At 64.6% G+C, this 54,087-nt stretch carries 58 protein-coding genes, 1 tRNA gene and 1 pseudogene (2 of these 60 running past the window's edge); 28 read left to right on the top strand and 32 right to left on the bottom strand.

Annotation, left to right across the window (positions count from 1 at the left end; translation table 11 throughout):
* Positions 1-503: the 5' end (the start) of a zinc-dependent alcohol dehydrogenase gene (locus tag ACPFMJ_RS21300; protein ID WP_424361870.1), read on the bottom strand. Its footprint begins 667 nt before the window's first position; the window shows 503 of its 1,170 coding nt (coding positions 1-503); the start codon lies at positions 501-503; its stop codon lies off the left edge, out of view.
* Positions 504-644: 141 nt separating this feature from the next.
* On the opposite strand from ACPFMJ_RS21300, the gene recQ reads away from it, so the two are divergent.
* The 9 genes and pseudogenes from recQ to ACPFMJ_RS21255 all read left to right on the top strand — a co-directional run bounded on the left by recQ (position 645) and on the right by ACPFMJ_RS21255 (position 8,598).
* The gene (recQ, locus tag ACPFMJ_RS21295; protein ID WP_424361869.1) at positions 645-2,441 is read left to right on the top strand and encodes a DNA helicase RecQ; all 1,797 of its coding nucleotides are present in this window, start codon (positions 645-647) and stop codon (positions 2,439-2,441) included.
* Positions 2,442-2,692: 251 nt separating this feature from the next.
* The gene (locus tag ACPFMJ_RS21290; RefSeq protein ID WP_424361868.1) at positions 2,693-3,160 is read left to right on the top strand and encodes a hypothetical protein; all 468 of its coding nucleotides are present in this window, start codon (positions 2,693-2,695) and stop codon (positions 3,158-3,160) included.
* A 76-nt stretch (positions 3,161-3,236) separates the two neighbouring features.
* A complete protein-coding gene (locus ACPFMJ_RS21285) occupies positions 3,237-3,842 on the top strand; it encodes a glutathione S-transferase family protein (protein WP_424361867.1) in 606 nt (201 codons plus the stop codon).
* A gap of 1,057 nt (positions 3,843-4,899) precedes the next feature.
* Positions 4,900-5,442 carry a hypothetical protein gene (locus tag ACPFMJ_RS21280; protein ID WP_424363928.1) on the top strand — a complete coding sequence of 181 codons (543 nt, stop codon included), beginning with the start codon at positions 4,900-4,902 and terminating at the stop codon, positions 5,440-5,442.
* Positions 5,415-5,624, top strand: a pseudogene (locus ACPFMJ_RS21275) (toprim domain-containing protein); the annotation flags it as partial. The gene ACPFMJ_RS21280 and the pseudogene ACPFMJ_RS21275, both read left to right, overlap by 28 nt.
* Positions 5,625-5,784: 160 nt before the next feature.
* Positions 5,785-6,480 carry a hypothetical protein gene (locus ACPFMJ_RS21270; protein ID WP_424361866.1) on the top strand — a complete coding sequence of 232 codons (696 nt, stop codon included), beginning with the start codon at positions 5,785-5,787 and terminating at the stop codon, positions 6,478-6,480.
* A gap of 3 nt (positions 6,481-6,483) precedes the next feature.
* The gene (locus tag ACPFMJ_RS21265; RefSeq protein ID WP_424361865.1) at positions 6,484-6,993 is read left to right on the top strand and encodes a Pvc16 family protein; all 510 of its coding nucleotides are present in this window, start codon (positions 6,484-6,486) and stop codon (positions 6,991-6,993) included.
* An 86-nt stretch (positions 6,994-7,079) separates the two neighbouring features.
* On the top strand, positions 7,080-7,277 hold the full coding sequence (locus ACPFMJ_RS21260) for a (2Fe-2S) ferredoxin domain-containing protein (protein ID WP_424361864.1): 198 nt from the start codon (positions 7,080-7,082) through the stop codon (positions 7,275-7,277).
* A gap of 88 nt (positions 7,278-7,365) precedes the next feature.
* Positions 7,366-8,598 (top strand): L,D-transpeptidase family protein, encoded by a 1,233-nt coding sequence (locus ACPFMJ_RS21255; protein WP_424361863.1) that lies wholly within the window; start codon positions 7,366-7,368, stop codon positions 8,596-8,598.
* Here ACPFMJ_RS21255 and ACPFMJ_RS21250 read toward each other — a convergent pair.
* Together ACPFMJ_RS21250 and ACPFMJ_RS21245 are read right to left on the bottom strand one after the other, a co-directional pair.
* On the bottom strand, positions 8,595-9,062 hold the full coding sequence (locus ACPFMJ_RS21250) for a DUF2269 family protein (protein WP_424361862.1): 468 nt from the start codon (positions 9,060-9,062) through the stop codon (positions 8,595-8,597). The two genes, ACPFMJ_RS21255 and ACPFMJ_RS21250, sit on opposite strands and share 4 nt — an antisense overlap.
* Positions 9,062-10,315, bottom strand: coding sequence for an SDR family oxidoreductase (locus ACPFMJ_RS21245; protein WP_424361861.1), 1,254 nt, complete (start codon positions 10,313-10,315; stop codon positions 9,062-9,064). Before ACPFMJ_RS21245 ends, ACPFMJ_RS21250 begins: the two co-directional genes overlap by 1 nt.
* 99 nt (positions 10,316-10,414) lie before the next feature.
* On the opposite strand from ACPFMJ_RS21245, the gene hemW reads away from it, so the two are divergent.
* Positions 10,415-11,581, top strand: coding sequence for a radical SAM family heme chaperone HemW (gene hemW / locus ACPFMJ_RS21240; protein ID WP_424361860.1), 1,167 nt, complete (start codon positions 10,415-10,417; stop codon positions 11,579-11,581).
* Between the two features lie 70 nt (positions 11,582-11,651).
* Positions 11,652-11,942, top strand: a complete 291-nt coding sequence (locus ACPFMJ_RS21235; RefSeq protein ID WP_424361859.1) for a hypothetical protein — start codon at positions 11,652-11,654, stop codon at positions 11,940-11,942.
* A 2-nt stretch (positions 11,943-11,944) separates the two neighbouring features.
* On the opposite strand, the gene ligD is transcribed toward ACPFMJ_RS21235, so the two are convergent.
* The 10 genes from ligD to ACPFMJ_RS21185 all read right to left on the bottom strand — a co-directional run bounded on the left by ligD (position 11,945) and on the right by ACPFMJ_RS21185 (position 21,815).
* Positions 11,945-14,398 carry a DNA ligase D gene (gene ligD / locus ACPFMJ_RS21230; RefSeq protein ID WP_424361858.1) on the bottom strand — a complete coding sequence of 818 codons (2,454 nt, stop codon included), beginning with the start codon at positions 14,396-14,398 and terminating at the stop codon, positions 11,945-11,947.
* Between the two features lie 3 nt (positions 14,399-14,401).
* Positions 14,402-15,304, bottom strand: coding sequence for a Ku protein (locus ACPFMJ_RS21225; protein WP_424361857.1), 903 nt, complete (start codon positions 15,302-15,304; stop codon positions 14,402-14,404).
* A gap of 171 nt (positions 15,305-15,475) precedes the next feature.
* Positions 15,476-16,066 (bottom strand): bactofilin family protein, encoded by a 591-nt coding sequence (locus ACPFMJ_RS21220; RefSeq protein WP_424361856.1) that lies wholly within the window; start codon positions 16,064-16,066, stop codon positions 15,476-15,478.
* A gap of 320 nt (positions 16,067-16,386) precedes the next feature.
* On the bottom strand, positions 16,387-17,328 hold the full coding sequence (locus ACPFMJ_RS21215; RefSeq protein WP_424361855.1) for a tyrosine recombinase: 942 nt from the start codon (positions 17,326-17,328) through the stop codon (positions 16,387-16,389).
* Between the two features lie 10 nt (positions 17,329-17,338).
* A complete protein-coding gene (locus tag ACPFMJ_RS21210; protein ID WP_424361854.1) occupies positions 17,339-17,482 on the bottom strand; it encodes an oxidoreductase in 144 nt (47 codons plus the stop codon).
* A gap of 89 nt (positions 17,483-17,571) precedes the next feature.
* Positions 17,572-18,285 (bottom strand): L,D-transpeptidase, encoded by a 714-nt coding sequence (locus ACPFMJ_RS21205; protein WP_424361853.1) that lies wholly within the window; start codon positions 18,283-18,285, stop codon positions 17,572-17,574.
* A 282-nt stretch (positions 18,286-18,567) separates the two neighbouring features.
* Entirely contained in the window at positions 18,568-18,786 is a 219-nt protein-coding gene (locus ACPFMJ_RS21200; RefSeq protein ID WP_424361852.1) for a hypothetical protein, read from the bottom strand.
* A 94-nt stretch (positions 18,787-18,880) separates the two neighbouring features.
* On the bottom strand, positions 18,881-19,510 hold the full coding sequence (locus ACPFMJ_RS21195; protein WP_424361851.1) for a septation protein A: 630 nt from the start codon (positions 19,508-19,510) through the stop codon (positions 18,881-18,883).
* A gap of 5 nt (positions 19,511-19,515) precedes the next feature.
* A complete protein-coding gene (gene ftsY, locus ACPFMJ_RS21190) occupies positions 19,516-20,586 on the bottom strand; it encodes a signal recognition particle-docking protein FtsY (RefSeq protein WP_424361850.1) in 1,071 nt (356 codons plus the stop codon).
* A 245-nt stretch (positions 20,587-20,831) separates the two neighbouring features.
* A complete protein-coding gene (locus ACPFMJ_RS21185; RefSeq protein ID WP_424361849.1) occupies positions 20,832-21,815 on the bottom strand; it encodes a beta-ketoacyl-ACP synthase III in 984 nt (327 codons plus the stop codon).
* A 481-nt stretch (positions 21,816-22,296) separates the two neighbouring features.
* Between ACPFMJ_RS21185 and rimO the strand changes: the two genes are divergently transcribed.
* The gene (gene rimO / locus ACPFMJ_RS21180) at positions 22,297-23,643 is read left to right on the top strand and encodes a 30S ribosomal protein S12 methylthiotransferase RimO (protein ID WP_424361848.1); all 1,347 of its coding nucleotides are present in this window, start codon (positions 22,297-22,299) and stop codon (positions 23,641-23,643) included.
* 4 nt (positions 23,644-23,647) lie between these two features.
* On the opposite strand, the gene ACPFMJ_RS21175 is transcribed toward rimO, so the two are convergent.
* Positions 23,648-25,072, bottom strand: a complete 1,425-nt coding sequence (locus ACPFMJ_RS21175) for a hypothetical protein (RefSeq protein WP_424361847.1) — start codon at positions 25,070-25,072, stop codon at positions 23,648-23,650.
* 250 nt (positions 25,073-25,322) lie between these two features.
* Here ACPFMJ_RS21175 and ACPFMJ_RS21170 point away from each other — a divergent pair, with 250 nt between their 5' ends.
* Positions 25,323-25,619: a hypothetical protein gene (locus ACPFMJ_RS21170; protein WP_424361846.1), complete on the top strand. Its 297-nt coding sequence runs from the start codon at positions 25,323-25,325 to the stop codon at positions 25,617-25,619.
* Here the strand turns inward: ACPFMJ_RS21170 and ACPFMJ_RS21165 are convergent.
* The 3 genes from ACPFMJ_RS21165 to ACPFMJ_RS21155 all read right to left on the bottom strand — a co-directional run bounded on the left by ACPFMJ_RS21165 (position 25,594) and on the right by ACPFMJ_RS21155 (position 29,559).
* Positions 25,594-26,241, bottom strand: a complete 648-nt coding sequence (locus tag ACPFMJ_RS21165; protein WP_424361845.1) for a nicotinate-nucleotide adenylyltransferase — start codon at positions 26,239-26,241, stop codon at positions 25,594-25,596. The two genes, ACPFMJ_RS21170 and ACPFMJ_RS21165, sit on opposite strands and share 26 nt — an antisense overlap.
* 57 nt (positions 26,242-26,298) lie before the next feature.
* Positions 26,299-28,185 (bottom strand): cation:proton antiporter, encoded by a 1,887-nt coding sequence (locus ACPFMJ_RS21160; protein WP_424361844.1) that lies wholly within the window; start codon positions 28,183-28,185, stop codon positions 26,299-26,301.
* Between the two features lie 78 nt (positions 28,186-28,263).
* A complete protein-coding gene (locus ACPFMJ_RS21155) occupies positions 28,264-29,559 on the bottom strand; it encodes a glutamate-5-semialdehyde dehydrogenase (protein ID WP_424361843.1) in 1,296 nt (431 codons plus the stop codon).
* 162 nt (positions 29,560-29,721) lie between these two features.
* On the opposite strand from ACPFMJ_RS21155, the gene ACPFMJ_RS21150 reads away from it, so the two are divergent.
* Together ACPFMJ_RS21150 and ACPFMJ_RS21145 are read left to right on the top strand one after the other, a co-directional pair.
* Positions 29,722-29,797 (top strand) — tRNA-Glu (locus ACPFMJ_RS21150).
* A 744-nt stretch (positions 29,798-30,541) separates the two neighbouring features.
* Entirely contained in the window at positions 30,542-31,045 is a 504-nt protein-coding gene (locus tag ACPFMJ_RS21145; protein WP_424361842.1) for a hypothetical protein, read from the top strand.
* Between the two features lie 16 nt (positions 31,046-31,061).
* Here ACPFMJ_RS21145 and ACPFMJ_RS21140 read toward each other — a convergent pair whose 3' ends face one another.
* Positions 31,062-31,295 carry a hypothetical protein gene (locus ACPFMJ_RS21140; RefSeq protein ID WP_424361841.1) on the bottom strand — a complete coding sequence of 78 codons (234 nt, stop codon included), beginning with the start codon at positions 31,293-31,295 and terminating at the stop codon, positions 31,062-31,064.
* 23 nt (positions 31,296-31,318) lie between these two features.
* Positions 31,319-31,672: a hypothetical protein gene (locus ACPFMJ_RS21135; protein WP_424361840.1), complete on the bottom strand. Its 354-nt coding sequence runs from the start codon at positions 31,670-31,672 to the stop codon at positions 31,319-31,321.
* A 179-nt stretch (positions 31,673-31,851) separates the two neighbouring features.
* On the opposite strand from ACPFMJ_RS21135, the gene ACPFMJ_RS21130 reads away from it, so the two are divergent.
* Positions 31,852-32,916 (top strand): sodium:proton exchanger, encoded by a 1,065-nt coding sequence (locus ACPFMJ_RS21130; protein ID WP_424361839.1) that lies wholly within the window; start codon positions 31,852-31,854, stop codon positions 32,914-32,916.
* On the opposite strand, the gene ACPFMJ_RS21125 is transcribed toward ACPFMJ_RS21130, so the two are convergent.
* Together ACPFMJ_RS21125 and ACPFMJ_RS21120 are read right to left on the bottom strand one after the other, a co-directional pair.
* Positions 32,917-33,882 (bottom strand): YihY/virulence factor BrkB family protein, encoded by a 966-nt coding sequence (locus ACPFMJ_RS21125; protein WP_424361838.1) that lies wholly within the window; start codon positions 33,880-33,882, stop codon positions 32,917-32,919. It lies immediately after the preceding gene.
* An 86-nt stretch (positions 33,883-33,968) separates the two neighbouring features.
* Positions 33,969-34,622 carry a glutathione S-transferase family protein gene (locus tag ACPFMJ_RS21120; protein WP_424361837.1) on the bottom strand — a complete coding sequence of 218 codons (654 nt, stop codon included), beginning with the start codon at positions 34,620-34,622 and terminating at the stop codon, positions 33,969-33,971.
* Between the two features lie 115 nt (positions 34,623-34,737).
* Here ACPFMJ_RS21120 and ACPFMJ_RS21115 point away from each other — a divergent pair, with 115 nt between their 5' ends.
* Complete coding sequence (locus ACPFMJ_RS21115; protein ID WP_424361836.1) at positions 34,738-35,952, top strand: polyhydroxyalkanoate depolymerase; 1,215 nt, start codon at positions 34,738-34,740, stop codon at positions 35,950-35,952.
* 1 nt (position 35,953) lies between these two features.
* On the opposite strand, the gene ACPFMJ_RS21110 is transcribed toward ACPFMJ_RS21115, so the two are convergent.
* Complete coding sequence (locus ACPFMJ_RS21110; protein ID WP_424361835.1) at positions 35,954-36,214, bottom strand: hypothetical protein; 261 nt, start codon at positions 36,212-36,214, stop codon at positions 35,954-35,956.
* Between the two features lie 148 nt (positions 36,215-36,362).
* Here ACPFMJ_RS21110 and ACPFMJ_RS21105 point away from each other — a divergent pair, with 148 nt between their 5' ends.
* Positions 36,363-36,848 carry a Crp/Fnr family transcriptional regulator gene (locus ACPFMJ_RS21105; protein ID WP_424361834.1) on the top strand — a complete coding sequence of 162 codons (486 nt, stop codon included), beginning with the start codon at positions 36,363-36,365 and terminating at the stop codon, positions 36,846-36,848.
* A gap of 17 nt (positions 36,849-36,865) precedes the next feature.
* On the opposite strand, the gene ACPFMJ_RS21100 is transcribed toward ACPFMJ_RS21105, so the two are convergent.
* Genes ACPFMJ_RS21100 through ACPFMJ_RS21090 form a run of 3 tightly spaced genes read right to left on the bottom strand, consistent with a single transcriptional unit; the run spans position 36,866 to position 38,162 of the window.
* Positions 36,866-37,660 (bottom strand): metallophosphoesterase family protein, encoded by a 795-nt coding sequence (locus tag ACPFMJ_RS21100; protein ID WP_424361833.1) that lies wholly within the window; start codon positions 37,658-37,660, stop codon positions 36,866-36,868.
* A 12-nt stretch (positions 37,661-37,672) separates the two neighbouring features.
* A complete protein-coding gene (locus ACPFMJ_RS21095) occupies positions 37,673-38,005 on the bottom strand; it encodes a hypothetical protein (RefSeq protein ID WP_424361832.1) in 333 nt (110 codons plus the stop codon).
* Positions 37,998-38,162 (bottom strand): hypothetical protein, encoded by a 165-nt coding sequence (locus ACPFMJ_RS21090; RefSeq protein ID WP_424361831.1) that lies wholly within the window; start codon positions 38,160-38,162, stop codon positions 37,998-38,000. The genes ACPFMJ_RS21095 and ACPFMJ_RS21090 overlap by 8 nt, the downstream gene beginning before the upstream one ends.
* Between ACPFMJ_RS21090 and ACPFMJ_RS21085 the strand changes: the two genes are divergently transcribed.
* The 4 genes from ACPFMJ_RS21085 (at position 38,161) to ACPFMJ_RS21070 (ending at position 41,186) form a co-directional block, all read left to right on the top strand.
* Positions 38,161-38,631 carry a peroxiredoxin family protein gene (locus ACPFMJ_RS21085; RefSeq protein WP_424361830.1) on the top strand — a complete coding sequence of 157 codons (471 nt, stop codon included), beginning with the start codon at positions 38,161-38,163 and terminating at the stop codon, positions 38,629-38,631. The two genes, ACPFMJ_RS21090 and ACPFMJ_RS21085, sit on opposite strands and share 2 nt — an antisense overlap.
* The gene (locus tag ACPFMJ_RS21080; protein WP_424361829.1) at positions 38,628-39,329 is read left to right on the top strand and encodes an MOSC domain-containing protein; all 702 of its coding nucleotides are present in this window, start codon (positions 38,628-38,630) and stop codon (positions 39,327-39,329) included. Before ACPFMJ_RS21085 ends, ACPFMJ_RS21080 begins: the two co-directional genes overlap by 4 nt.
* A 55-nt stretch (positions 39,330-39,384) precedes the next feature.
* Positions 39,385-40,119, top strand: coding sequence for a class I SAM-dependent methyltransferase (locus tag ACPFMJ_RS21075; RefSeq protein ID WP_424361828.1), 735 nt, complete (start codon positions 39,385-39,387; stop codon positions 40,117-40,119).
* 164 nt (positions 40,120-40,283) lie between these two features.
* Positions 40,284-41,186 (top strand): EamA family transporter, encoded by a 903-nt coding sequence (locus ACPFMJ_RS21070; protein ID WP_424361827.1) that lies wholly within the window; start codon positions 40,284-40,286, stop codon positions 41,184-41,186.
* 170 nt (positions 41,187-41,356) lie between these two features.
* Here ACPFMJ_RS21070 and ACPFMJ_RS21065 read toward each other — a convergent pair whose 3' ends face one another.
* The 4 genes from ACPFMJ_RS21065 to ACPFMJ_RS21050 form a co-directional block, all read right to left on the bottom strand.
* Positions 41,357-41,719 (bottom strand): endonuclease domain-containing protein, encoded by a 363-nt coding sequence (locus ACPFMJ_RS21065; protein ID WP_424361826.1) that lies wholly within the window; start codon positions 41,717-41,719, stop codon positions 41,357-41,359.
* Positions 41,720-41,860: 141 nt separating this feature from the next.
* On the bottom strand, positions 41,861-43,669 hold the full coding sequence (gene lepA, locus ACPFMJ_RS21060) for a translation elongation factor 4 (RefSeq protein WP_424361825.1): 1,809 nt from the start codon (positions 43,667-43,669) through the stop codon (positions 41,861-41,863).
* 103 nt (positions 43,670-43,772) lie between these two features.
* Complete coding sequence (locus tag ACPFMJ_RS21055) at positions 43,773-44,432, bottom strand: hypothetical protein (RefSeq protein ID WP_424361824.1); 660 nt, start codon at positions 44,430-44,432, stop codon at positions 43,773-43,775.
* Positions 44,433-44,615: 183 nt separating this feature from the next.
* On the bottom strand, positions 44,616-44,894 hold the full coding sequence (locus ACPFMJ_RS21050; RefSeq protein WP_424361823.1) for a hypothetical protein: 279 nt from the start codon (positions 44,892-44,894) through the stop codon (positions 44,616-44,618).
* Between the two features lie 200 nt (positions 44,895-45,094).
* Here ACPFMJ_RS21050 and ACPFMJ_RS21045 point away from each other — a divergent pair, with 200 nt between their 5' ends.
* The 3 genes from ACPFMJ_RS21045 to ACPFMJ_RS21035 all read left to right on the top strand — a co-directional run bounded on the left by ACPFMJ_RS21045 (position 45,095) and on the right by ACPFMJ_RS21035 (position 48,233).
* Positions 45,095-46,981: a sensor histidine kinase gene (locus ACPFMJ_RS21045; protein WP_424361822.1), complete on the top strand. Its 1,887-nt coding sequence runs from the start codon at positions 45,095-45,097 to the stop codon at positions 46,979-46,981.
* Between the two features lie 136 nt (positions 46,982-47,117).
* The gene (locus ACPFMJ_RS21040) at positions 47,118-47,849 is read left to right on the top strand and encodes a peptidoglycan-binding domain-containing protein (protein ID WP_424361821.1); all 732 of its coding nucleotides are present in this window, start codon (positions 47,118-47,120) and stop codon (positions 47,847-47,849) included.
* A gap of 42 nt (positions 47,850-47,891) precedes the next feature.
* A complete protein-coding gene (locus ACPFMJ_RS21035) occupies positions 47,892-48,233 on the top strand; it encodes a DUF1491 family protein (RefSeq protein ID WP_424361820.1) in 342 nt (113 codons plus the stop codon).
* Between the two features lies 1 nt (position 48,234).
* Here the strand turns inward: ACPFMJ_RS21035 and ACPFMJ_RS21030 are convergent, their stop codons facing one another.
* Positions 48,235-49,281 (bottom strand): DUF2336 domain-containing protein, encoded by a 1,047-nt coding sequence (locus tag ACPFMJ_RS21030; protein ID WP_424361819.1) that lies wholly within the window; start codon positions 49,279-49,281, stop codon positions 48,235-48,237.
* A gap of 174 nt (positions 49,282-49,455) precedes the next feature.
* Between ACPFMJ_RS21030 and ACPFMJ_RS21025 the strand changes: the two genes are divergently transcribed.
* Both ACPFMJ_RS21025 and ACPFMJ_RS21020 read left to right on the top strand, forming a co-directional pair.
* Entirely contained in the window at positions 49,456-49,680 is a 225-nt protein-coding gene (locus ACPFMJ_RS21025) for a hypothetical protein (protein WP_424361818.1), read from the top strand.
* 96 nt (positions 49,681-49,776) lie between these two features.
* Positions 49,777-52,038 (top strand): ComEC/Rec2 family competence protein, encoded by a 2,262-nt coding sequence (locus ACPFMJ_RS21020; RefSeq protein WP_424361817.1) that lies wholly within the window; start codon positions 49,777-49,779, stop codon positions 52,036-52,038.
* Positions 52,039-52,170: 132 nt separating this feature from the next.
* On the opposite strand, the gene lexA is transcribed toward ACPFMJ_RS21020, so the two are convergent.
* Positions 52,171-52,884: a transcriptional repressor LexA gene (gene lexA, locus ACPFMJ_RS21015; RefSeq protein WP_424361816.1), complete on the bottom strand. Its 714-nt coding sequence runs from the start codon at positions 52,882-52,884 to the stop codon at positions 52,171-52,173.
* Between the two features lie 348 nt (positions 52,885-53,232).
* Positions 53,233-53,673, bottom strand: coding sequence for a hypothetical protein (locus ACPFMJ_RS21010; protein WP_424361815.1), 441 nt, complete (start codon positions 53,671-53,673; stop codon positions 53,233-53,235).
* A gap of 267 nt (positions 53,674-53,940) precedes the next feature.
* Here ACPFMJ_RS21010 and ACPFMJ_RS21005 point away from each other — a divergent pair, with 267 nt between their 5' ends.
* Positions 53,941-54,087: the 5' end (the start) of a hypothetical protein gene (locus ACPFMJ_RS21005; RefSeq protein WP_424361814.1), read on the top strand. Its footprint extends 1,884 nt past the window's final position; 147 of the gene's 2,031 nt are visible here — the first part of the coding sequence; the start codon lies at positions 53,941-53,943; the stop codon falls past the right edge of the window.

Below are 54,087 nucleotides of genomic sequence, written 5' to 3'. Positions count from 1 at the left end.
GAAAGGAAAAGCGCCTGATCGTCGGTCATCGACTCCGGAACCTTGATCGGACCGACATCCGCATAGGGCACGCGCAGATATTCCGCCTGGCCGCCACGATAGCCGCCGAGCAGATGTGAATAGCCGAAAAGCCCCGCCGGCGAATGGCCCCATAGCGTCTCGGCCTTGGCGCGATCAGGATTGGTGCGCTCGCAGGCGGAATAAAATCCGCGCTTGCAGAAATAGCACTCGCCGCATGAAATGGTGAAAGGCACGACGACGCGGTCGCCGACCTTCAGCTTCTTCACGTCGGAACCAACCTCCACGACCTCGCCCATGGTCTCGTGGCCGAGCACGTCGCCGTGACGCATCTGCGGAATGACGCCGTCGTAAATGTGTAGGTCCGAGCCGCAAATGGCGCAGGCCGTCACCTTGATCACCACGTCGCGCGGGTCTTCGATCGACGGATCGGGGACGCTTTCGCAGCGAATGTCGCCTTTGCCGTGAAAGGTAAGCGCCTTCATTGCAATGCTCCCGAAGCCGGCGGCGGCCCGTCCCGCGCGCCCCCCGTGAACTTGCATCCGGTCGGTTGGTTCCGCCGACCTCTCCGCGCTCCTCCTGAGGGGCAGGTCGCGCCTCGGCCCTGTTCATGCTAACTGCGGGTCATGCCCCTCCCCCCGCAAGCCCGCGCGCTGCTCAAATCCGTCTTCGGCTATGACGATTTCCGCTCCGGTCAGGCGGAGATCATCGCCGCCGTTCTGGAGGGCCGGCCGGTCCTCGCCGTCATGCCGACGGGCAGCGGCAAATCCATGTGCTACCAGCTTCCGGCCATCATGGAGGAGGCGCTCACCGTCGTGGTCTCGCCGCTCATCGCGCTGATGCGCGATCAGGTGCGGCAGATGAAGGCGCTCGGCGTTTCCGCCGCGACGCTCAACTCCATGAACGGCATGGAGGAGAACGACGAAGCCCGCCGCGCCATGCGCGAGGGCGATCTGCGGCTTCTCTATGTCTCGCCCGAGCGGCTCATGATGGACGGCCTCATCGCCGATCTTCGCCGGGCGAAGCCGCGCCGCCTCGCCATAGATGAGGCGCATTGCGTCTCGGAATGGGGACACGACTTCCGACCCGAATATCGCGAAATCGGCCGCGCCGCCGAAGCGCTCGGGAATATTCAGGTCGTGGGCCTCACCGCAACGGCCGACGCCGCGACGCGAGATGACATCGCAAAGCGTCTTTTTCCGTCGCCGCCGCAGCTCTTCCTGCACAGCTTCGACCGGCCGAACATCGCGCTCAATTTCGCGCTGAAGGACCAGCCGCGGCGGCAATTGTCGCGCTTTCTAGAACGCCACAAGGGCGAAAGCGGCATCGTCTATTGCTCCTCGCGCCAGCGCACCGAGGATCTGGCCGCCTACTTTCAGGAGCAAGGCTACGACGCCCTGCCCTATCACGCTGGCCTCGATCAGGAGACGCGCAACCGCAATGGCGACCGCTTCCTGCGCGAAGATGGCGTCGTCGCCGTCGCCACCATCGCCTTCGGCATGGGGGTCAACAAGCCCGACGTGCGCTTCGTGGCGCATGCCGACATGCCGTCTTCGGTCGAGAGCTATTACCAGGAAATCGGCCGCGCCGGCCGCGACGGTCTGCCCGCCGATACGCTGACGCTTTACGGCCTCGACGACATGGCCTTCAGACGCCGCCGCATCGACGAAAAGGAAGTTGGCGAAGATCGCCGCCGCATCGAGCATGAACGCTTCTCCGCGCTCGCCACGCTCTGCGAGACGCCGCGCTGCCGACGCCAGACGCTGCTTGCCTACTTTGCCGAAGAAGCGCCGCCTTGCGGGCGCTGCGACGTCTGCCAGGGGAAAGTCGCGGTCTTTGACGGCCTCATTCCCGCGCAGAAGGCGCTCTCGGCCGTCTATCGCACCGGCCAGCGCTTCGGCGCGAACCACATTGCAGACGTGCTGCGGGGCGAAGCGACCGACGCCGTGCGCCGCCACGGCCATGACGCCATCAAGACCTTCGGCGTCGGCAAGGAGCATTCGAAGCAGGAGTGGGCCTCGATCCTGCGCCAGCTCTTCGCCGCCGGCGCCCTGCAAACGGCGAGCGCGGAGCATGGCGGCTTCGCGCTCACGGCGAAGGGCGAGGACATTCTCTTCGGCCGCGAAAGGATCCTGCTGCGCAGCGATCCGCTGACGCGCCGGGAGAAGCGGCAGAAAGAGGCGACCAATCTCGACGAAGCGACGGACCGTATCCTCTCGACGCTCAAGCGCAAGCGGCGCGAGCTCGCGCAGGAGGAAGGCGTGCCCGCCTATGTTATCTTCGCCGATCGCACGCTCATCGACATGGCGGAGAAACGCCCCTCGACGCTGGACGAAATGCTCGAAGTGCACGGCGTCGGCGAGCGCAAAGTGGCGCGCTATGGCGACGCCTTTCTGGAAGCGCTGGAAGAGGCGTTGCGGTGATTACTCCCTCTCCCCGCTCGCGGGGAGAGGGTTGGGGTGAGGGGCGAAGGGCTCAGCCGAGCCTGCGAGTTTAAAAAGAAATCGCAAGGCGATCTGAGATTGTCGAAGCGGCCTGCCCCTCACGCTAGCCCTCTCCCCGTTCAACGGGGGGAGGGATCGCTTCCCTGCTTGCGCCATGCGTGTTCGCACACATCCTTTGGAGTGGTTCGGCGTCATCATTCCCCTACGACCTGAACAGAAGGGGATTGACCATGACGACGCCTATTCCAAGCAGAGCAACGCTCGCCTGCCTCATCGGCGCATTTCTCGCGCCCACCGCGCTCTGTGCGCAAGAGTTCAAGCTGCAGGCGATGACCCTGATGGACGGCAATTGCCGCCTACAGGCGCAGGGAGGCGCCATTCCCTGCAAGGGCACGGTCATGTGGACCGAATTCAAGAACGGCCGAACGATGCTGTCCTTCTTCAAGGACAATAACAGCTACACGGTCTCGGGCGAGACGACGGCTCAGCCCAGCGAGGGCGAATATCGTCAGCCGATCGACACGATAAGATATTTCGACGGCGACAAATTGCTGGACGCGGACGAGAACGCCAAAGGCGCATGCCTGTTCAATTTGAAGGCGAACACGATCAAGTGCGAAGTGGACGGCCACCATAAGAAAGCCCACTACGCCTTCGAACTCGACAAGGTCCACAACATCGAGCGGAAAGACTTCTAGCTTGAGCGACGCCTTCCGAGGCCGCCGGGCGTTGGCGCCCCGGTTGCAAATGTCGGAGACCGAAAGGCGCCAACCCATGAAATTCTATATGACGCCGGGCTCCTGCTCGACCGGCATTCACATCCTTCTCGAGGAAATCGGCCTCGTTTTCGAGGCCCATATCCTCAACCTGCCGCGCGGCGACCATCTCAGGCCCGATTATCTCGCCATCAACCCCAATGGCACGATTCCGACGCTCGTTCTCGATGACGGGACCGCGCTGACCGATTTCGTCAGCATTGCGACATGGCTGGCGCGGACCTATCCCCGCCGAAAGCTCTTGCCCGACGATCCCGTCCTCGCCGACGAAGCGCGCGCGATGCTCGATTTCTGCACGCGCCACATTCATGGCGAGGCCTTCCGCCGCGTTTTCACGCCCGATCGTTACGGCCCCGACCCGGATGCGACGATCTCGGAAGGCCACGCGATCGCCGCCTCCGCCTTCGAGGCCGTCGACCGCGAAATCGCCGGTCGCGAATACGCCATCGGCCCGTTTACGATCGCCGACGCCGCGCTGTTCTATGTCGAGTTCTGGGCCGACAAGACCGGCATGTCCCTGCCCCATAATTGCGCCGCGCATTACCAGCGCATGAAGGCGCGCCCTGCCGTGCGGCAGGTGCTGGCGGAAGAAGGCTATCGCTGAGCCTCCATCATGATCGCTTCGCCGCGTTCGCGTGCGAAATCGCACGGAGACCGATCGCTTCCCCTCGTATTCTCTCCAGAAGACGTTGGAGAGAAAAAATGAACCAGACGATACGCCGCTATGGATGGCTGCTCGCCCTGCTGTTCCTGACGCTCGGCGCCGCAGGGCTTTGGACCGTCTCGGCCACCCACGACATCTCCCTCGCTGCGAGTGAAATCCAGAGCCGCCCCGGCATGTACATCGGCGATACCGACGACGGAATCCATCAAGGTTCTGCGCATCACATCGATTTACGATGTATATCGGCGATAACGGTATCGACGGCACCGGCCTGCATCACATGGTCTATGAGGTCGTCGACAACGCCATCGACGAGGCGCTCGCCGGTCATGCGACGCGCGTTACGGTCACGCTCAACGCCGACGGCTCCTGCACCGTCACGATAACGGCCGCGGCATTCCGACCGACATCCACCCGAAGAGGGCGTGTCGGCCGCCAACGTCATCATGACGCAGCTCCATGCGGGCGGCAAATTCGACCAGAACTCCTACAAGGTTTCCGGCGGCCTGCATGGCGTCGGCGTCTCGGTCGTCAACGCGCTGTCGACGTGGCTCAAGCTGCGCATCTGGCGCGAAGGCAAAGAGCACTTCATGGAGTTCAGGCATGGCGACGCCGTCGATGACCTGAAGGTCGTCGGCGAAGCGCCCGTGGAGGACGGCGCGCCGAAGCGCGGGACGGAAGTCACCTTCCAGCCCTCGCCCGCGACCTTCACCATGGTCGAGTTCGATTACGCGACGATCGAGCATCGCCTGCGCGAGCTCGCCTTCCTGAATTCGGGGGTGCGCATCGTCCTGACCGACGCGCGCCACGCCGACGTCAAGCGGAGGAGTTTTCTACGAAGGCGGGCTCGAGGCCTTCGTGCGCTATCTCGATCGCGCCAAGACGTCGGCGATCGGCGATCCAATCATGATCCAGGGCGACAAGGACGGCATCAGCGTCGAGGTCGCGCTGTGGTGGAACGACAGTTACACGAGAATGTGCTGGCTTCACCAACAACATCCCGCAGCGCGACGGCGGCACGCATCTCGCCGGCTTTCCGCGGCGCGCTGACGCGCCAGATCACCGGCTACGCGGATTCGTCGGGGCTGACGAAGCGCGAGAAGGTCGATCTTTCCGGCGACGATGCGCGCGAGGCCTGACGTGCGTGCTGTCGGTGAAGGTGCCGGATCCGAAATTCTCATCGCAGACGAAGGACAAGCTCGTCTCGTCGGAAGTGCGACCGGCGGTCGAGATCGATGGTGAACGATCAGCTCGGCCAATGGCTCGAAGAGCATCCGGCCGAGGAAGCGAAGGTCGTCGTCGGCAAGGTCGTCGAGGCTGCGCCGCGCGCGAAGCGGCGCGCAAGGCTCGCGATCTCACGCGCCGCAAGGGCGCGCTCGACGTCGCCTCCGGCTGCCGGGCAAGCTTCGCCGACTGCCAGGAGCGCGACCCGGCGAAGACCGAACTTTTCATCGTCGAGGGTGACTCGGCCGGCGGCACCGCGAAGCAGGGCGCGAGCGCGAGTTCCAGGCCGTGCTGCCGCTGCGCGGCAAGATTCTGAACGTCGAGCGCGCGCGCTTCGACAAGATGCTGTCGTCGGAGCAGGTCGGCACGAACTCATCACCGCGCTCGGCACGGGCATCGGCCGCGACGAGTTCAACGCTCGACAAGCTGCGCTATCACAAGATCATCATCATGACCGACGCCGACGTCGACGGCGCACACATCCGCACGCTGATCCTGACCTTCTTCTACCGGCAGATGCCGGAGCTGATCGAGCGCGGCCATATCTTCATCGCGCAGCCGCCGCTGTACAAAGTGACCAAGGGCAAGTCCGACGCAATATCTCAAGGACGAGCGCGCGCTCGAGGATTATCTGATCGACTCGCTGCTCGACGGCGCGGTGCTCCGCACCGGCTCCGAGGATCGCGCCGGCGCCGATCTGCGCAAGGTGCTGGAGGACGCGCGCGCCTTCCGCACCGTGATGGCGAGCCTGCATTCGCGCTACGACCGCAGCGTCGTCGAGCAGACCGCGATGGCGGGCGCGCTCAAGCCGCATGGCGATGACGCGGAGGCGGAGAGGCTTGCAACGGAAGTCGCGCGCCGTCTCGACGCCATCGCCGAAGAGACAGAGCGCGGCTGGACCGGGGAGCCCCTCGAGGGCGGTTACGTCTTCAAGCGCACGCTGCGCGGCGTGACGCAGGCCGTCATGCTCGACGCGGCGATGCTCAACTCGTCAGAAGCGCGCAAGCTGCAGGAGCGCGCGGATTCGCTGCGCGACGTCTTCTCCGCGCCCGCGACGCTTATCCGCCGCGGCGACGAGGCGCCGCTCTCCGGCCCCATCGCGCTCTACGAGGCCATGAGCCAGATCGGCCGCAAGGGCCTCACCATCCAGCGCTACAAAGGCTTGGGCGAGATGAACGCCGAGCAGCTTTGGGAGACGACGCTCGACCGGGAGGCGCGTTCGCTCTTGCAGGTGAAGGTGAAGGAGGCCGCCGAAGCCGACGACATTTTCGTGAAGCTGATGGGCGACGTGGTGGAGCCGCGCCGCGAGTTCATCCACGAGAATGCGCTTAACGTCGCAAATCTGGACGTCTAGGCGATGACGCACGCTCTCGCCGCCGCCGCCGTGTTGCGAGAGATCGTCTCCCGATTGAGCGAGAGCCTGCCCGAAGAGCTCAAGGAGCCGCCTTTCAACGCAACAGTCGCTCGTCTGGGCGGCAAGAGCTTGCGCGAGACGGCGGAGCGCCCGGTTCTGGGTCTCTATCTCTACCGCTTCCGAACCGACCACCCGGCGTCTCATGGCCCAACGCCGCCTCTCGCGGGACAGGTTCCTCTCACGCTCCATTGCCTTCTCGTCGCCCTGGCGGACGATCCGGATGTCGAGACAGAACTCATGAACTGGGGAATGCGCCAGATGGCCCGCATGCCCATCGTGACGCTGGAGCACGAAACGTCCCCGCACGCCGACCTTTCCGTCGCCCTGGTGAAAGCGAGGATTGTCGAAGACGATCTCCCAACTGAAACGCTCATGCAAATCTGGACGGCGATGCGCACGGACTATCGGCTTTCGACGCCTTACGTCGTGCATGGGCTCATTCTTTCGTCCTGATCTCCCACATGGCCGCTCCTGCGCAACCCACCCGCCTCCTCGTCTGCGTCGGCCCAAATTGCGACGCGCAAGGGCGTGGGCGCGCCTTGCTGGCCGAGGTGCAACTGGCCACGCACGACGCTTTCCCAGACGAACTGGCGGACGGTCGCCTGAAAATCTCTACGCGCGAATGCCTGCGGCTGTGCACGCGCGATCCGGTGGTGCGCATCGAACCTTCGGGCGACGCCTTCTCCGATCCCGACATTGACGAGCTGATGCTCGAGATCGCCAAAACGCTGAAATAGCGGCGCCCCGTTTTTCCGCGCGCCTCCTGCGCGCTAGATAAGGCTGCGACGAGCCGGCGCGGGTGACGCCGCCGATCCGAGCAGCCTCATGAAACGCAAACCCTTCGCCAGCGCCGTGGCGCTCATGGCGTTCTCTGCATTTTTCTTCGCTCATGGCCCAGCCGGCGCGCAGCGCGACGAGCAACCGCCCTCCGCCGATGAGCGGCAGGAAGCTGCGCCGCCCGCCGCCGAGGCTGAACGTCCATCGCGCCCGGCGCCGGAATTCGGCCCGGAAACCGCACGCGACGCCGCCGAAGCCGCGCGCCGCTACGCCAACATCGCGGCCAATGGCGGCTGGCCGCGCCTTGCGAAGGGCAAGCCCCTCCCCGCGCTGCGCCGCCGCCTTGCGATCGAAGGCTATCTTTCGCGCGAGGAGAGCGAGGGCGACAAATGGGACGATACGCTGTCCGACGCGGTGCGCCGCTTTCAGGCGCATGTCGGTCTTGACCAGACCGGCGAGGTCTCCCGCGAAACGCTGCGCGCATTGAACGTCCCCGCTGCGACCCGCGCGCGCGCACTGGCGGCGACTGCGGCGCGTCTCGCTCGAATTCATTTTCGCTTCGGGGATCGCTATGTCGCGGTGAACATCCCCGCCGCTTCGGTCGAGGCCGTCGAGAACGACGAGGCGGTCAAGCGCTTTACCGCCGTCGTCGGCGGGCACCGCCACCACTCGCCGCAGGTCGTTACGAAAATCGTCTCAATCGACATCAACCCGACCTGGACCGTGCCGGCTTCGATCATCAAGAAGGAGCTCGCGCCGAAATTGAGGCGCAACCCGCATTATTTCGAACGCGAGAACATCCGCATTCTCGACAGCAGAGGCCGTGAGGTCGATCCGCGCAAGCTGCGCGGCGTATCGAGCCGGCGCGCAGCGCATTTCACCTTCCGTCAGGAGCCGGGGCCGAAAAACGCGTTGGGCTCGCTTCGCATCTCCATGCCGAACAGCCACGACGTGTTCATGCACGATACGCCGCACAAGGATCTTTTCGAGAGAGATTTTCGTTTCCTCTCGCATGGCTGCGTTCGCGTCGAGGGCGTCTACGACCTCGCCGACTGGCTTTTGCAGGATACCGGCGACTGGGACGCGTCGAGGCTGAGAGACGAAGAAGAGCAAGGCAGGACGGAGAAGATCAAACTGAGTGGGCCCGTCCCGGTCGCCTGGGTCTATATGACCGGCTGGTCGACGGGAGACGGCCCGGCCTTTTTCCGCCACGACATCTACAATCTCGACAAGGGGACGAAGCTGCCGGCGCATAGCGGCGGCGCCGTCGCGCGTCGCTAAAATTGCGGCTTGTCGACCATCAGCCAGAAAATGCCGAGCATGGCGATGAAGGCCGGCCAGCCGAGCGCGAACCACCACCAGAAAAAGCGCTTGTAACGCGGCGGCAGCGCCTCGCCGCTTTCAAGGCATGCCTCAGCCATACGCGCCATCTGCATCTGCAGCCACACAACGGGCAGCCAGCAGGCGCCGACGAAAATGTAGAGCGCGACGGACGCCAATATCCAATGCGTATCGAGCGGCCAGCCTTCCTCCATGGCGAGCGCGACGCCCGTGACGGGCTGCACGATCACGGCGGGCGTCGTGAAGATCCAATCGGCCAGAACCACATTCTTGTTGCCCGCGACAATGGCGCGCAAATCGCCGCGCAGATTGGTCGCGAGCCCATGAAAGGCCGTGCCCAGCCCTGTGCCGAAGAGCACCGTCGAGCTGATGATGTGAATCCACTTCAGCACGGTCACGTCCATCAGTCCGACTCCAGCGCGATCATGACGAGTACGGCGGCCGCGAGCGGGACGTTTTTGAGGATGGGACCGAAAGGATGCAGCCAGTATTCGCTGGGCAGGCCGAGCGCAAGCAGCGTGAAGGCCGCCATGCTCGCAAGCTGGAGCCCGCCGATGAGGACCGGCCGCCAGCGGCGCAGCAACAATAGGCCCAGGAGAAGATCAAGCATGGCGCCGCCATAAAGCGCGATCGACGCGAGCGCGCCCGAAAGCCCCAGCGACGCCAGCATCGCATAGCTCTTTGCGACTGGATAAAGCCCAAGCGACAAAAGCCCGCTCGCGATCCAGAGGAAAGCGAGGCTGAAGCGCAAGACAGGACGCAGGAAAAAGAGCCGCGCGGCGAGCCTGTCGGCTTCCGAGGCTGGCTCTTGCGCCAGCGCCTGTCGCAGATCGCGCGGCGGGCGCCCGAGCGCCGCGGTCAGCGGGCTGGGATCGGAGACATTGCCACGGGCGAGCATACGGATCACGTCGGGGTTCAGCGGCCCGCTCGTGAAGCGCCCGCCAATCTCGGCCATGATCTCGAACAGCCGGTCGGGAATGCGGACCGAGCCGGTGGGAGGCAAGCCGAGCCAGTTCCGAAGAATCCTTGTCAGCTCGTAGGGCGACATCGGCTCCGGCCCCACCACGTCGATCAGCCGGGGCGACTCCGCGCCCTCCGCGAGGCGGGCGACGAGCTCCGCGAGATCGTCGACATGGACAGGCTGGAAGCGCCAGTCGTCGCGGCCGATGCGGGGGAGCGTCGGGAAAGCGGCGGCGGCAAGGAGCCAGGTCGTGCTCGCCCCGCCCCGGCCAACGACGACAGAGGGCCGCAGCACCCGCCAGTCGAGCCGCGTTCCATGCGGGTCGGCGTCGAGAAAGAAGGCTTCGGCCGTGCCCTTGCTGCGCTGGTAATCCGTCTCTCCCTGCGGCGCCGCGCCCAAGGCCGAAATATGGATAAAACGCTTGGCGCCGGCGGCGATGCAGGCCGAAAAAAGCCGCATGGCGCCTTCCGCGTGCACGGCGTCCATCGTGTTCGCGCCCTCGTCGCGCACGAGCCCGGCGCAATTGACGACAACCTCGAAGCCCGAAATCTTTCGGCGCAGCCGCTCGGCGTCGTCGCGGGCGATATCGACATCGGCGCGCCCGGCCGCCATCACGGCATGGCCCCCCGCCAAGAGCCGCCCGGCTATGTGGCGGCCGATAAAGCCAGTTCCGCCGACAATGAGGATACGCGCCAAGGGACCCCCAAGTAAAATCGGGACTTCCGCCGCCAACCATATAGGAGCTTGGCCGGCTCCCGGCCCTGCAATTCGGGCGTTTTCGTGCCATAAGGAGGCATGGCGACGATTCGAAATGCTTTCGACCCGGGCTTCGGCGTTTACGTCCACTGGCCGTTCTGCCTGTCGAAATGCCCCTATTGCGACTTCAACAGCCACGTCCGCCGCGGCGACGTGGACGAGGATCGCTTTGTCGAAGCCTTCGCCGCGGAGATCGCCCACCGCGCCAGGCTCGCCCCGGGACGCGAGGTCCGCTCGGTGTTCTTCGGCGGCGGCACGCCCTCGCTGATGGCGCCTTCGACCACCGCGGCTATTATCGACCAAATCGCCAAGCACTGGACGATGGCCAAGGACGTCGAGATCACGCTCGAGGCCAACCCCACGAGCGTCGAGGCGTCGCGCTTCAAGGGCTTCAAGGCGGCGGGCGTCAACCGCGTCTCGCTCGGCCTCCAGGCTCTGAACGACATCGACCTCAAGGCGCTCGGCCGGCAGCATTCGGTCGCCGAGTCGCTGATGGCGCTGGACGTGGCGACGAGCGTTTTCGAACGCGTCAGTTTCGACCTGATCTACGGCCGCACGGGGCAGACCCCCGCGGCGTGGCGCAAGGAGCTCGACCTCGCGCTCACCCGCGCGCCGGAGCATGTTTCGCTCTATCAGCTCACCATCGAGCCCGACACGCTGTTCGAGCGCATGGTCAATACGGGGAAGATGACGGTCCCAGACGTCGACACCCAGCGCGCGCTCTGGGACGTCACGCAGGAGATCACGGCCCGCCACGGTCTGCCCTCATACGAGGTCTCCAACCACGCCCGCCCCGGCGCGGAGTGCCGGCACAATCTCGTTTACTGGCGCTATGGCGAATATGCCGGCGTCGGCCCCGGCGCGCATGGCCGCATCATCACCACGCGCGGCCGCCGCGCGCAGGCGACCGAAAAACATCCCGAGATGTGGCTCACCTGCGTCGAGACGGAAGGCCATGGCCTCGTCGAGGACGAGTTGCTCAATTCGGAGCAGGAGGGCGACGAGTTCCTGCTGATGGGCCTGCGCCTGCGCGAAGGGATTGATCCGCAGCGTTATTTCCTGCTGACCGGCAAGAAGCTCTCGCAGTCGCGCATCAGCGAATTGATCGGGGATGGGCTTGTCGAGGTCACGCGCGAGAACCGCCTTCGCGTGAGTTCCGAGGGCTTCCCCGTGCTCGACGCGGTCGTGGCGGACCTCGCGGCCTGAAGCTTCAAGGAACCAAAACGCGAGGTGAACGCTTATCCTTAAGGGCCACCCTTTTTAGGAGAGCGTTTTCATGTCCATCACTGATATTCTCGTTCAGGTCGTCGCCGGCGCGCTCGGCGGCAAGGCGGCGGGCAAGGCCACGAAGAGCGACAATGCGCTCGGCGACCTCATCAGCGGCGCCCTTGGCGGCGGGCTCGGCGGACAGATTCTCAGCGCCATCATCCCATCCCTCGCGAGCGCGGCCAGCGGCGGCGGCAGTTTCGATCTGGGCGTGCTGCTCGGACAGGCGGCGGGCGGCGGCATCACGGGCGCGGTCGTGACGATGCTCTACAACGTGCTAAAAAAGCGGTTCGTCGGCTAAGTCTAGCCAGCATTCTCCCGCATGAAGGCGAGCGCGCCGGGCGCGATCGTCTGTTTCATCGCAAAGAAATCGCGCCAGCCGTCTTCGACCTTCCCCGCCGTGCGAATGTCGAAGGCGGCGGCGTTGTCGACGGCGCCAAGCGCCTTCCATGACAAAGGCGTCGCCACCGTCGCGCCATTGCGGGCGCGCAGCGACCATGGCAGGATCGCCGTCGCCGTCTTCTTGTTGCGCAGCCAGTCGATATAGATGCGGCCCGTGCGCTTGCGCTTGCTCATATTGGCGACGAAGCGGCTCGGCTCCTGCCGCGCGAGCCCGCGCGCAAAACCGGCGGCGAAGACTTCCGTGTCGGCGTAAGTGAGCGAGCGATCCAGCGGGAGCACGATGTGAATGCCCTTGCCGCCGGTGACGAGCGGCCAGGATCGCAGGCCGATCTCCTTGAGATATTCGCGAATATCCGCCGCCGCCTTGCTGACTTCCCTGAACGGCAGGTCTTCGTCCGGATCGAGATCGAAGACCATGCGGTCCGGCCGGTCGAGATCGCTCGCAAGCGACATCCAGCCATGAATCTCGATGGCACCGAATTGCGCCGCCGTATGCAGGCCAAGCGCGCCGTCGAGCGCGATATAGGGCTCGTCTTCGTTCGCAACCGTTAGAATGCCGCGCGTCATGCCCTTGAGCGGATGACGCTGGAAAAACAGCTCCTCGATATTCTCCGGCGCGCGTAGCAGGCTGATCGGCCGGTCCAGCAGATGCGGCGCCATGCGCGGCGCGATGGCGTCGTAATATTCCGCAATCTCGCCCTTGGTGATCCCGTCCGCCGGATAGACGACGCGGCTTGCATGCGTGATGCGCGACAGCTTCGGCGCCTGCGTCGGCTCGGCCACTGGTTTCGCCCTCACGTCTTCGCGCACGCCAAGAAAGCGCGCCTGCCGCAACTGGCCGTCCATCGTCCAGCCGCCAAAGCGCACTTCCGCCGGAAAGGGCGTCGCAATGAGCACGGAGCCTTTTGGGATCTTGTCGGCGGCCAAAAGCTTCGGCGCATTCTTTTCTGTCGCGCGCTTGGCGAGCAAGGGTTCGAGCGCGCCACGCTTTCGCGCATCATAGCCCGTGCCGATGCGCCCGACGTAACGCAGGCCCTCGGGCGTTTCCTTTGCGGCGATGAGGGACGCAAAGGACTCGCCCTTCTCGGACGGCCGATAGCCGACGATCAGCACATCTTCGCGAAAGTCGCCCTTGATCTTCAGCCAGTCGGAAAAGCGCCCGCTGCGATAGGGACGATCGGCGCGCTTGGCGATGATCCCCTCCGCGCCCGCCTGCGTCGCCTCGCGAAAGACCGTTGCGCCGTCGCCTTCGATATAGTCGCCGTAGCGAAGTGGGCCGCCGCTTTTCGCCAACAATTTCCTGAGCCGCTCTTTGCGTTTACGCAGCGGCTCGCGGCGCAGATCCTCTTCGTCGAGCGTCAGCAGATCGAAAGCGACGAATTCGACGCGCTCGCTGCGCCCCGCCTCCAGCGCTGCGACGAGCATCGCGAAATCGGAAAGCCCCTTCTCGTCGAAAACCACCGCCTCGCCGTCGATCAGCGCGTTGCGACAGGGAAGCGCGAAGGCCGCGCGCGCAAGGCCGGGAAAGCGGTTCGTCCAGTCGAGGCCCGTGCGGGTGTAGACGACCGCTCCCCCGGCGCCAGTCGCCAGCTCGAGGCGATAGCCGTCATATTTGAGTTCGAAAATCCAGTCGGAGCCGGAGGGCGGAGTCTCCGCCGTTTCGCAGAGCTGCGGCGCGATGAATTTCGGCGTCGGCGCGCTGGCGATCGGCTCGTCGGACCAATAGGCGGCCTTGGCGCGCGCGGCCGGCGCCTTGCGGCGCTTGGCCTTGGCCCCGCGTTCGATCTCCTCGCGCGTGCGGCCGGTGGCGGCGCTCGTCTGGAAGCGCTCCGTCAAATTCTCATCGGCGTCCGCGTAAGCGTCCCGCTCTTTTATCAGCAGCCAGTTCTCGCCCTTGTCCCTGGTCTTCATGCGCACGAGCACATAGCCGCCTTTCATGCGCTCGCCATTTGCGAGGAACTTGATCTCGCCCTTCTCCAGCGCCGCCAGCGGATCGCCGTTCTGCGGCGCATAAGTCGCATCCTCCCACAGCATCACCGTGCCGCCGCCATATTCGCCCTTGGGGATGAGACCTTCGAAATCGCCGTAATCGAGGGGGTGGTCCTCCGTGCGCACGGCGAGGCGCCTGTCCGCCGGATTGGCCGAAGGCCCGCGCGTGACCGCCCAGCTCTTCAGCACGCCGTCCATTTCGAGCCGCAGATCGAAATGCTCCCGCCTGGCGAAATGCCGCTGCACGACGAGGCGCGGCTCGGCGCCGCGGGAGACGCCGCCCTGCGGCTCCGGCGTGACGGCGAAATCGCGCCGGGCGCGATAGGCGGCGAGCGCGCCGTCGTCTTTCCTGGCGCGCGTCGGCATGATTTACGCCCGCCGCCGCGCCGGAGCCTTCGAGCTTTTGGAAGACTTGGCGGGAGCTGCCTTCTTCGCGGGGGCCCTGCCCTTTTTCGGCGGTTCGGGGGGCGCCTCGCCGCCGCCGCTCGCCGCGACCGAGCGCTTCAGCGCCTCCATGAAGTCCAGCACCTTGGCGCCCGGCTCGGCCTGCTCCTCCACGGGCACGGTCTCGCCGCGACCGAGCTTCGCCTTCACGAGATCGCGCAGCGCCTCGGCATAATGATTGCGGAACTTCGCGGCGTCGAACGGTTCGCTCCGGCGCTCGATGAGATCCTCCGCCATCTGCACCATGTCTTCGCGCGGCTTCTCCCGCCCGATGGACGAGAAGATCTCGTCGGCGTTCTTCAATTCGCTCTCGTAGCGGAGCGTATCGAGCACGAGCCCCTGCCCTTCGCCGACGGGGAAAAGCGCAACCAAATTCTCGCGCCCCCGCAAGGTGAGCTGCCCGATGCCGACCTTATGCTTTGACCAGAGGGCGTCTCGCAGCACGCGATAGCCTTCCTCCGCGACCTCCCCGTCCGGCAGCACGTAATAGGGCCGGTTGAAATAAAGCGGCTCGATTTCGTCGGCGTCGACGAATTGCGAAAGTTCGATCGTGTGGCGCGAGGAGAGCTTCAGCGAATCCAGCTCTTCGTCTTCCATGAAGACGTAGTTGCCCGGCTCGACCTCATAGCCGAGGACGATGTCCTCTTTCTTCACCTCGCCCTTGCCCGGCGCGACCTTGAGATAGCGGATCCGCTGCTTGGAATTGCGGTCGACCTGATGGAAGCGGATCTCGGACTCGGCCTTCTCGGCCGCGACCAGCCGGACGGGGATCGACACGAGGGCAAGGCGCAGATGGCCCTTCCAGAAGGTGCGCGCCGACTCGGCCATGACGTGAACTCCGACGCATTACTCGACCGAATTTACATAGGGCCGCAGCGACGGCGCGGAGGGTCCGCGCCGGGTCATTGCTCGGAAGGAGGAAACAGGGCGCCGCAAAAAAGAAACGCCCGCCTTCTCCATGAAGGCGGGCGTCCGTAATTCGTTTGCTCTGGTCGCCGCTCAGGCGGAGACGCGGCGGCTCGATAGCGGGGCGCGCAGGACGTTGCGACGTTGGGGCTCGCTCTCCGTGGCGAGATAGACGGACGGCTTCGCGGCGCCGCTCTTGGCCGCGCGGACGGCGTCGTTGAGGCGGTCGAGCGAATTGCCGCTCTTGGCGACGGGCGCCGCAGGAGCGGCGATCTCGACGCGCTCCTGCACGGCGGCCTTGCCCTGCGCGACCGGCTTGGCGACGGCGCGGTAATCGTCGGTGGCCGACAGGTCGCCCGTTACGACCGCGCCCTTCTCCAGCTCGATCTCGCCATACATGACGCGGCCTTCGACGCGGCCGGTTGAGCGGACGATCAGAAGCTGCTTGATTTCAATGTGGTCGGTGATCCAGCCGCTGATGTCGGCCTCGGTCGCGGCGATATTGCCGCTGATCACGCCGGACTGGCCAACGCAAACGACGCGCGCCGTGACGTCGCCTTCGACCGTTCCGTCGACGACGATCAGATCGGGGACGGAAATCTCGCCCTTCAGCGTAACGCCAGCGCCAATGTAAACAACATTTTCCTGATCGGGCCTGAAGCCCGTAGTTGTATTAACGGCCATATCCTTACTTGCCCCACTGGTAATAACGTCCACCCGGACCATACGTTAACCAATGCCATACCGCAATAAAAAAAGGTTATCAACAGAGCTGAGAAGTTTAACTTCCAGAATGGGGCCTTGAGGTTAGCCGCCGGGCGCCTGCCCCGACGCGCGGTCTAGCTCCCGCCTCTACTCCTTGGAATCCGATGGAGGATTCGCGGACAACCTCAGGCTGTGCCGGGATTTTCAACGACTGGAGGATATGCTTGGAGATCTGCGTCCGAATACTTTTAACAAAGCTGTTTTCTTCTTATACGCGTATATTTTAGGTGAACTATCGCTTACCGAGAGTCCGACAACGGATGCAGGTCGCGAACCATGGCGCGCATCCGTTCGTCCAGAACATGGGTGTAGATTTGCGTCGTGGAGATGTCGGCATGGCCGAGCAGTTCCTGCACCACGCGCAAATCCGCGCCGTTTTGCAGAAGATGGCTCGCAAAGGCGTGGCGGAGGGCATGCGGATGGACCTGCGCCGCCGAAAGTCCCGAGGCGACGGCCAGGGCCTTTAGTTCGCGTGCGAAGGCCTGGCGGGTAAGATGACCGCTTTCGCTGTCCGCCGGGAAAAGAAAGGGCCCTTCGGCAAGGCCGGGAGAAGCCGCTTCGAGCAGCTTGCGATAGTCGCCAAGCGCGCGGCGCGCGCCGTCGGTCAAGGGCGTGAGGCGCTCGCGCCCGCCCTTCCCCTTCACGGTGATGAAGGGATCGCGCGCCCGCGCCGCGCTTTTCGGCAAGGACACCAGTTCCGAGACGCGCAGGCCGGTCGCGTACAGCGTCTCCAGCAACGCATAGAGCCGCGCGGCTTTCAGCCGCTCGCGCAGCGGGCGCTTCTCGTCGTCGATCCCCTCACGCGCCGTGGCGAGCAGCCGGTCCACCTCGTCGACCGACATCACGCCCGGCGCGCTCCTGACCATGCGCGGCCCTTCGAGCGCGGCGGCGGGGTCGTCGGCGCGATGGCGGTCGACATAGAGGAATTTGTGGAACTGGCGCAGCGCTGAAACGCGGCGCGCCACGGTCGCGGTCGACATGCCGCGCGTATCGAGATCGGCGAGATAGGCGCGCAGGCCGTCGGTCGTCACATCGCCCGGGCCACAGCGTATGCTCTTCAGAAAAGAGACGTAGTCGGAAAGGTCCCGCCGATAGGCGTCCTGCGTGTTAAGCGCGGCGCCCCGCTCGGCCGCAAGCATGTCGAGAAAGGCGTCGAGCAGGCGATGGGCGGCGGCGCTCATGGCGCGCGCCTCACTTGTTGAGGCGCTGCGCAGGGATCGTATAGGTCATTTCGCGCGGCTGCGGCGTCACGAAAGAGACGACCGCAAGCATTGCGCCGTAAACAAGCGCGACGATAGTCGCCACGATGGCGAGGAAGCGGAGAAGACTCGGCAAGGAAGAGACTCTTCGACAAAGACCGTGATCCAGCTATCGCCCGAAGCGCCGGCTTTTGCAACCGGCGCTTCGGGCGCGGCGCGCGCTTGTCAACGGACAACGACTCGCGTGCCCACCGGGACGCGATTGTAAAGATCGACCACGTCGTCGTTCATCATGCGGATGCAGCCGGAGGAGACGTTCTGGCCGATCGTGTGCGGCTCGTTCGTGCCGTGGATGCGATAGAGCGAACCGCCGAGATACATCGCGCGGGCGCCGAGCGGATTGGCGGGGCCGCCTTCCATGTGACGCGGCAGATCGGGGCGCCGCGCCAGCATTTCCGAGGGCGGCGTCCAATCGGGCCACTCGGCCTTGCGGCTGATCGTCTTCACGCCCGACCACTCAAAGCCAGGCCGGCCCACGCCGATGCCGTAGCGCGTGGCCCTGCCCCGGCCATGGACGAGATAGAGGAACTTGTTCGGCGTATCGACGACGATCGTGCCGGGCCCCTCCGACCCGCTATAGTCGACCTCGGCGCGCATATACATCGGATCGACCGCGCGCTGCACGTCCGCCGGCTGCGGCGCATAGGCGGCGTAATGCGCGCCCGGGTGCGGATGCGCGGCGGGCGGCGTCGCGTAGCGCACCGGCCCCGGCTCGCCGACGAGCGCCTCGATCAGGCCGCCGCCAAGCGCGCTCTGCTCTGGATAATAGCCGCCATAGCCCGGCGCGGCCGAGATGACGGGATTGGCCTGCGCCGGACCGAGAAGAAGCGCTGCAAAGGCGACCGAGGCCGAGAGACGGACAAATACGGGCTTGGACATGAGAAAAACCGCTTCTGCGCGCGACGTTGCTTGGGGTCCACGCGATTGATGACGGTTATCATCATATACGGCTAATTTTTACGGTAAATCGTAAGCATTTCTCGTGGTTATCAATTAGGAAAGGCAAGGAATACTTGGTTAGGCGCAGGTGAATATTAATGATGAAGGAAGGGTTGCCGACGCCAGAGCGGCAAAGCGCCGGGAGGAGCGCCGGAGGCGCGGGCGAGCATGAGAGCCGTCGCGCAGAAGCGCGACGGCAAAGGATTATCTCGGGAAAGAAGCTCAGTATCCGCCGCTGCCGACGAGCGGATGGATCCCGCCGTCGCCGCCGCCGCTGCTCTTGCTCTTTTTCGCCTGCGGCTTGCTGGCGCTGCGCTTCGCGACCTGGACAACCGAGCCGCCCTTCGAGAGCGACAGCGCGCCGGGGTTCACGGTCGGCAGCGCAACCGCAGGCGGCGCGCCGATGGCGCAAACGAGGATCGCGGCGAGAAAATAACGCATCGGCTCACTCCCTTTCGGCCGAAAGGATCGGCTTGATCAATAAAGGGAAGCTAGCACAATCCGACGCCGTTGCGAGTCGAGCGCCCGGCTGATGCTAGAAATGAGACTCGGCGTCCTCTTCCTCCGCCGGAATCTCGTGTTTCATGATCAGCGGCGCCTGGGCGATGGCGAAGAGGATCGTCAGCGGCAGAATGCCGAAGACCTTGAAGTTCACCCAGTCGTCGGTCGTCAGGATGCGGCGGACGACTTCGTTCAGTCCGGCGAGGAAGAAGAAGAACAGGCCCCAGCGCCAGGTCAGCTTTCGCCAGCCTTCGTCGGAAATATGGATCGCCATGTCGAAGACGATCGGCAGCAACAGCTTCCCGAAATAAAGCGCGCCGATGAGCGCCGCGCCGAACATCGAGTAGAGGATCGTGACCTTCAGCTTGATGAAGGTCTCGTTCTGCAGGAAAACCGTCAGGCCGCCAAAGACCAGCACCAGTATCGCGGTGACGACCGGCATGGCCGGGAGGTGCTTGGTGATCGCCCAGGAGACCGCGAGCGTCAGGACCACGCCGGCCATCAGCACGCCGGTGGCGTAGAAGATGCCGAATTTGCTGTTGACCACGAAGAAGACGATCAGCGGCCCGAGTTCCAGGGCGACTTTCAGCCAGGGATCGAGTTTCTTCTTCTGCCCCGCCGGCTGCGCCAAAGGCTTGGTCTGGGTCGTCGGTTCCTGCGTCATGCCAGTCAGCTTTCCGGCGCCGCCTCCGGCGCTTCCGTTTCGTTGTCTTCGCCCAGACCTGCGATCGCACGGGCGAAGTCGCGGGCGGTAAAGGGTTCGAGATCGTCCTGGCCCTCGCCGACGCCGATATAGTGGATCGGCAGGCCATAAGCCTCGGCGATGGCGACGAGGATGCCGCCCCGCGCCGTGCCGTCGAGTTTGGTCATCACAAGGCCGGTGACGCCGGCGACGCGGCCGAAAATCTCGACCTGCTGCAACGCATTCTGGCCGACCGTGGCGTCGAGCACCAGCAGCACGGCGTGCGGCGCGTCGGCCTCGGCCTTCTTCATCACGCGGACGATCTTTTCGAGCTCGGCCATCAGCTCCGCGCGGTTCTGGAGGCGGCCGGCGGTGTCCATCAGCAGAACGTCGGCGCCGGTTTCCCGCGCGCGGTTGATGGCGTCGAAAGCGAGGCCGGCGGCGTCCGCCCCCTCCTTGCCGGCGACGACCTCGGAATCGAAGCGCGCGCCCCAGATCTTGAGCTGCTCGACCGCGGCGGCGCGGAACGTGTCTCCCGCCGCGAGCACGACCTTCTTGCCCTCCCCGGTCCATTTGGAGGCGAGCTTGGCGATGGTCGTTGTCTTGCCGGAGCCGTTGACGCCGACGACGAGGATGATGAAGGGCTTCTTCGTCTCGTCGATCTCAAAGGGCTTTGCGACGGGGTCGAGGACGCCTTCGACTTCGCGGGCCAGAATGGCGCGGACTTCGTCGGGCTCGATATCCTTGTCGTAGCGCGCCTTGCCGACCGCCTGCGTGATGCGCGACGAGGCGCCGACGCCAAGGTCGGCGCGCAGCAGCACGTCCTCGAGCTCCTCGAGGGTAAGCGCATCCAGCTTGCGCTTGGTGAAAATGTCGGCGACGCCCTGGCTGATCGCCTGCGAGGTGCGCGCGAGACCGCCCGTCAGCCGCTGCCACCAGGAACGCTTCGGAGCCTCTTCCGTCTCCGGCTGCGGCGCCTCCGCCTTGGTTTCCTGGCCGCCCTTGCCGAAGAGGCGGGCGAACATGCCGCGCTTTTTACCGTCTGCGTCCGTGCTCATGCGTCCCTCGATAGGCGAGAATGCCTACACTAGTCGGAACTAAAGGGCTAGCGCGGTCCGCATGGAAGGGCAGGTTTGATCGAACTTAACTCGAAAGCATGCGAAACTTGGCTGCAAATAATCGCCCAGCCACGCTTTTCTCGCTCTGCGGGCTCCCTAGACTCTTAGCCAAGGGATCCGCGTTGCGGCGGCGTATTGCCGTATTGGATCCCCGACGGGGCAGCCCGGGCGCCCCGTCTTGGCGGTCACCAGCGCAGGACCGCCCCGCCCCACGTCATGCCGGCGCCGATCGCCATCATCGCGATGACGTCGCCCTTGTTGAGCTTGCCGGCGCGGCTCGCCTCGTCCAGCGAGATGGGCATGGAGGCGCTCGACGTGTTGCCGTAGCGGTCGATATTTATCCAGCATTTCTCGCGAGGCACTCCGAGATTGTCGAGCGCGGACTCGATGATGCGCTGATTGGCCTGATGGCAGATCACATGATCGACGTCGCCGGGCGCGAGGCCCGCCTTGGCGAGCGTATCCGCGACCACCTCCGGCAGAAGGCGGGTCGCGACCTTGTAGACCTCGCGGCCGCGCATTTTGATCTTGTTGGCCTTTTCCGCCAGCACCGCTTCCGAGAGCGGCAGCCGGCTGCCGCCGCCGGGAATGCCGAGAATGCCGGTCATCGACCCGTCCGTGCGCAGCGTCGTGGCGAGAAGGCCGCGGCCCGGCTCGTCGGTCGCGCCGAGCAGAATGGCGCCCGCCGCGTCGCCGAAGAGCACGCAGGTCTCGCGATTGGTCCAGTCCACGAAACGGGTCAGCGTCTCCGCGCCGATGACGAGGGCGCGCTTGGCCATGCCGTTGCGGATGAACTGGTCGGCGACGGTCAGCCCATAGAGCGAGCCGGCGCAGGCGGCGCCGAGATCGAAGCAGAAGGCGTTGGTCGCGCCGAGAAGGTGCTGAACATAGGCCGCGCAGGACGGCGTCGGCGTGTCGCCCGTGACGGTGCAGACGACGATCATGTCCACGGTCGCCGGATCGACGCCTGCGGATTCCAGCGCCTTGCGGCCGGCATTGGCGGCGAGGTCGGAGGTCGCCTCGTGGTCGGCTGCGACATGGCGCTCCTGAATGCCGGTGCGGCTGACGATCCATTCGCCGTTGGTGGCGACCATTTTCTCGAGATCGGCGTTGGTGAGAATACGCTCGGGCGCGTAGGAACCTGTTCCGAGAACAATGGAATTCGGCAAGGCGGGGTCTTCCTGAAAGGCCGGCGTCGGCTTGACGCAGAGACGGGCGTTAACGAGCCGCGGCGCGCGCCTGGCGCGGTCTGGCTCCGGCGGGGCTATTCATAGTGTCGCGCCCCGGAAGCGCAATCCGTTTTTTCCGCGCCGCACAACCTAATGATTCAAAAGGACCTATTCGTCTGAAACCGCGCCGGCTGGCCTGCGGCGCCGCTTTTTTAGCCGCTCGATCCCGAAGCTTTGAAACCTTTTTTTAAGGGGCTGGAAAGTATTAACGGGAGGCCGACGGCAAACGCCGACGGCCCTTCTGCTTCCGAAAAAATCTTGTCCCGCCGCGCCCCTCCCCCGCGCGTTCGTAGGAGTTTTGCGTCCATGGTCCACGCCCTCGTTTTCGCCGCCGTCGCCCTCTACGCCCTGGTCGGCGCCCTCACGGCTTAACCCCATCGTCCCGATTGCCTTCCGCGTCGCGCCATGGCAATCCGGCGCGATGCAGGAAGACCAGAAGCCGACCACCGCCCCGCGCGTTTCCTTTGTGTCGCTCGGGTGCCCCAAGGCGCTCGTCGACAGCGAGCGCATCGTCACAAGGCTCCGCGCGGAGGGTTATGAGCTCGCGCGGCGCCACGAAGGCGCGGACGTCGTCGTCGTCAACACCTGCGGCTTCCTGGACAGCGCCAAGGCGGAGTCGCTGGAGGCCATCGGCGCCGCCCTCGCCGAAAACGGCAAGGTCATCGTCACGGGCTGCATGGGCGCCGAGCCCGAAGCGATAACGGAGCGCTTCCCCGACGTTCTCGCCATCACCGGCCCCCAGCAATATGAGACCGTGGTCGAAGCCGTGCACCGCGCTGTGCCGCCGGCGCACGATCCCTTCCTCGACCTCGTGCCCGAGCAGGGCGTCAAGCTCACGCCGCGCCATTACGCCTATCTGAAAATCTCGGAAGGCTGCGACAACAGTTGCTCCTTCTGCATCATCCCGCATCTGCGCGGACCACTGGTCTCCCGGCCCGCCGCCGACGTGCTGCGCGAGGCCGAGAAGCTCGTGCGCGCCGGCGTGAAGGAGTTGCTCGTCATCTCACAGGATACGAGCGCCTATGGCCGCGATCTGCGCTACGCCGAAAGTCAGTTCCAGGACCGCGCCGTACGCACGCGCTTCCTCGATCTCGCCAGGGAGCTTGGCGAATTCGGCGCCTGGGTCCGCCTGCATTACGTCTATCCCTATCCGCATGTCGACGAGGTCATGGCGCTGATGGCGGAAGGCAAGGTGCTGCCCTATCTCGACATTCCCTTCCAGCACGCCGCGCCCAACGTGCTGAAGGCCATGAAGCGCCCCGCCAATGAAGAAAAGACGTTGGCGCGCATCAAGAGCTGGCGCGCCGCCTGCCCCGACCTCACATTGCGCTCGACCTTCATCGTCGGCTTCCCCGGCGAGACGGAGGAAGATTTCGAGACGCTGCTGCAATGGCTGGATGAGGCGGAAATCGACCGCGCCGGCGCCTTCAAATATGAGCCCGTCGCCGGCGCCCCCGCGAACGATCTCGGCCTCGCCCTCGTCCCGGACGAAGTGAAGGAGAGCCGCTGGAAGCGCTTCATGGAGAAGCAGCAGCAGGTCAGCGCGCGGCTGATGAAGCGCAAGGTCGGCAAGCGCCTTCAGGTCATCATCGACGAGGCTGGCGGCGGCCTCTCCGGCGCGCTCGCCAAGGGCCGCACCAAGGCCGACGCCCCCGAGATCGACGGCACGGCCTTCGTCGAATGCCGCCGCCCGCTGCGCCCGGGCGACATCGTGTCGATCAAGGTGGACCGCGCCGACGCCTATGACGTGTTCGGGACGGCGGCGTAAGGCGTCAGCTTGCGTCCGCCAAACCTTGCTGCGTCTGCACGACGCCGCCCTCCAGCCCGGACTTCAGCGCGGACAGCACCATCGGAGTCAGCGTGCGGGATGCTTCGACATAAATGGTGAGCGTCACCACGAGGAGCGCGACGGTCGCGAAGCGCTCCCTTGCATTCATGGGCGGCAGGTGGTCGTGCGCCTCGTTAGAAGTGAGTTCGCCAACGACCCAGACGACTGCGACGAAGGCCAGCGCCGCGCCCAGATCTCGTGGGCCAGCGGAGCCGGCGAAGGCGTAGGCGAGCGTCCCGAAAATGGACGCTGTGAGCAACGCCTCCGACAGCCGGCCGCGGGCCAAGGCTGCGACGACGCGACCGCCATCCAGCAGTCCGAGCGGGACCAGATTGTAAAGATTGATCGGGATCGCCATCGCAAGAAAGGCGATCACGCAAAGCCCCGCCCATGTGCGGATCGTTTCCGGCCGCGACCAGTCGAAGGCGACGGCGTCCCAGCCGACGTCGAAGAAACGCAGCCCCCAGGGGACGAGCGGCGTCAACAGGAGAACGACCGCGCCGGATAGCGCGGGCCCCATCAGCGCCACCATCGCATCCTCGAAACGCGTCTTGGCCCGGCGCGCATTGATGGCGGCGCCGCCGAGAAGGGGCACCATCACGAAGCTCGCCTCCTTGTGGCCGAACCACCGCAAGGCGGCGAGATGGCCGTATTCATGCAACCAGATCGCGATTTGCAGGAAGAAGCCGAGGAAGGCCGCCATTCCGACAAGCTCGGAATTGCCGGCGCTGAAGAGCAGCACAATGGCGGCGAACGCCAGAAAGGCCATGAACCAGCTCGCCACGCGGCTCACGACGGCGGGATGCTCGCCGGCTTCTTCGCCCTCGCATTCGGCGCGCACATGCGCCAGGAAACGCTGATTTGCCCTGGGCGCATAGAGATGGCCGAAGACGCCCCGCGCCAGGCGGCGCATCTGATATTCGGCCAGAACCGACGTCTCGCGGGGCGTCAGCCGCAAGGTCACGGTCGCCGCGTCGCCCGGCTCCACAGCCGCTCCTTCCATCAAAATCTGTTCGCCTTCGTAGAACACGCCCGGCGTCAGCTGCTTCACCCGCCAGACGGACTCCTTGAAAGGACCGGAGCCGCCATGCCTGACCAGGGCGCGATGACGCTCGGGCGGCTCGCCCAGAAATCCCTGCTCCGAGATCTCCAGCGCCCCGCTCCAGCCGTCCGGCGGCGAAGGCTCGAGCAGGCAGGCCGACCAGACCCGCTCGACGGGAGCGTTGACGACGATTGCGGCCCGAAAGGTTCGGCGGCCGAGGGGCGCGCGGAACATGATCCACCAGACAGCGAAGCCCACCGCGCTCCAAAGCAGCGACTGCAAGGCCCCTTCCAATAAAGTCGAGAAATCGTAAGGAAATCTGGCCATGCTGCCATTCCGCCCCGAAAGGAAACGCAAAGGTAGAGCCCAAGCCTTCACGGAAGATTTCAACAAAAGGCGAGCCGCGAGCGAGGTTACTTTTTGCTTTAAGGCAGCTCTTTGGCGAGAAACGCCGCTGCGCGCCGGGAGGCGCTCCCATAAGGTGCAGAATCGCGACGAAAGGCCCGGATGGCCGTCTATGGCGCGAGCATGCGGTCTGCCCCATATTAGGGCACGAGGAAACGCTCAGGAGCGAAAAATGACCGACGAACCGAAAGATAACGGCCAACAGAACAAACAGCCGGGCCAGAACCAGCAGCCGGTGCTGTATATCCCCAAGAGCTTCTTCTACATCGTCGGAGCCATCGTCGTCGGCTCCTTCCTGCTGACGCTTTTCGTGCGCAACCCCTATACGCAGTCGGTTCAGGAAGGCGGCAGCTTCTACGAAAACTCGACCGACAATTCGATGATGATGTGGGTCGCGATCTTCATCGGAATCCCCGCGAGCTTCTGGGCCTATAAGCGCTGGATCATTCCGCTTTTCGACCGGAAGTAAGCGCGAGGCGACCGCTTCCGCCCGCCCTGCGGCGCAGTTCCGTCGACGAAGACGGGCTGCGCGGCCCATGCAGATAGACCAACGCAGGCGGAATCGCGTTTGTGATGAGACCCGCCGCGCGCTCATCCAGACGCGAGTCCGGAAATCGTAGCGCCGCCTTGGCGCTAGCGGCTTTCAAAGTCGCGCCCGGCCGGTCGATGACCGCCACCGGCGTCGTGCGCAAAATCTCCTCCCAATCCCGCCAGCGATGGAATTGCAGGAGATTGTCGGCGCCCATAATCCAGACGAAACGCGCCCCCGGGCAGCGCGCGTGCAGAAAACGCAGCGTATCCGCCGTGTAGCGCGAGCCTATCTCCGCCTCGAACCCCGTGACGACGATGCGTGGATCCTGAGCGATCTGCCGCGCCGCCGCGATCCGCGCGTCGAGCGAGGCGAGCCCGCTCGTATCCTTCAGGGGATTGCCGGGCGAGACGAGCCACCACAGCCGATCGAGCCGCAGCCGCCGCAAGGCGATGCTCGAAACCAGCGCATGCCCTTCATGCGGCGGATCGAAAGAGCCGCCGAAAAGCCCGATGCGCATGCCGGGCGCATGGGGCGGGAGTTTGACGGGGGCGGAAGTCATCGGCCGATATGCGGGGCAATGCCCGGCGAGATCAAGAGCGCCTCGCCAGTGACGCCCCTAACTCGCCGTGCGATTGGCGCGCCCGAAAAGGAACACCCGGCGCCAGACCCCGAGCAGCGCTCGGCGAGGGATCGGCAAATTCGAAAGGAAGCGCCGCCCTTCCGCAGGCGTCGCCTTCTCTACCTCGACGCTTTCGGCGGCTGTCTTGGCGGCCTGCCTCAGCGTCTCCCGGAACTGGTCGCGCTTTTCGTGCACGGAGGCGATCACGAGCCCCATGGGGATTCCCAGCCCAACCAAAGCGGCTTCGGATATTTGCAGACTGGCTTCCACGGTCTCGGGAACAGCGTTGGTCACGCCGATCTCATAGAGATGCCTGGCATGCTCCGTGTCTCTGGCGCGCGCGACGATCTGGATGTCCGGCCTCAACTCCCGAATACGAAGCACGATCGCATCGATTGTCGCTTGAGCCCCTACCGTGACGATGACCGCTGAGGCGTCCATGACGCCGCAGGCGTTCAAGAACGCCGCCTGTCGCGCGTCTCCAAAATAGATCTCCAGCCCTTTGTTCCTGTCTTCCGTCACGGCGTCCGGATCGTTGTCGGTGGCGATATGGGCCACCTTGTGTTCCCTGAGAAAGGAGATGACGACCTTTCCGACTCGACCATGTCCAACAACAATCGCGTGACCGCGCTGCGGATGCGGCGCGACCCCTGGAGACTCATGAGTCCTTCGCGAATACCCGGCTTTCTGACCGAGAGAACGCGTGACGGCCGCCAGCGCGGGCAGGAGGACCATCGTCAGCGACGTCACGACTTCAGCGAAGGAAGACATATCCGTGGAGAGAAGCCCCATGGAGGCGGCCATTCCGACGCCCACAAACGCGAACTCGCCCCCTGGGCCCAGGAGAAGCCCGGTCTCGATGGCGACATGCCAGGGCAATCGGAACGCACGCGCCAAAACGACAATGAAAACCGCCTTGAGGCCGATCAGGCCAATGACAACCGCCACAATGGGCAGCGGGTCGCGCGCGACGTCCCTTGCGTCGAGCCCCATCCCTACCGTGAAGAAGAAGATGCCGAGCAACAACCCCTTGAAGGGCTCTACGATCGCCTCGACCGCTTTGCGATACTCGGTTTCCGCCAGCAAAAGCCCGACGAGGAAGGCGCCGAGGGCCATGGACAATCCGGCGACCGCGGCGAGGACGCCGGTTCCGATGATGACGAACAAAGTCGCCGCGAGGAGCAGCTCGGCGGATTGCACGGCCCCCACGATTCGGAAGAGAGGCCTCAGCAACATGCGACCGACCAGGATAATGATGGCGATTGCGGCCGCCGCGTTCAGAAACGCGTGGCCGACGCTCGCCATCAGGGAGCCGTCCGTATGCGTCCCGAGCAGGGAGATGAACATCAGGATCGGAATCACCGCCAAATCCTGCGCGAGCAGAATGGAGAAGCTGACTCTCCCCGTCCCCGTCGTCAGCGCCCCCTGCCCGGAAAGGATTTCAAGGACGATCGCCGTTGATGAAAGGGCAAGGCACGATCCGAGGATGACGGCGGCCGACGCCACATATCCCGATGTCGTGATCAGGAAGGAGAGCGCTGCGGCTGTGACGACGAATTGCAGGCCGCCCAGACCGAACACGAGCCGACGCATCGACAGCAGGCGATCGAACGACAACTCCAGCCCAATGAGAAATAGTAGGAAAACGACGCCGAGATCGGCGATCCCTCTGACGTTTTCCGCATCGACCACCGTGAACCAATAGAGCGCGGGGATTTGTCCGATAAAGGCGCCCAGCCCGTGCGGACCCAGCAATGCTCCCGCGCCCAGATAGGCGAGTACGGGGTTGAGCCCGAGGTAACGCACGAGCGGCACGACCACGCCGGCCGCGCCAAGGACGACGAGAGCGTCGCTATAGACCGGGATATTGATCGACGCGGCCAATATCTCTCCGATTGCTAAAATTGACGGGGGAAGGGACGCAACCGGACGGGAACCCAGGTCCCGCCCGCCTTCCGGCGCCTACGTCCTCACCTGCCCCGCGCCATGCACCCTGTATTTGAACGAGGTCAGCTGCTCGACGCCCACCGGCCCGCGCGCATGCATGCGGCCCGTGGCGATGCCGATCTCGGCGCCGAAGCCGAACTCGCCGCCATCGGCGAATTGCGTCGAGGCGTTGTGCAGCACGATGGCGGAGTCGACCTCGCTCATGAAGCGCTGCGCGATCGCGTCGTCCTTCGTGACGATGCAATCGGTGTGATGGGAGCCGTAGGTTTCGATATGGTCGATCGCTTGCTCCAGCCCGTCAACCACTTTCGCGGCGATGATGGCGTCGAGATATTCAGCGCGCCAGTCATCTTCCGTCGCGGGCTTCACGCGCCCGTCGGCGGCCCGGGTCGCCGCGTCGCCGCGCACCTCGCAACCCGCCTCTATCAGCGTCGCCACGAGCGGCGCGAGATGCGTATCCGCGCAGGCGCGATCGACAAGCAGCGTCTCGGCCGCGCCGCAAATGCCGGTGCGGCGCATCTTGGCGTTGAGCAGCAGGCGCTTCGCCATGTCGAGATCGGCGTCCTTGTGGACATAGACATGCACGATGCCTTCGAGATGCGCGAAGACCGGCACGCGCGCCTCATGCTGCACGCGCGCGACGAGACTCTTGCCCCCACGCGGCACGATGACGTCGATATTGCCGTCGAGCCCCGATAGCATGGCGCCGACGGCGGCGCGGTCGGCTGTGTCGATCAGGGAAATCGCCGCCTCGGGCAGCCCCGCCGCCTTCAGCCCGGCGACGAGGCACGCATGGATGGCGCGCGACGAGCGCAGGCTCTCCGAGCCGCCGCGCAGGATCGCTGCGTTGCCGGCTTTGAGGCACAGGGCGCCCGCGTCGGCCGTCACATTGGGACGGCTTTCATAAATGACCCCGATGACGCCGAGCGGCGTCGAGACGCGCTCGATGACGAGGCCGTTCGGCCGCTCGAATCGCGCTAGAAGACGACCCACCGGATCGGGAAGATCGGCGATCTCCTCCACGCCGCGCGCAATGGCCTCCACGCGCCCCGGATCAAGCGTGAGCCGATCGATGAAGGAGCCGACGGTTCCACGCGCCTTTGCGTCCGCCACATCCAGGGCGTTCTCCGCGAGAATGGCCTCTTTCCGGCTCCGGATTTCCGCCGCGGCGGCGCGAAGCGCCTTGTCCTTGGCGCTGCTCGGCGCAAGGGCGACCGAGCGTGCAGCCTTGCGGGCGGCGCGGCCGAGCGCGGAGAGCGAGGCTTCGAGCGTCTGGGCCTGCGGCGCTTCTTTTGAGAGCGTCTGGGTCATGTCCTGAATTTCCGATAATCCGGCTCGTTGGCTATCACGCCCAAAAGCCGCGCGAAAGCGGGGCTTCGTATGCAGCCGTCGCAGCAATAGTCGGGCGAAGTTTGCGGAAAGCGTTTTAACCCCTTGCCGAGACGCCCCCGCCGGTCTATAGAGCGGCTCCCCGCTCCCTTCGTCTAGCGGTCTAGGACGTCGCCCTCTCACGGCGAAAACAGGGGTTCGAGTCCCCTAGGGAGCGCCAACAACGCCAACAGGTTACGAGCGGCACGCGTAGCCAATAACGCGCTGCGCCAAACCTTACATGATAAGCGCGTTCGGACGGCGGCGGACAGGCGCGCGGATTTCTCGTAGCGGCGTCTCAGCTTAACCGATACGCTCCTCGCCATGTGCGGACGCTTCACGCAAGCCTACACTTGAGTCGAGGTCGAGCGCTTTCTGAGCGTGATGGACCGGCGGGCAATCCGAGGCCACGCGACAATTTCAACCTACCACGCAGATTGACGTTCACAGGATAACCGAAGCCGGGCGCGAATTCTGCCCATGCGCCGTGGCCGTGTCCCCTCTCGTGAAAACATCCCCTCAACGAGCGTCCGTCGACCTCCAACGCGCGGGCAGAGACGGTCGCCCCTTCGCCCGTCACACGCATTCTCCATTTGCTTTTGCGCAGCATAACGACGCCATCCAAAACCTGGTGGAAAGTATAGCGGAAGAGTTCTCAGCTCTTTCCTCACATCTTTGGTCCTTGGGCGGACGCCGTGTTGAGGTCGGCAATGCGCAACAGAGGACGTAATATTTCCGCGCGCGGACGCGCCCGCGCCTGCGACGAGCGGGCGTTCATTTTCAAGCGCCGGGAGTGTCGCCCGCCCCGAGCGCCTGGGATGACAAGTGGTTAAATCATAACGCTTTTTTGCGAAGCCTCGGATATGGTCAGCCGCGGCGAGGCGAATCCGGACAGGGTGGATGTCCGCGACGAGGAGCATGGGGAATGGCGCAGGAATCGCGCGGGGCGACAAAGAGCGCCTGGCTCGAGCAGGCAGCGGCTTACTTTCGGGCATTCGACCAAGATTTCAAGCCATTCGCAGTCCCGCGGGCGATCGTCGCGTTCAAGGGCCAGACGCCTAACGGCCTCCCTTACCTGCGCCTGTCCAACGGCGACGCCGACGCGCATTCCTGGGGCACGACCGGCGGTTACAGCATCCGTCTCCCCGACGCCGTCGAAGCGCGGGCGAGCGGACGCCGGATCGTCGTCAAGATCGTCGCGCGGGCCGCCAACGCCGACCAGGCGCGCTTCGCCTTGGCCTATTCGACCAACGACGTCGGCAATTCGGGCTGGATCTGGTTCGACGCCACGGTCCAGTGGGCCGTGCACACAATGCAATGGGATGTCCCGCCCATGCAGAATGGAAACGGCGATTTTCTCGGCATCCTCCCCGACGCCGAAGGAAAGGCGGGCGCCGAATTCTGCTATGTGGCCATCGCGGTGATCTGAAGAGGCCGGCGCCGGATCAGAGGGGAGGCGAATCCTTGTCGTAGCGCTTCCTGTCGGCTTCCATCATTCGCGACAGGGCGCTGCATTTTTCAGGGTCGCCAGGGTTCTGTTCGGCGCAGATCTGATAAGCCCTCATGGATTGCTCATAGGAGCCGACCGCATATTCCTGCTCCGCCGCCTTCTTCGCGCCCGACGCGCTGTTGCACCCGGCGAGACCGATCAGGCCGGCAATGAGGATGAGATGGCGCATTTCTTCTCCGCGGCTCCCATATCCTAGCGCAAACGCATCGTCGCGATAATCCCGTTCGCCTGAATCGCGACGCTCACCGGACTCATGCAGGCATAGGGAATGTTGATGACGTCCCCGGCGACGAAACTGCGGCCGGCGTACCAGTAATCAAAGGACTGGCAGTTGCCGTTATTGACGGCGACGCCGTCCACCGCCGCGACCTCCATGCCGACCACGCGGCATTCGATCCATCGATAGCCGCTGAAGGTGGCGAGTTCCGGCAGGGGCGCCAGGGTCTCACGCAGCCGGCAGGCGAAAGGCTGGGGACCGGCCAAGGCGGGGGCGGCCGCTGAAAGCGCGGCCATGAGCCCGGCGATTCGAAACAAGGTCTTGAACATGAAGATCACCTCGGCCTGCCCCGCCTCCCACCCGGCAAATTAGCCGTGGGCGTGGTCGTTCATCAAACGTCAGGCAGAATCTCACATATTCGGCTCCCTGCGCCAACCTGAGCCGGAAGCGCGCGCTGCGCCGTCGCCTCGGCTATAATGATTCTTCATTCTTCGAAAGGACCGACCCCGTGGCGGCGATTGATCGTAAGGAAATGATTGTCATGGGCGCCGCCGCGGCGCTGGTGGGCGCCGCGGGCGGCGCGCATTTCATGCATGCGGGGCCGATCGTGAGCTTTTTCGCCTGCGCCCTGGCGCTCGCCGGCGTCGCTCATGTCATCGGCGAGGCGACGGACCAGGTCGGCAATCATCTGAGCCCCTCTGTGACCGGCCTGGTGCAATCCGCCGTCGGCAGCCTGCCCGAACTCTTCGTCTGCATCTTCTCGCTACAGGCGGGCCTCGTCACGGTGGTGCAGGCCTCGCTGATCGGCTCCATTCTCGCCAACGTCCTGCTGGTGCTCGGCCTCGCCTTCGTCGTCGGCGGCTGGAAGCATGGCGTGCTGCATTTCGAGAGCCAGACGCCGCGTATGATCGCGTCGCTGTTGCTCCTCGCCGTCTCGGCGCTCGTGCTGCCGACGCTCGCCAACGAACTGCATCTGCCAGCGGCATCGCACGAGCAGGACCTCGCCGTCGTTTGCGCGGTCGTTCTCCTCATCGTCTTCGCGATCCTCACCAAGGCGATGCTCGATCAGGGGCAGCGCGCCGTTCCAAAAGAAGCGCATGCGCGCGCTCATGCCTGGCCGCTATGGACGGCGACCGGCGTTCTCGTCGTCTGCGCCGCCGGCTCGGTGCTGGTCTCGGACTGGTTCGTCGAGGCGCTGGAACCGGCCATCGACGCCGCCGGCATCAGCCAGACTTTCGCGGGCCTCGTCGTCGTCGCCATCGCCGGCAACGCGATCGAGAACGTCGTCGGCATCCGCCTCGCCGCCGCCGGGAAGTCGGATCTCGCGGTGAGTGTCGTATTGGCCAGCGCGCTTCAGGTCGCGGTCGTCGTTGTGCCGATCCTCGTTCTGGTGAGCTACGGCATCGGCGGCGCCGCCTTCACGCTCGTGATCCCGCCGATCCTCGCCGCCGCCATGTTCCTGTCGGTGATGGTCGTCACCGTCGTCACCGTGGATGGACAATCGGATATGGTCGACGGCGCCGCGCTGATCGGACTCTATGTCATCATCGCCACGATCTTCTGGTGGGGCTGATCAGGAACGCGACGGCCCGACCGTATCCGCCATCGTCGCCCCGCGTCCGCCCAGCGGGCGCGGCGGTCCTGTCGTCGTGTCCTTGGCCGTCTGATGCTCCATTTCTGCGTTGAGCTCGGCGCCGGTCAAAAGCACGATGGCGGACACCCACATCCACAGCATGAAACCGATCGCGGCCCCCAGCGACCCGTAGGTCTCGTTGAATTTGCCGAGATTGGCCGCATACCAGGAGAAAAGCAAAGACGCGATCAACCAGCCCACCGCCGCAAACGCGCCGCCCCAGCTCACCCACTTCCATTGCGGCTTGTCCCGGCTCGGCCCGAAGCGAAAAACCACGGAGATCGCGACCGCAACGAAAATGAGCAAGATGGGCCAGCGCAGCCACGCGACCCATGTTTCGATCGCGGCCGGCAGGCTCAGCGCTTCGAGCGCCCGCGGCAGCACGACCATGGCCCCGAGCGCAATCGCGATGAGCGCCATGCCCGCGATCGTGAAAGCGAGCGACACGGCGTTGAGCTTGAAGAAGCCGCGCTTCTCCCGCTCTTGATAAACGACGTTCAGCGCGTCGAAGATCGCCTTCATGCCGGCGTTGGCGCTCCAGAGCGAGACGAGCAGGCCGATGATCGAGGCCGCGCCGAGCTTTGCGCCGCCCTGCGCCGCGACGCGATGAATCTGGTCGCTGATGATGGACAGGCCCTCGGCCGGGATAAAGCCCCCAAGCGCATTCAGATGCGCGCTGATCGTCGTCGGGTCGGCGAAGAGCCCGTACAGCGCGACAAAAGCCGCGATGGCCGGAAAAATCGCCAGCAATGCGTAAAACGTCACGCCTGCCGCGATGGCGAGAATGCGGTGCTCGGAAATGTTCTCATAGACACGCGAAAAAATGTCCTTCCAGCCGGGCGTCGGTATGTCCGAAGGCGCCTGCGCCGCCCTGCCGTGCGCGGCTGAAGCCTGTTCCATCGCCATGAGGGTTCTCCGTTGGAGCGGAGAGAACCACGGCGATCGGGCGCGGTTCCGAAGGGAGAGCGTTTTCGACGGTTGCCGCGTCAGCCTTAAAACTCCACCTCCAACTCCTCGATCTCGTCCTTTTCCATCTTCGCGGCCTCGATCCACTCCTGCATCGCGGGCCATTCGAAGATGCGGTCGCAATAGGCCTGCGAAACGTCGTCCAGCGCGACGTCATAGGTGCGAAAGCGCGTCGCCACGGGCGCATACATGGCGTCGGCGATCGAGATCTCCCCGAACAGCCAGGGGCCGCCACTCGTCTCGAGGCACTCCCGCCAGATTTGCGTCACGCGGGCAATGTCGCCCTGCGCTTTGGACCAGACCTTGAAGTTCGGGAAATGTCCCTTGAGATTCATAGGCAGCGCCGAGCGAAGCGAGTTGAAGCCCGAATGCAACTCGCCGCAAATCGACCGGCAGCGCGCGCGCCGCATGCGGTCTTCAGGCAAAAGCTTCGCTTCGGGCGCCGTCTCGTTGAGGAACTCGCCGATCGCCAGCGTGTCCCAGATGCGAAAGCCGTCATAGGTGAGGCAGGGCACGAGGATGGAGGGCGAGAGGAGCAGGATTTCCTCGCGCGCCGTGGCGTCGTCGGGATCGACGACCACTTCCTCGAAAGGCACGCCCGAGAGCTTCATCATCAGCCAGCCGCGAAGCGACCAGGAAGAGTAATTCTTGCTGCTGATGGTGAGCGTCGCGACCGGCATATGAGACCCCCATTGTGCAATCGCCGCCCAGCAAGTCATGTGCCATTATCTTGAGCGCATGGCACAGGCCTTGCTCCGGAAGCCCTTGGCGAAACCAGGGGTTCTACTCCAGCGCATGTATGACGCTTATCAGGCCTATGCCGCCCTCCTCGACCCGTTCCGCCTCGCGGCGGCGAGCAATGAACGCATCTTGAGCCTCGTCGGCTCGATGCGCTTCGCTTCGCCCTTGCGTGGGGTGCAGGCTTTTCACGAAGTCGTGGCGCTGGCCGGCTTCACGCATAAGCGCCCGGATTACGGAATTGCGGAGGTCACGACCGAAAATGGCGAGACGGTCCGCATCAGGGAGGAAGCCGTGACGGCCACGCCCTTTTGCACGCTGCTTCGCTTTTCCCGCGCAGGCGCGAGGGAGGATCCGCGCGTCTTGCTCGTCGCGCCCATGTCGGGACATTTCGCGACGCTGCTGCGCGGCACGATCCGCACGCTGCTGCGAGATCACGAGGTCTATGTCACGGACTGGCATAACCCGCGCGACATCCCCCTCGATCAAGGGGCTTTCGGCTTCGAGGATTTCGTCCAGCACATTATCGACTTTCTGAAATTCATGGGGCCGCAATCGCATCTCGTCGCAGTCTGCCAGCCGACCGTCCCGGCGCTCGCGGCCGTAGCGCTGATGGCGCAGGACAACGATCCCGACCAGCCCGCGAGCCTCACCTTGATGGCCGGGCCGATCGACACGCGCGTCTCCCCGACGAAAGTAAACGAATTCGCGACGTCGAAGCCGATTGAATGGTTTCGAGAGAAGATGATCAGCGCCGTGCCGCGCGGCCTGCCGGGCGTCGGGCGGCGCGTCTATCCGGGCTTCGTGCAGCTCTCGGCCTTCATGTCCATGAATATGGAGCGGCACCGCAAGGCCTTCATCGACCTCTTCGAGCACCGGGCGAAGGGCGACGACGCCAAGGCAGACCAGATCCGCACCTTCTACGAGGAATATTTCGCAATCATGGATCTCGACGCGGAATTTTACCTCCACACGATCGAGGCCGTGTTCAAGAAACATGCCCTTCCCGAAGGCAATCTGTTCTTCAAGGGGCGAAAGGTCGAACCGCGCGCCATCAAGAAGACCTTCCTGCTCACGGTGGAAGGCGAAAAGGACGACATCTGCGCCATCGGCCAGACGCTCGCCGCGCAGGATCTGTGCGGCGGCCTACGGCCTTATATGAAGTCGCACCACATGCAGGCAGGCGTTGGGCATTATGGCGTCTTCAATGGCAAGCGCTGGGACAACCACATCTATCCCTTGGTCCGAGAGCACATTCGCTGCAGCGTGTAGCTCACCAGTAGCGCCAATAGGGCGCCCCATAGAAGCGGGGACCAGTGGAAAGCATAAGCGCCTCGCGGCTCGCGCGCCTGTCGGCGGAACGATCGAGATCGACATCGAGCAGGCACTTGGAAAAGGCGTCGGTGCCGCGCCTGAAGCCATAGGACTTGCAACGCGTCTCGTCGGCGGCGCGCTGCTGGGCGGGCGAGGTCGTCTCGCAGGCCCCCAGCGTTACGCCAATGGCCAGCGCGGCCAGGAGTCCGAAAATTCGCATGTGTCGACCCTTGTCACGCGGGCGAAAAACGAAAAATCCAGCAGAAAAATGGCCGTATCGCGGCGCCTCTCGCACAGGAATGAATTGACAAGTCGCGATACGAAATGTCTCCTTCCCAGATATGCGCGCGCCGGCGGCGGAGGCGAAAATGCGTCAGATTCTCGAGCATTTTAACGACGTCCCAATCGAGCTTTTCCCCGACAAGACGGTCATTCTGTCGGAGGGCGTAAAAAGCGGTCGTCTTTACGCGCTCGCCGACGGCTGCCTCGAAGTCCTGCGCGGCGAGACTTTGATCGCCACGATGGATGAACCCGGCTCCATCGTCGGGGAGATGTCGGCTTTATTGGATGCGCCCCATACCGCGACCGTGCGGACAGTGGGCGAAACAAGCCTTCACGTCGTCACCGACGGCGTCGCATTTCTCGCCACGAAACCCGAGCTGTCCTGGCTCATCGCCCGCCTCCTCGCGCGCCGGCTCAACGCGGCGAGCACCTATCTCGCCGATTTGAGGCGCCAATTCTCTGGCTACGGCAATCATCTGGAATTGGTCGGCGAGGTGCTGGAGTCGCTGATGCACGAGCAGCCGAGACTCGCCTCGGCGCTGGGCTCGGACCGGGACGACTATCAGGAATGATCTCTGGCGCTTCGTCGCTATGGCGGCGGCGGGGGCGGTTCGAACCAGTCCGGCAAAGCGCGCAGCCGCGCGATCGGCCGTTCCAGAGGCGCATCCAGGCGCACAGATTGGGCGCCCATGGCGGATATCCAGAGCGCTTCGCCGATCGTCGTATCGATGACGATATAAGCCGGCGGCGCGCCATACTGCCGCCCGGCGTTGAACACCCATGTCTTGTCGAGACGATCCGCCCAGGAGCCTTCCGCAACGAACGGCGCCTGATGGATATGACCGCTAATGACAATATCCGGCGCGTATTGTTCGATCCAGGAAACGAGGTCGGCGTCGCCATAGCTTTGCTTGCCTGCCCAACTCGTCTGCGACGCTCGCGGCGGCGCATGATGCACCCATACCCACCTCAAATTCTCCCGACGTCGCCCATCCGCCGCGAGCTGGGCGATCAATCGCTCGCGCATCTGCGGTCCGTCCCACCATGGGCAGACAGTGAAGAGCGTGTCATTCACGACAAGCGCGTCGCCGTCCGTAACGACGCCGAGCTGACGCACCTCTTCCGTCCAGCGCGCAACCTTCTCGCCTTCCGGCGATCGGAAATCGAGATCATGATTGCCCGAGCAAAAGATGACCTTCGTCGTCGACGCGATGCGTTGAAGATATTTCAGCACGACCAGTATCTGCGCGCCGGGGTCCACCATCGAGCCGATATCGAGCGCATCGCCGGCGAAGATCACGAGATCGAATTGCGGCGCCGCGCTCGACAGCCAGTCGAATTGGGGAAGCGCATAATGCAGGTCCGAGACGACGAGGCAGCGCATGCCCTTCTCCGGCTACCAGGGTTGTCTGGCGAGCGGCTGCTCCACATTTCTGAGATTGGCCTCGATGGCCGCGACGCGCTGCGACAGGGAGGCGACGGCGTTTTGCAGCATGGCGATCTGACGCGCGAGCTCGTCGATGCGCGCCGCTTCGTTGCGGTCGGAGACGGTCGCGTCGCTCCGCAGCCGCGCCATCTGCTGGCCGAGGCAATTCACCGCGGCGATCACGTCGGCCTGATCGGCGATGACGCCCGTGACGCCGGACGCCTGCGGAATGCATGTCACCTCCGCCCGCGCCGAGACGGGCAGGCTCAGAAAAATCGCCAAAACCCCAACGAATTTAATCATAAAGCTCTCCCCTGACGTCGCCGTTCGCGCACGCACGCTCCATTGCGAGCTTTTTACAAATCTCCACGCTGGTAAAGCCTGATTTTGGGCTGTGGTTCTTGCCAAGCCCGCGCAGCGGCGCATTTATCCGGAAAAACAATGCGAGAGAAAAACGCATGACGCCTCCCTTCGCACCCGAAATTTCCGTCTCGCGCTGGTTCAACACGCCGGCGGCGATCACATTGGAGAGCCTGCGCGGTCGCGTCGTGATGCTCCACGCATTCCAGATGCTCTGCCCCGGCTGCGTCTCGCACGGAACGCCGCAGGCCCAACGCGCGCACCAGCTCTTCCGCAACACGGATCTGACCGTCATCGGCCTTCACACCGTCTTCGAGCACCACGCGGCGATGACGCCGGTCTCGCTCGAAGCCTTCATTCATGAATATCGGCTGACCTTCCCCATTGGCGTCGATCAGGCCTCGGACGACTCCCCCGCCCCCGTGACCATGCGCCGCTACGAAATGCGCGGCACGCCGACCTGCATCCTCATCGGCCGCGATGGAACGATCCGCCATCACGGGTTCGGCCAGGAGGACGACATGGCGATCGGCGCCATCATCGGCACATTGCTGGCGGAGTCGCCGTGACGCTCGCTTCGGTTCGCCCGCTTGTGCTCGCCGGCGCCGTCGCGCCTCTGGGCGACGCGGGCCATTTGAGCGCAATCGACAAACATCCCCTGCCCGGACCATGGCGCATCGGCAAGGCCGGGATTGAGGCGGACGCGCAGGCGGATCGCAAACATCATGGCGGCGCCGAGAAGGCGCTGCATCAATACGCTTTCGATCATTACGCCGCCTGGCGCGAGGAGATCGGCCCGGCGCCGGCGCTCGACGCGCCGGGGGCCTTTGGCGAGAACCTGTCGACGAGCGGATGGACCGAGGAAACTGTCTGCCTCGGCGACATCGTCCGCTTCGGCGGCGCGCTGCTTCAGGTGAGCCAGGGCCGCCAGCCCTGCTTCAAGCTCAATCTCCGCTTCGGCCTGCGGGATATGGCGCTGCGCGTGCAAAGGAGCGGGCGAACCGGCTGGTATTCCCGCGTCCTTGAGGAAGGCGTCGCGGATGAAGGGGATGCACTGGAACTCGCTGACCGGCCTTCCCCGGACTGGCCGCTCACGCGCCTGTCGGCGCTGCTCTATCGCGACACGCGCGACAGCGAGGGGCTTGCGGCCATGGCCGCGCTTCCTTATCTCGCCGAGAGCTGGCGCAGCCTCGCGCAGCGCCGGCTTGAAAGCGGCAAGGTCGAGAACTGGAGCGCGCGTCTCTACGGCCGGCTACGCTGGAGCTGAATTGCCTCCGCGCGGCGTTGCCCATAATCTCAGCGGCAAATTCTCGAGGAGCGCCATGTCCGCACGCCACCAAACCCTGCAAGACAATCTCTTCACCGGCAAGATCGGGGCGGAATACGACTTCCTGCGGCTCATGTGCCCGAACCACGCTCTGCTCGCCAGGCGCCTCGGTGAGACGGTAGCTGCCTTCAGGCCGGATGCGCCGCTGAAAGGCTTCGAGATCGGCTGCGGCACCGGCATCAGCACGCTGCCGCTCCTCGCAGCGCGCGACAATCTCACGCTCACCGCCATCGACGCCGCCCCCGCCATGCTCGATCAGGCGCGCGAGAGCCTCGCCGATTATGTGAAAGCCGGGCGCGCCGATTTCAAACAGGCGGATGCCCTTGAAGCCTTGAAGGCGCTGCCGAGCGACAGCATCGACGTCGTCGCCTCGAATTACGCCATCCACAATTTCCTCGACGATTATCGTTCGCTCGTGCTCGCGGAAGTCCATCGCGTGCTGAAACCCGGCGGCCTCTTCGTGAATGGCGACCGCTACGCCATGGACGACCGCGCCGCGCATCTGCTCGATACGCAGGCAACGGTGCGCCGCTGGTTCAAGCTGTTCCGCGAGATCGACCGGCTCGATCTGCTGGAGGATTGGGTCGTGCATTTCTACAGCGACGAGTCGCCGGACCATGTGATGTATTTCACGCCGTCGATGGAGAAGCTGAAGGCGCTGGGCTTTACGGTGACGGTCGATTATCGCGAGGGCGTCGATACGCTTGTGCGGGCGGTGAAAGCTGTGTGATGCGGCGTTGCCCCTCACCCTGCCCTCTCCCGGTTTCACGGGGAGAGGGTGATGACCGCCAAACGCCCCCTCGCCCCGCTTGCGGGCAGAGGGTTGGGGTGAGGGGCGAAAGTCTCCCGCGCGCTGCTTGAGCGTCCATCACAAATCTACGCTATAGCGAGCGAATGGACCTCGCGCTTCTCGCCCTCCTCGCCGCGCTTTTCTCCGCGCTGTGCCAGTCGGTCACCGATCTCGGCACCAAGGCGGCGACGCGCATGGCGGACGACCGCGCCATTCTCGCCGCGCAATGGGGAAGCGCCGCCCTCCTGCTCGCCATCGCCTGCTGCGTGATCTATCCAGACTTCCTCAACGCGCCCATCGCGACGATGCATTCGCTGACTCAGCCGGGCTTCTGGACCTTGCTCGCCTGGTCCAGCGCGCTGAACGTCACCGCCTACGCCTTCTATATTCGCGGCTTCCGCCTATCCGACGCTTCGCTCGTCGCGCCGCTCGTGTTGTTGACGCCGGTGCTGATGCTCGTCACTTCGCCCATCATGACCGGCGAACATGCGCCGCCGCTCGGCATGATCGGCGTGCTGTTCACCGTGCTGGGGGTGGGTCTTCTCGACGCCAACCGGGCGAACGGCAAGCGCTTCAATTTCTCGGTCTTCGTGAAAGACGCGGGCGCGCGCTACATGCTCGCGACGGCGGCGGTGTGGAGCATCACCGCGAATATCGACAAGCTCGGCGTGAAGGCGTCGACGCCGCTCATCTGGATCGCGTCCTTGTGCTGCGTCATCGCACTTTGCTCGGTCGCCTATTGGGCCGTCGGCGCCCGGCAAATCCCAAGACTTGGGGCGCTGCGTTACGCCGTTATTGCCGGCTCCGCGTTGTCCATCGGCACCGCGGTGCAGATGTGGGCGCTGACGATCCTGTTCACGCCCTATGTCATCGCGATCAAGCGCTTGTCGGCGCTCTTCACGGTGCTGGCGAGTTCGCGCGTGCTGAAAGAAGAGACCGGCGGGCGGCTCTTGGGGGCGGCGGTGATGCTGGCGGGGGCGGTGATGATCGCGCTTGCGCGGGCGTGAGCGTTTTTTGGAAGGTAGCCAATAATCCCCCGGCCCCTCACCCAACCTCTCCCCGCAGGCGGGGAGAGGGGCAGGTCCGTGATGGTGAAACGATCTCAGTAATCATGCGGGAACGGCGCAGCGCTCCTCTCCCCGCGCGCGGGGAGAGGGTGGGTGAGGGGCTTGGATGATTAGCCAGAACGCCAGACAAGAACAGCAAGAATCGCTTCCGCTACAGCATCCGCATTGTCGTAAAGCTGCTGGTTCGTGAAGCGGATCACCTCGTAGCCTTGCTCTCTTAGGAAATCCGTTCGCCGGGCGTCTGCGGCAAGCTCCTCGTCTGCCGAATGCGTCTCACCGTCGAGTTCGATAACCAGCTTTCGCTCGCGACAGGCAAAATCCGCAATGAAGGGGCCAATCGGCTCTTGGCGGACGAATTTAAATCCGCCAAGGCCTCTGTTTTTTAGCCGAGCCCACATGACCTTTTCGGCGGGGGTCGCGTTGCGCCGCAATTCGCGTGCGCGCCTGGTCTCGATGAAGCGGAGGCCGCGCATATGAGAGGCTCTGAATAATCCCCAGGCCCCTCACCCAACCTCGCCCCGCAAGCGGGGAGAGGGGCAGGTCCGTGATGGTGAAACGATCTCAAATAATGCGGGAACGGCGCAGCGCTCCTTAGCCCGCGCGTCAAAGCCGCCTCACTCCTCCATCTTCAACGCCGCGATAAACGCCTCCTGCGGGATCTCCACCCGCCCGAACTGGCGCATCTTCTTCTTGCCTTCCTTCTGCTTCTCGAGAAGCTTGCGTTTGCGGGTCGCGTCGCCGCCGTAACATTTGGCGGTCACGTCCTTGCGGAAGGCGCGCACGGTTTCGCGGGCGATGATCTTGCCGCCGATGGCGGCCTGAATCGGAACCTGGAACATATGCGGCGGGATCAGCTCTTTGAGCTTCTCGCACATCTGCCGGCCGCGACCATCGGCGCGGGTGCGGTGCACGAGCATGGAGAGCGCGTCCACCGGCTCGCTGTTGACCAGAATGCTCATCTTCACGAGGTCGCCGGCGCGATAGTCGGTGAGCTGATAGTCGAACGAGGCGTAGCCGTTCGAAATCGACTTCAGACGGTCGTAGAAGTCGAACACGACTTCGTTGAGCGGCAGGTCATAGACCGCCATGGCGCGCTTGCCGACATAGTTGAGATCGACCTGCACGCCGCGCCGGTCCTGACAGAGCTTCAGCACCGAGCCGAGATAATCGTCGGGCGTGAGAATCGTCGCGCGAATCCACGGCTCCTTGATCTCCTCGATCTTCACGACGTCCGGCATGTCGGCCGGATTGTGCAGCTCGATCTCCTCGCCATTCGTCAGCAGGATCTTGTAGACGACCGACGGCGCCGTCGCGATGAGGTCGAGATTGAACTCGCGCGACAGACGCTCCTGAATGATTTCCAGATGCAGCAGGCCGAGGAAGCCGCAGCGGAAGCCGAAGCCGAGCGCGGCGGACGTCTCCATTTCGTAGGAGAAGCTGGCGTCGTTCAGGCGCAGCTTGCCGATGGCGGCGCGTAGATCCTCGAAGTCGGCCGCGTCGACCGGAAAGAGGCCGCAGAACACCACGGGCTGCGCCGGCTTGAAGCCCGGCAGCGCCGCGTCGCAGGGTTTGCGGTCGTCGGTGATCGTATCGCCGACGCGTGTGTCGGCCACCTGCTTGATCTGCGCGGTGATGAAGCCGACCTCGCCCGGGCCGAGCGACGCCACGTCCTGCATCTTGGGGCGGAAGACGCCGATCTTGTCGACCTCGTAATGGGCGCCCGTGCCCAGCATCTGGATCTTCTGGCCCTTCTTCAGCGTGCCGTCGAAGATGCGCACCAGAACGACGACGCCGAGATAGGCGTCGTACCAGCTATCGACCAGCAGCGCCTTGAGCGGCGCCTTTTCGTCGCCCTGGGGCGGCGGGAGGCGCTTGACGATTGCCTCCAGCACGTCGGGAATGCCGATGCCGGTCTTGGCCGAGATGAGCACGGCGTCCGAGGCGTCGAGGCCGATGACCTCCTCGATCTGCTCCTTGATGCGGTCCGGCTCGGCCGCCGGCAGGTCGATCTTGTTCAGGACCGGCACGATCTCGTGCCCGGCGTCGATCGCCTGATAGACATTCGCGAGCGTCTGCGCCTCGACGCCCTGAGAGGCGTCGACCACGAGCAGCGAGCCCTCGCAGGCTTTCAGCGAGCGCGAAACCTCATAGGCGAAATCGACATGGCCGGGCGTGTCCATCAGGTTGAGGATGTAATCCTTGCCGTCCTTCGCCCGGTAATGCAGGCGCACGGTCTGGGCCTTGATGGTGATGCCGCGCTCGCGCTCGATGTCCATGGAGTCGAGCACCTGCTCGACCATCTCGCGCGCGGCGAGCGTGCCGGTTTCCTGGATTAGCCGATCGGCCAGAGTCGACTTGCCGTGGTCGATATGGGCGACGATCGAGAAATTTCGGATGTTGTCGAATTTGTGGGGGGCGCTCATGGCGCCGGGGATAGCAGGGAGACGCCCCAAAAGAAAGGGCGCGGTTAACCAACCGCGCCCGTCGCTAACGGAAAATGGCCGCCCGGATTTCCGGGCCGGGGCCTTATTTCTTGGCCAGAAGCTCCTCGACCTTGGCCACGCCCTGCTTCGACAGCGCGATGACCTTCGGCGTCGCCCAGGCGATGAACTCGCGGGTGAGCTTGATGGCCATGCAGCCGACCTTCGTCACCGTCTCGACCGTCTTGTCGAAATAGGGGAGAATCGGGCTGTCCGCCGGGATCTTGCCGCGCACCCAGGCCACGGCCTGCTTCGTCCGGTCGGCGAGAACGACCAGAAGCAGATCGAGCGGGTCGGTCTTCGGACTGGCGTCGAGCGCTTCGCGCAGGCGCTGGATCTCCATCGAGGAGGCGACGAACTGCCGGTTGGCTTCCTCCGCCCGGCGGCTGGCGTCCTGCAGGGAGGCTGCGAGCGCGGCCTTCTCATGGGCGAGCTGGTCGCGCTCGGAGGCGATGTCGGCGATGCGCTTCTCGTGATCCGCGACGACGTCGCCGATCATCTGGTCGCGCTCTGAGAGAACCGAGGCGAGCTGCTGTTTCAGATCGTCGCGCTCCTTGGCGTATTCATTGGCCTTGGCGACGATCTGGGCCTTTTCGGAGTTCTGCTGGTCGCGTTCGGTCCTGACGGCCTTCAACTGCTCCAGGAGATTCTCGTATTCGTCGCGGGATACGCTGCCTTCCGGCTGCGAAACGGTTTCGTCGGACATACCGCCTCCTTAGAAGCTTGTGATTTCGATGCGGGGCGCGCAGCTTGGCGCGAAATGCGTCAGTAGCGCTTCGGCCTCGAAAACGCTCGTCAACCGAATCCATCAATACGGTTAATTTTTCGATTACGCAAAAATCGTCTTCTTCTGAGACGGCTTAGCCGTTTCTCTCGCGGCTGTCGCGGCTTAGCGCCCCTGCCCCTGCAATCGCTGCAACGCCGCGGCGCAGTCGCGCGGGGCGGAGAGGCAGCGGTCCCGGGCGGCGGCCACGAGCGCATCCGCCCCCGCCTGCGCCAGATCGCGCGCGCTTTCCTCGATCTGCGGTCGGCGAGGCGGCTTGGGGGCGGCGACCCGGCCGCGCGCCTCCGCAGACCCCTGAACGGAGGCCGGCCCATCGGCGCCGCGCCAGTGGAGCGCGAGGATGACGAGCGCGATGCAGGCCAGACACTTGATGAGAAAAAACACGAGCGACTCCGTTTCTCTCCCCGCTTTTCGCGCGCATGGGTTGCACGAAAGTAAACGCGGCCCGCTACGTTTCCGTGCTTTGCAGAAACCAAACGCAAACCATCGCGTCCGCAGATGACCGAAATTGACAGGTCCTGTCGCGCGCTTAGCAGTCACTTAAGATAGGTCTGCGAGGCTCGCTTCAATCAGGAGCGTATGTTTTGAGTAACACAGCCTCTCTCGACCGCCCCGCGAAATGGATCGACAGCCTCGTCCATGAAAGCGTGCTGGATCGCCCGCTCGACTCGGCGCGTCACCGCTGTTTCATCCTGCCGCGGATCGTCGTGGCGGCCTGCATCCTGCTCGGCGCGCCCATCTGGCTTTTCTTCTACGGCGCCCCGACGCCCACCGAATTCCTGATTTTCTCTCTCGCGCAAACGCCGCTCGTTTCGGTCGGGGTTCTCGCCCGGACCGGAAAACTGCGGCTCGCGCAGAGCGTGTCGATCTTCGGCTGGCTCGCCATGGCCGTGGCGATCCACGCTTTCACCAAGGGCTATGAGACGATCTCGATCACGCTGCTGACCATCGCGCTGGTCGAGGCGGCGTTGACTCCCGAGATCGTCATGATCTTCGTCATCGAGGCGGCGACCATCGACCTCATCGCGCTCACCGCGGGCGTCGATGTGACGGGCGCCAATCTCAATTCGATCCAGGGCCCCGCGTCGCTCGCCATTCTGGCCGCGCCCCTGCTGCTTTACATCGCCTTCCTGGCCATTTGCGCCATTCGTGCGGAGAACACCCGCACGCTCGTCGACTCGGCCAACGCCCGCGACCTGCGCCTTCTCACGGACGCGATCGGCGACATCGTCCTGCATCTCGATCGCACCGGCGCCGTCGCGACCATTATCGGTGACACCCACAAGGTCTATGGGCTCGACCGTCGCGATCTCATCGGCCGCGGCTTCTTCCAGCGCGTCCACATCGGCGACCGCCCCGCCTTCCTCAAGCTCGTCTCCGACGCTTTCGAGCAGGACGCGCCGCTGACGGCCCTGCTGCGCGTGCAGGTCAGCCTCTCGCCTTCCGCCTCGGGCAAATATGTCGAGCCGGTCTTCAACTATTTCGATGCGCGCATGTGCCTCGCCCAGCCTGTGGTCGATGAACTGAACGGCCATCCTTTGGAAGCTTTCCGCCCTGTGGTCTGCATCCTGCGCGACGTGACCTCCGAGAAGCGCGCCGACGAGGCGATCGCCGCGGCGCGCGCCGAGAGCGAGCGCGCGACCGCGAGCAAGACCCGCTTCCTCGCCAATGTAAGCCACGAGTTGCGCACGCCGCTCAACGCCATCATCGGTTTCTCGGAGATGCTGGGCAATCCGGAGCTTGCGCCGACCGACCCGGCCAAGCAGCGCGAATACGCCCAGATCATCAGCAACTCCGGCCATCACCTGCTCGAAGTCGTCAATACGATCCTCGATATGTCGAAGATCGAATCCGGCTCGATGCAGATTTTCCCGGAGCCGTTCTCGCTTCCCTCGCTGATCGACCAATGCTGCGACATGGTGCAGCTCAAGGCCGACCAGGGGGGCGTGAACCTCATGCGCGATTATCGCCGCGACATCGAGGAACTCGTCGCCGACAAGCGCGCCTGCAAGCAGATCCTGCTCAACCTCCTCTCCAACGCCGTGAAATTCACGCCGGCGGGGGGCAAGGTGCGCGTCGTGATCGCGCCTGAGGGCAATCTCATCGCCGTGACGGTCGCAGATACGGGCATCGGCATCGCGGCGGGCGATCTCACGCGGCTTGGCGATCCCTTCTTCCAGGCCAGCGCCTCCCATGACCGCGCCTATGAGGGCACGGGTCTCGGCCTTTCCGTGGTGCGCGGCCTCGTCGGCCTCCACGGCGGCGCCATCATGATCGAAAGCGTGCCGAAGAAAGGCACCTCGGTCACGATCCGCCTGCCGCTGGACTGTCGCGAACCCGCGCTCGGAACCAGCATCTCAGCCAAGATCGAAACGATCCCGCGGCTGGGCGCCGCCATCGGGGCCGATATCGGCCTGACGGCCAGCCAGACGATTGAAACTGCAAAAGAGACGGTGAAGAAAATTGCGTGACGCATCGCTCCGGGCTTCCGAGTTCGACGACTTCCCCGAAGAACGCCCGGCGCCTCGGCGCCGCGGCCCCGCCCCCGTCCCATCCGCCCAGCCGGCGCCGACGCCGTCGCGCGGCGCGAAGCGGAAGCCGTCCGTGATGGCGCGCGTTTTCGCGCCCCAGCGCATGGGGATGATGCTGCTGCTTGGCATTGGCGGCCTCGCTTTCGTCGGCGTGCCGATGAACGCGCTCTTCCTGCAGGACGGCCGCCACCCCGCCCCGCTCTTTTCCGCCCACACGCTCGCGCCGCAGAAGGCGGAAGTCGCGGAGGAGTTGACGGCCCCGCCACCCGCCCAGCCGCAAGCCGCCCGCGCCGAAGCACCCGCCGCAAAGCCCGACGCCGTCAAGGCGGAGATCGCGCCGCCCGTCGCCAAGCCCGGCAAATCCGACGCCGCGGCGCTGAAAGCGCTGCTGACCAAATCCGACGCCGCTCCCGCGCCAAAGGCGGAGAAAAGGCGCGAAGTCGTCTCCCGCGATCCCATCGCGACGATGATCGGCGGCGGCGATTCGGCGGGGAAGCCGAAGGCGGCGCCGCAGCCCCGCGCCCAGACCAAGACGGCCCCTCCGAAGAGCGTATTGCAGACGCCCAAGGCCCAGCCTCAAGCCCAGGCGCAACAACCCCAGGCTCAGGCGCCGGCCGAAAGCGTCGTTTCCGCTCAGCGCGCGCTTCAACGGCTCGGCTATGTGGTGAAGCCCGACGGCGTCGTGAGCGCCGGCACGAAGCAGGCCATCGAAAAGTTCGAGCGGGACAACGGCTTGCCCGCCAAGGGCGAGCTCACCTCCAAGATCGCCAAGATGCTCGCGACACGGGCGGCGGCCCCCCATCAGTGAACAGGCTTAGACCGGAGGCGCGTTTCGCCCTAAGTTAGCCCGATGCGTCTCCGATCGGATATTTTTGCGGCCGCGCTCATTCGACGCGCGGAAACCCAGGGAGCCGTCGCCATGTTGCGACGGCGCGGGGCGGCCGAAGCAGGCGCCCTCTTCATCAAGCTGGATCGCCTCGACGGCCGCGCCGCGGTCTACGGCCCCGCCCCCCAGAGCGAGGAGCCGCCCGAGGGCGTCGACCGGCTCTTCTCCAAGGTTCACAAGGACGATTGGGTGGATCCCGCCGAGGCGGAGTCCCGCCTCAAGCGCGAGATCATGTTCGACCCCGACCTGTGGATCGTCGAAATCGAGGACAAGGAAGGCCGCGTCTTCGTCGACCTCACGGCGTGAATCAGGCCGACTGATCGCGCTTTCGAACAGGTTCGCCGGAAATCCGCGGGGCCGCGCGGCGCCAGCCCGGCCCGCCCGCCAGAACGTCATCGCGCACCAGGCGCCTCTGTCCGTCGCGCTCGCTGCGCATCGCGCCCGTCGCCGCCGAAATGATCTGCATCGCGGCGCGCTGGGGCGTCGAGCGCACCAGCGCGACAAGCGCGCGCACGCGGTCGGTGTCGTGGGAGATGGCGGGATCGGCGCACAGGAAAATACGGACCGCCGCGTCCGGATCGAACCCAAGCGCCGCCAGCGCCAAAGCGAGCGCCTCGCCGCCGCTGTCCGACGCGACGGCTCTGGCGCGCTCCTTTCGGCATTCCAGAGCGTCCGCAAGCAGCGCGGCCATCGCGTCGCGGTCCCTCCGGGCGGCTGCGTTTTCGAGACGCAGCATGAAAATCAGGTCGGCGCGGTTGGTCTCGCTCAATCCGCTCGACAGAGCGCGCCGACAGGCGTTGAGGATGATGCCGGTGCGCTCGAGCCGCGACGCCGCCAGGAACAGCGCCTCCGGTTCGATAGCGCAGTCGTCGCGGTCGAGGAGGATCCTCGCGAGAGTGAGGTCGTCGCGGGCGGCCTGGGTGAGCGCGCGGCGCGCCGCCGCGTCGAGATGGACCGACCAGTTCGCCGCGAGCGCCCGCAGCACTTCCGGTTCATTGCGCTGGGCCAGGGCCTCCACCGCCTCGCGATCGAGATCCTTGCGCCTCGCGAGAGCGCATGCGAGCGACGGCGCCCCCTGCTGCGCCGCTGCGAGCATCTGGGCGCGCGGCAGCAAGGGCGAGAATTCGACCGCCAGCTCCGCGCAAGCGCCGCCCTTCTCCAGAAGCCTTATGAAGATCGTCGACGGCGTTTCGGCGTGAAAGCACAGCGGGCGCGTGACTTGCGCGGCGGATTCGGCATCGACGATGTCGATCAGGCCGAGCGCCAACCGCTCGAATTGCTTGATGTCGCTGATCGGATGCGTAGGTCGTTCGACGAATTGACCGACGATCGCCCGCAAAAGGGAGATGTCCACGATTCGCCGCTGACTGCACTCTGTCTGCATCGACGCGCCACTCACTCAAACGCTTACGCAACCTTAGCTTTCAAATTAGCATAAGGATGTTGACGGAACATTAACCCTCGCGGACCCCTAATCTCGGTAACGGTCGATTCACTTTTGGCCGCAGCCGTTGCGGAGGGGTCGAAAATGGGGGAGGTCGTCGCCTTCCGGAAGCGAGAGAAGTCCTCGCGCAACGAAATCGCGCCGCCAGACGGCGACGCGCAGATCCTCTTCTTCCTCGGCGTGCGCTATGCGCGCATGGACGAGGCGAAAGACGCAGGCGAATCGCTCTCTCCGGACCATGACGAGGGATGCGGCCACCGCCACGGCCCCCGCGGCGGCAAGAAGAGAAAGAGCCGCGCGCGGGGTTAAGACCTTAGCCAGCATCAACTTCTAGACAGCCTGGGCCGTAGCCGTAGCGCCCCCTGGTTTTACGCACTAAACTCCCCGCAAAGTTTGAGGCGTGGAGTGAGCGAAGCAACGCGCACGGCGGAACATGACGACCCCAGGGAGGGGGCCCTCGCCTTCGCGGTCGCGCCCCGCCTGCAATCAACCTCGGACGGCTTCCGCAGGGCCTACGCAAAGGAAGCCGAGCTTCGTCGCCCCTTTCTCTGGCGGGCGGTCGCCGCAGGCGCCGGCGTCGCGCTCTATTTCGCCGCCGACCGCGAGCCGTCGCTGACCTTGTGCGCAGTCGCCGTCGCCTGCGCTGCGCTGCTCGCTTTCGTGACGAAGCGCCATGCGCGCGCGCATGCGCTCTTTCTCGCGCTCGCTTTCGTCGCCGCGGGATTTTGCGCGGGCGCGTGGCGGACGGCGCGGGTCGCGGCGCCCATCGTGTCGAGGGTCGGCGTCGGCGACCTCACGGGGTTTGTCGAGGAGGTCGATCTTCGACCGGCGGGCGCGCGCTTCGTTTTGCGCGTCGCCAGCGCGGAGGGTCTGCCTGGGGATGTCGTTCCGGCGCGCGTGCGGCTCACGACCCGCAGCGAGCCGGAGTTCGCGGCGGGCGATTTCATCGCCCTCAAGGCGCGGTTGATGCCCCCCGCCCGCGCGGCGCTCCCCGGCGGCTACGATTTCGCGCGAGACGCTTACTTCGCGAGGCTCGGCGGCGTCGGCAACGCGCTGGGGCGCATCGAGACGATGCCGCCACCCGATCCGGCGCCGCTATCGCTGCGTTTCTTCGCCTCGGTCGACCGCGTGCGAAACGCGCTGGCGTCGCGCGTCTACAAAACCATTGGCGGCGACGCTGGCGCGATCGCCGCCGCGATGGTGACGGGCAAGCGCGACTATCTGTCCGAAGGCGTAAAGGACCTGATCCGCCGCGCCGGCATTTTTCATATCGTCACGATTTCCGGGATGCAGATGTCGCTCGTCGCGGGCATCTTCTTCGTCGGCTTGCGCCGGCTCATGGCGACGTCGCAAACACTGGCGCTGAACTACCCGATCAAGAAATGGGCGGCGGCGCTCGCGATTGTCGGAGCCGTTCTTTACGACATTGGCACGGGGTCGCGCGTCGGCACAGAGCGCGCCTTGGTCATGACGCTGATCATGCTCGCCGCCGTAATTTTCGATCGCCCTTCCCTTTCCATGCGAAATCTGGCGCTCGCGGCCTTCTTCGTCATCGCCTTCGAACCAGAGGCGATTCTCGGCGCGAGCTTCCAGCTCTCCTTCGCGGCGGTCGCGGCGTTGATCGCCGTCTACGAGCAGCGAAGCGATTATCTCGCAAAGAGCCGCGCGCAAATTCAAGGGCCAGGGCTTAGGAGCCGCTTATCCGAACTCCGCGAGGCCCTGCTCGAGCGCATGCTGCATGGTCCTGGCGCGGCGCTTGTCGCGACGTTGTGCGCGACCTCCGCCACGGCCGCCTTCATGGCGAACGATTTTCACGAGATCAGCCCCTATGTGCTGATCGGCAATCCGCTGACGCTCGCCGTCATCGAATTCTTCGCCGTGCCTTGTGCGCTGATCGGCGCCGCGCTCTACCCTTTCGGTCTCGACGGCTTCATCTGGCGCTATCTCGAACTGGGCATTCATCTGGTCACCTGGCTCGCGGGGTTGATTGCGAATGCCCCGGGGGCAAGCCTGCACGTGCGCGCTTTCGCCCCCTGGGCGATTGTGTTCCTCGCGCTCGCCGTTCTCTCGGTCGTGTTGTGGCGCAGCTGGCCGCTGCGCGCGACCGCCATCCCGCTCGCGCTCATCGGGCTCGTCGGCGCGGCGAGCGGTCCCAGCTTCGATATCGCCGTGCCCGCGACGGGAGACGCCGCCGCCCTGCGAACGCCCTCGGGACGACTGACGCTGCTCGGAAAAAAAGCGAGCGCCTTCGCCACCGAACAATGGTTGCGCGCCGACGCGGACGCGCGCGCGGCCTCGGAAGCGACGGGCGGCGTCAATTGTGACGAAGAAGGCTGCGTCGGTCGCGCGACAGACGGCCGAATCGTCGCGCTCGTGACCGCGCGCGCGGCCTTTCTCGAAGATTGCGCCCGGGCGTCGGTCGTCGTCACGCCGCTACGCGCGCCGGACGGTTGCGGGGCCGCAATCGTCATAGACCGTCGCAAGCTGACCGAAACGGGCGCGGTCTCGCTGAGTTTCCTGAAGGACGGCGCCGTCGTCTGGACAACGGCGCGTGGGATTGATGAAGACCGACCCTGGTCACCGCGCCCGGCGCAAAACGCCAAACGCGCCGCGCTCCCGGATGAAGATGAAACCGAAAACGCGGAACTGGCGGAGCCGCTCGAGTAAGCGCCGCTTTTTCGGGAAAGGGGAAGCCGTTCCGGAATCGGCGCCGATCCGAGGGGCGCGGCGATCAATCCACTGCGGAACCTGTGAGATGCTCTGCCGCGAAAACGCGCCGCGCCAATTAATCCGATCGCCTCAGTATTTGCGCAGCAGGCTCACGAGCTTGCCCTGGATGCGCACCTTGTCGGGACCGAAGATGCGGGTCTCATAGGCAGGGTTAGCCGCTTCGAGCGCGATCGAAGCGCCGCGCTTGCGCAGCCGCTTGAGCGTCGCCTCTTCGTCTTCGATCAGGGCGACGACGATATCGCCCGTGTCGGCGTAATCCTGCTTCTTGATGACGACTGTGTCGCCGTCGAGAATCCCCGCCTCGATCATCGAGTCGCCGCGCACTTCCAGCGCGAAGTGCTCGCCGGTCGAGAGCATTTCCGGCGGCAGGCTGATCGTGTGGCTGCGGCTCTGGATCGCGGAAATGGGCGTGCCGGCGGCGATGCGTCCCATCACGGGGATCGCAACCTGCTGGCTCGCCTCCTCCTCGCCCCTTTCGTGAAGCGGGCGGACCCGACCCAAATTCCCCTGAATGACGGCCGGCGCAAATTTGCCCCCGCGCGACGGGGCCCCGCCACGGGGCGTGACCGATTCCGGCAGGCGCAGGACCTCCAGCGCCCGGGCGCGGTTGGGCAGCCGGCGGATGAAGCCTCGTTCCTCGAGCGCCAGTATGAGACGGTGGATGCCTGATTTCGACCGCAGGTCGAGCGCGTCCTTCATCTCGTCGAAGGACGGCGGGACGCCGGATTCCTTGAGCCTCTCATGGATGAAACGCAGCAGATCGCTCTGCTTTTTCGTCAGCATAATCAGCCCCCGGCCACGCCGCTCGCTACAAACAAATCATGAACATCTATAGACGTTCGCTGTGCGTTCCGCAAGCTCTATCGCTCGCATGGTTAACAAAAAGCCTACTGTGGAGCGGCTTTTTTTATCTGGCTGTCACGGAAACAATTAATTTGACGCTAAAGGCTAGCATAAGCCAATCATATCAATGGCATAACGAGTTTGGCGATTGGCGAACGTATTGGCGAAATAGGCTCGTTGCCCGCAGACGCTCGAAATAGCTGAAAATACAATCTCTTGCGCAATTCGGTTTGGCGAAGCCGAGCGGTGCTGTTCGGGGATTGGCGAAAGCCAATTGGCGAAACGCTCTCACTCCCGCGGCACCGGTTTAGCCGCAACATCTCTCTCCGCAACAAGGTCATAGCGACCAGCAACGAGGACCGCTAATATTTGCGCGTCTCGTCGAAGGTCAAAAACAGTCCTCCGGTCCAGATCGGAAGGGCTATCTATTCTTAAATCATTCTCGTTAAAAATGGGAAGTTTATCACCCATAACCTCATACAAAGCTTCCGCAAGGTAACCGCGCTCTACTAAGCCCTGGCCCTTCTTGACCGCATATGCCGGATCAAGCCCAGCTTGCTTGCAAATCCTCTCGTACACCCACAATGGCATGTCGGTTTTACCAAAGTAGTTTTGCAGAGAACGATATGGAATTTCAAGCGTTTCCGCGAGCCATGTGAGTTTCTGAGCACGGCGCTTTAGCACCTCCCTCAAAAATCCAGCCGTTGCACCTCGCTCAAGCTCAGACATTGACACGCACCTATCTTAGTGCATAAGTTCCATTATGCACCAAATCAGGCACATAGCAGAACTCACTGTTGTTCCCTCAGAAGACCTGTATCTGACGGTTCGGGCGGCCTTTATTGCCCAGGGCACCACGCTAAACGCATGGTGTATCGCCAACGGCGTCAACCGGCAAACGGCGGCCAAAGCCCTAAAGGGCCAAAGGCACGGGAAGTTGTCACGCGCCCTCAGGGACCGGTTGATCGAAGCAGCCTTTCAACGCGGGGCTGCCGCGTGAATGACGTGGTTCCGCTGTCATTGGTTGCCGACGCAGCAGGCGTGAGCCGCCGCGCACTGGAAATCGCCGCCGCGAAGATCGTTGACGGTAAAGCGGCGACATGGCGAGGGGCACAGCTCGTCATAGTTCCCGTCAAGGGCCGC

Origin of the sequence: Methylocystis parvus, from assembly GCF_049675845.1 — a bacterium.
Classification (GTDB): domain Bacteria; phylum Pseudomonadota; class Alphaproteobacteria; order Rhizobiales; family Beijerinckiaceae; genus Methylocystis; species Methylocystis parvus_A.
The sequence above is the reverse complement of the archived record's forward strand: the minus strand, read 5'-3'. Positions and strand labels throughout refer to the sequence as shown.

Excerpts from the sequence above, each read along its gene's own strand:
- recQ (WP_424361869.1), top strand. The coding sequence starts at position 645 with ATGCCCCTCCCCCCGCAAGCCCGCGCGCTGCTCAAATCCGTCTTCGGC.
- ACPFMJ_RS21290 (WP_424361868.1), top strand. The coding sequence starts at position 2,693 with ATGACGACGCCTATTCCAAGCAGAGCAACGCTCGCCTGCCTCATCGGC.
- ACPFMJ_RS21285 (WP_424361867.1), top strand. The coding sequence starts at position 3,237 with ATGAAATTCTATATGACGCCGGGCTCCTGCTCGACCGGCATTCACATC.
- ACPFMJ_RS21265 (WP_424361865.1), top strand. The coding sequence starts at position 6,484 with ATGACGCACGCTCTCGCCGCCGCCGCCGTGTTGCGAGAGATCGTCTCC.
- ACPFMJ_RS21255 (WP_424361863.1), top strand. The coding sequence starts at position 7,366 with ATGAAACGCAAACCCTTCGCCAGCGCCGTGGCGCTCATGGCGTTCTCT.
- ACPFMJ_RS21250 (WP_424361862.1), bottom strand. The coding sequence starts at position 9,062 with ATGGACGTGACCGTGCTGAAGTGGATTCACATCATCAGCTCGACGGTG.
- hemW (WP_424361860.1), top strand. The coding sequence starts at position 10,415 with ATGGCGACGATTCGAAATGCTTTCGACCCGGGCTTCGGCGTTTACGTC.
- ACPFMJ_RS21235 (WP_424361859.1), top strand. The coding sequence starts at position 11,652 with ATGTCCATCACTGATATTCTCGTTCAGGTCGTCGCCGGCGCGCTCGGC.
- ligD (WP_424361858.1), bottom strand. The coding sequence starts at position 14,398 with ATGCCGACGCGCGCCAGGAAAGACGACGGCGCGCTCGCCGCCTATCGC.
- ACPFMJ_RS21225 (WP_424361857.1), bottom strand. The coding sequence starts at position 15,304 with ATGGCCGAGTCGGCGCGCACCTTCTGGAAGGGCCATCTGCGCCTTGCC.
- ACPFMJ_RS21220 (WP_424361856.1), bottom strand. The coding sequence starts at position 16,066 with ATGGCCGTTAATACAACTACGGGCTTCAGGCCCGATCAGGAAAATGTT.
- ACPFMJ_RS21215 (WP_424361855.1), bottom strand. The coding sequence starts at position 17,328 with ATGAGCGCCGCCGCCCATCGCCTGCTCGACGCCTTTCTCGACATGCTT.
- ACPFMJ_RS21205 (WP_424361853.1), bottom strand. The coding sequence starts at position 18,285 with ATGTCCAAGCCCGTATTTGTCCGTCTCTCGGCCTCGGTCGCCTTTGCA.
- ACPFMJ_RS21200 (WP_424361852.1), bottom strand. The coding sequence starts at position 18,786 with ATGCGTTATTTTCTCGCCGCGATCCTCGTTTGCGCCATCGGCGCGCCG.
- ACPFMJ_RS21195 (WP_424361851.1), bottom strand. The coding sequence starts at position 19,510 with ATGACGCAGGAACCGACGACCCAGACCAAGCCTTTGGCGCAGCCGGCG.
- ftsY (WP_424361850.1), bottom strand. The coding sequence starts at position 20,586 with ATGAGCACGGACGCAGACGGTAAAAAGCGCGGCATGTTCGCCCGCCTC.
- rimO (WP_424361848.1), top strand. The coding sequence starts at position 22,297 with ATGCAGGAAGACCAGAAGCCGACCACCGCCCCGCGCGTTTCCTTTGTG.
- ACPFMJ_RS21175 (WP_424361847.1), bottom strand. The coding sequence starts at position 25,072 with ATGGCCAGATTTCCTTACGATTTCTCGACTTTATTGGAAGGGGCCTTG.
- ACPFMJ_RS21170 (WP_424361846.1), top strand. The coding sequence starts at position 25,323 with ATGACCGACGAACCGAAAGATAACGGCCAACAGAACAAACAGCCGGGC.
- ACPFMJ_RS21165 (WP_424361845.1), bottom strand. The coding sequence starts at position 26,241 with ATGACTTCCGCCCCCGTCAAACTCCCGCCCCATGCGCCCGGCATGCGC.
- ACPFMJ_RS21155 (WP_424361843.1), bottom strand. The coding sequence starts at position 29,559 with ATGACCCAGACGCTCTCAAAAGAAGCGCCGCAGGCCCAGACGCTCGAA.
- ACPFMJ_RS21145 (WP_424361842.1), top strand. The coding sequence starts at position 30,542 with ATGGCGCAGGAATCGCGCGGGGCGACAAAGAGCGCCTGGCTCGAGCAG.
- ACPFMJ_RS21140 (WP_424361841.1), bottom strand. The coding sequence starts at position 31,295 with ATGCGCCATCTCATCCTCATTGCCGGCCTGATCGGTCTCGCCGGGTGC.
- ACPFMJ_RS21135 (WP_424361840.1), bottom strand. The coding sequence starts at position 31,672 with ATGTTCAAGACCTTGTTTCGAATCGCCGGGCTCATGGCCGCGCTTTCA.
- ACPFMJ_RS21125 (WP_424361838.1), bottom strand. The coding sequence starts at position 33,882 with ATGGCGATGGAACAGGCTTCAGCCGCGCACGGCAGGGCGGCGCAGGCG.
- ACPFMJ_RS21120 (WP_424361837.1), bottom strand. The coding sequence starts at position 34,622 with ATGCCGGTCGCGACGCTCACCATCAGCAGCAAGAATTACTCTTCCTGG.
- ACPFMJ_RS21115 (WP_424361836.1), top strand. The coding sequence starts at position 34,738 with ATGTATGACGCTTATCAGGCCTATGCCGCCCTCCTCGACCCGTTCCGC.
- ACPFMJ_RS21110 (WP_424361835.1), bottom strand. The coding sequence starts at position 36,214 with ATGCGAATTTTCGGACTCCTGGCCGCGCTGGCCATTGGCGTAACGCTG.
- ACPFMJ_RS21105 (WP_424361834.1), top strand. The coding sequence starts at position 36,363 with ATGCGTCAGATTCTCGAGCATTTTAACGACGTCCCAATCGAGCTTTTC.
- ACPFMJ_RS21100 (WP_424361833.1), bottom strand. The coding sequence starts at position 37,660 with ATGCGCTGCCTCGTCGTCTCGGACCTGCATTATGCGCTTCCCCAATTC.
- ACPFMJ_RS21095 (WP_424361832.1), bottom strand. The coding sequence starts at position 38,005 with ATGATTAAATTCGTTGGGGTTTTGGCGATTTTTCTGAGCCTGCCCGTC.
- ACPFMJ_RS21085 (WP_424361830.1), top strand. The coding sequence starts at position 38,161 with ATGACGCCTCCCTTCGCACCCGAAATTTCCGTCTCGCGCTGGTTCAAC.
- ACPFMJ_RS21090 (WP_424361831.1), bottom strand. The coding sequence starts at position 38,162 with ATGCGTTTTTCTCTCGCATTGTTTTTCCGGATAAATGCGCCGCTGCGC.
- ACPFMJ_RS21075 (WP_424361828.1), top strand. The coding sequence starts at position 39,385 with ATGTCCGCACGCCACCAAACCCTGCAAGACAATCTCTTCACCGGCAAG.
- ACPFMJ_RS21070 (WP_424361827.1), top strand. The coding sequence starts at position 40,284 with ATGGACCTCGCGCTTCTCGCCCTCCTCGCCGCGCTTTTCTCCGCGCTG.
- ACPFMJ_RS21065 (WP_424361826.1), bottom strand. The coding sequence starts at position 41,719 with ATGCGCGGCCTCCGCTTCATCGAGACCAGGCGCGCACGCGAATTGCGG.
- lepA (WP_424361825.1), bottom strand. The coding sequence starts at position 43,669 with ATGAGCGCCCCCCACAAATTCGACAACATCCGAAATTTCTCGATCGTC.
- ACPFMJ_RS21055 (WP_424361824.1), bottom strand. The coding sequence starts at position 44,432 with ATGTCCGACGAAACCGTTTCGCAGCCGGAAGGCAGCGTATCCCGCGAC.
- ACPFMJ_RS21040 (WP_424361821.1), top strand. The coding sequence starts at position 47,118 with ATGGCGCGCGTTTTCGCGCCCCAGCGCATGGGGATGATGCTGCTGCTT.
- ACPFMJ_RS21035 (WP_424361820.1), top strand. The coding sequence starts at position 47,892 with ATGCGTCTCCGATCGGATATTTTTGCGGCCGCGCTCATTCGACGCGCG.
- ACPFMJ_RS21025 (WP_424361818.1), top strand. The coding sequence starts at position 49,456 with ATGGGGGAGGTCGTCGCCTTCCGGAAGCGAGAGAAGTCCTCGCGCAAC.
- lexA (WP_424361816.1), bottom strand. The coding sequence starts at position 52,884 with ATGCTGACGAAAAAGCAGAGCGATCTGCTGCGTTTCATCCATGAGAGG.
- ACPFMJ_RS21010 (WP_424361815.1), bottom strand. The coding sequence starts at position 53,673 with ATGTCTGAGCTTGAGCGAGGTGCAACGGCTGGATTTTTGAGGGAGGTG.